This window comes from Serratia sp. H1w, from assembly GCF_000633355.1.
Lineage (GTDB): Bacteria > Pseudomonadota > Gammaproteobacteria > Enterobacterales > Enterobacteriaceae > Chania.
Map to the genome: position 1 here is coordinate 1 of NZ_AYMQ01000049.1, position 57,671 is coordinate 57,671.

A 57,671-nucleotide genomic window follows, 5' to 3' on the forward strand; every position below is an offset into this window, starting at 1 on the left:
AGCACCAAGCCACTGTGGGTACAAGAGTTCCGTTATGACTGCCAGCACCGACTGGTGGAGTTTATTGAACAGCGGCAGGGGCAGAAAACCCACTTCGCCTATGCCTACGATGCGTTTGGGCGGCGTATCCACAAGCAGGACTTGCTCGCTCAAAGGCCCGATGCCCTCACCCGCTTCTTCTGGCAGGGTGAGCGGATGGTGGCAGAATGCGCTGACGATGATAATATCTTTACGGCGGACGACCCAAAACCGGCGCACCTGGCAACCTATAAAAGCTACCTGTACACCCCCGGCAGCTTTGTGCCGCTGGCACAGCTGTTGGGGAAAGGGCGCAAGTCTGAGATTTACTACTACCTGACCGACCATCTGGGCACTCCGCAGGAACTGGTCAACGGCAAAGGACAGGTTGCCTGGAGTGCGGCGTACCGCGCATACGGCAATCTGGCGGTAGCGTTCGTTGGCGCAGTGGCACAACCGTTGCGATTCCAGGGACAGTACCACGATGTAGAGAGCGGGCTACACTATAACCGGTATCGTTATTACTCGCCGGAGACGGCACGGTTTATCACGCCGGACCCGATTGGGCTGGCGGGTGGGCTGAACCAGACGCAGTATGTGCCTAACCCAACTGGTTGGGTGGATCCGCTGGGGTTGACGAGCGTGCCGGGGAATTGCCCGCCTGCTACAGGAGAAAAGACTGCTAGTGTGGTTAATTTAGGGGAACCAGACATCCCGACAGTGGATTTAAATCCTCATGAAATAAGATATAGCCAAAGTTCAGTAAACAATGCTGGTGATTTAACAAAGAGTATGATTGAGAATGGTTGGAAAGGAGATCCAATCGATGTGGTAAGAATGAGCGATGGAGGGTTAACAACCATAGATAATACCCGTGTTTTAGCTGCATCTCGCGCCAATGTGAATGTTCAGGCTCGAGTGCATGATGGAAACTCACCTTTACCGACTGAATTTATTGAGCGATTTACGACTAAAAAAGGTGTCCCTGTTACATGGGAAGATGCGATCATGCTACGAATTGGAAAACAAAACTCCGGATATAGAAATACATACCCTAATGGCTCACCAATTATAGGCTCAATAGAATAAAATGGATAAATTTCTTACAAAAGACGAACTTCCAGAATGGTTTGAATACCCCATGGAATTCAATAGGATAGCAGAACAAGGATTGCTAGATTTTGACCCATGGATAATACTTCAAGGAGAAAGGCTAAGATCACGTTATGATGGAATAAAATCTAGATATCCATCAAGGCAACTAGTTCCATTCGCGAGGCGTGAGGATAATGATGACATCGCATGCTGGGATAAAGATAAACCAGGACGAGTAATAATCATTCATGATTTCGCTAACGAAGGATATGAGAATGTTATTGAATTTAGTGGATTTTGGGATTGGCTTCGCAGTGCATTAGAAGCTACCATTGAATATGATGGATAATGAATGACCAATCGCGAAATTTGGATGGCGAATTATATTTTTTTAATATAATAAAATTATGATAGTATTCATATATGTTCAATTTTTAGCTCGGGGACAGACCGTCCCCGAACTTATGTTCAAGTTACTCTAGGTTAGGCCGAATCCGTCATTCACTCGCAGATAAACTTCGCCGGCACTGTAGCCGTTAACCACACACCATTATCAGCTTGGTAAAATTTAAAGCCATTTTGGTACATGGCCAATGCATTTAGTGTTAATACAACAGGTTTACCATGCCGCTGGCCAACCGCTGTTGCTGTAGTTATATCAGAAGATAGATGTACATACTGACGGGAGCCTGCGATCAAGCCATCTTGATGAATTGAATTGATAAAACGTATTGCTGTGCCATGGTAAAGATACTGTGGTGGAGTTTTTTCCTCATACTTAATATCCACTTGCGGTGAGGAGTGTCCCTGTACAGCACGGATATAGCAGCCATCGTCAGAAATAGAGAAGCGCTTCTTGTCACTGTTCTCCACAACCAATTTTATCAACTGTAAGTTAAGTATCCTACCCTTTTGGGTCGCACAGGTGATAAGTGAGTCGATGCTTACCCACCCCTCACTGTCCAGAGTTAAACCGATAGACTCTGGTTGATGACGTAATACATAACTTAAAAACTTACTTACTTCTTGATTTTGACTACTCATTTCAGATTCCTGGTTTTTAATATCAGCATAATACCTAGTAGCCTATGGTGGAGTTAATAAAGATATCAAATTTGGAGTGATTATGCGAAAAGATAAAGTTTCTGGAAGAAGGAAGTTATTGGGTTTCTACTGAATGGTAGGATAGATAACTTTGATTTATATGGGGAATGGGAGTCGCTGGCGAGTGTCTATCATGATGGATTTATCGCTTACATAGAAGCAGATGAAGAAGAAGTGTATGTATGTGTAGGAAGCAATGAAAAGGGAAGGATAGGGAATGTCGCTAACATTCCAGATGAGCAAATAAGTATTCGATGAGCAGGTCATTACCGCTACCACGAAAACCACATGATAAAGGTGCCCTTACGTTACAGATGGACGTATAACTTACATGCAAGCACTCAAATTGGGCAGGCAATACTAGCTGGGAATTTAAATAAAACACATATTTAACAATAAGATAAAACACATTCTCAGTCTTAGCTCAATACTACAAACAACACTTTTATTACTATATTAAATGTTGCCCTCCTCTGGTAATTAGACAAGTTAGATCGGAAAACTATGAAACCACCGCCCTTATTGTTACTATATAACAAAAAATGAGGTCACCATGAAAACAACTTTATACAAAGATTTCACATTTGAAGCAGCGCACCGCCTGCCAAACGTACCGGATGGGCATAAATGCGGGCGCTTGCATGGACACTCTTTCGTTGTACGCCTTGAGATCACTGGAGAGGTAGACAAACATACCGGCTGGATTATTGACTTTGCAGAGCTAAAAGCAATTTTCAAACCGACGCTGGACCAGTTGGACCACTATTATCTCAATGATATTCCTGGATTGGAAAATCCTACGAGTGAAGTACTGGCCGAGTGGATATGGAATCAGGTCAAACCACAACTCCCAATTCTGAGTGCGGTAGTTGTGAGAGAAACATGCACAGCAGGTTGTATTTATCGCTGTGAATAGCCCGTGAAGTGACTGGTGGCGTGAACACGCCACCTCACTTAACTACCCTTTTAGATAACTACGAATGCAATCTAGCATGCTCGTACTACCTTTGCCTGAAGGTTGCAGGAAAGGTTTTTCCCCGCGCTCTTCTTTTATTGCATAATAAGCAGAGTGCTTGGAACTCAGCCAGGCAAAGATAAATACATCCGCTTCTTTCGCCAATGAACGCAGCATGGTCGAACCACCTTTATCATTATTGAGACGAATATCAGCCTGAGGGTAATCAGCTAATAGTTGTTTTTTCACGCGCTGCGCTACCGAATCGGTCAATGTATAAATGCCTACCACCTTGTGATTCAGTGTTGTTCCTACACATACCTCATCCGCGTTCTCTTCACCATCCTTTGCAATCTGAGAAGGAACTTCACAAATAAGATCGCCTTCCTCAGCAAACTGAGCCAACAGGTTCCACTGCAGCTCACTATAACGGGCTGGGTTGCTGTAAAACTTACTGAATACCAGATTGAATAATCGCTCTCTGGCGGGTTGGTCAGCAGTAGGGTAGATCAGGAACAGTTCTAGTATATCCAGCCAGGCGCTAGCACTACTCGTACCGGAAGTCTCAATCATCTCCTGTAGGTATTCTATCAGTTCGCGATAGTCGTTCGCATTACTATCACCCGCTAAATAGCCACGAGCGAGATCGCAAGCAATGAAGACATCTTCGCGTGAGCTGTTGTCGTCCAACACCAACTGTTGCAGCAACGCCAGTCTGACAGACTGCCATGAAGCGCTGGTCTGATTGTTATCCAACCACTCCAGCAGCACTGGAATGGCATCGCGAAGCACCATGCTAGCTTTGCTGTTACTTTTATCCAACAGCGTAACAAATGCATCGGGCTGGAGAGCTGTGGCGGACCACTGATGGCTGGCCTGTTCTACTACTTCAATCGCACCCTGCCACTGCGGGTTATTCACCACTTCCTGCAGCCAGTCCTGCCAGTTATTCAGCCCGGCGGTATCATGTTCTGTACGTGTGGCAGGCAGCAGTAACTGTAGCGCTGTGTAGTAACGCTGGAAGGTCGGTTTCGCCAACAGCGGGTCACGCTGCTGTTGCGCCAACTGTTGAAGATAGCTGATGGCCTTCACTGCCGCTTCTGCACTGCCCACGACCCAGGCACATTGTAAAGCGATGGCCACGCCACGCGTGCCAACTGGCAGCAACAGCACCTCTTCCAGCACACTTTCAGGGTGTTCGTCGGCCCTAGCGAGCAGGTCATCGGTGGTGGTCGAAAGCAAAGCAGCCGCCGACACTACGGGGAGGGCTGCCAGCAACTGGCTGATCCAGAGGCGGTCATCGTCCGTTGCCCCCTCCATCCTGGCTACCAATTGTTGAGCTTGCTCCATCAGTCTTGCCGGGTCGCTCTGCGTGTCGGAAAGCAGCCACAGCAAGGTATTTTTAACCGCCGCCGGCGCGTTGATACCCTGGGTCACTTGAAATAGGCGCGGCACGCTTTTCGCCAGAGAATCGGTGAATGCCCGACGTTGGCCGGCGAGGTCGCCCTCCTGCTCATACTTCAGCAACATCTGCTGATAGAAGACTGCCATCACCTCTTCGGCCAGCACCAGCGGGTGTGGCATATCCAGCACCCGGCGCAGCTCAGTCGAATCAAGCAGGCTTTTGGCATCCCCCTCAAGCGCCAAGCAGCGCAGTTCAATAAACAGCTCGTTGATATGTCCTATACCGCCGACATCACGCAGTTCCTGCAGGTAAAGGCGCGTCTGCGGCACATCACGTCGGCGTAGGGAGGCACGAATATCACGCAGAATACGACCACGCGGGCGCAAAAGAGCGAGTTGGCGACTCGGCCGGTTGGCGAGTTGCTGGCGCAAGCGTTCAATACCGTTGAAAACCTCAGGGATCCTCGACTGCGAAAGCGAGCTGAATTTATACACGCTGTCGCCATAACGTTCGATTAGCGCTTTTTCCACCGGGTCGTTCGGATCCAGCATCGTGCGTTGGCGGTTAAAATCGGACCACGAGGTGCCGACATGCGCGTCTAACAGTTCGCGCAACTCCACATAGTTCCGCTCCTCATCGGCCACCGCATACCAGGTGACCTTATCATTGCTACCCTTCACTACGCGCGGCAGGATCACAGGGAAGCGTTCATTGCGGACATCTTCAAGCCAGGGGTTCAGTCGCCGCAAGGTTGACGCTTCCAGTAGGCCGCCCGTGATTTTTTCCCAAGAAATAATATTTTTTTCTCTATGGAAAAAGGTGCGCAGAAACTGCTCGCTGTCAGAGTTGTTCATTGCACACCTGCCTGTGCCGGTTGGTAAAAATCATTAAACGCCAGCAACGCTTGGACGATAGCGGTTTTGTCTGTGGTCAGGTTGATCTGTTCGTCGTTGATCTCGATCCCGCCGATCGTCAGGTTCATCGATCCGCTTAGGAAGAAATGATCTCCAAGTAACCCTTTGGTATGCAGCAGCTCTTTCTGGCCGATGAACAGGTTATCCAACATACCGTAGTTGGCGACACGTTCGGTTAACTGGCGGATAAAGCGTGCGTTATGCTGGAGCTCATTGGTCATCACCTTCAACGTGCCGCCGTTGGCAACCACGCGAGCCAACAACTCAGAGGTCTGCACCTGGCGCTGCCCCCAGGCTGGTTCGAGATAGTCGAAACGGCCGGTGCGGTTATCAAGTAAATCGAGGTCGGTGATCCACGGAGAGACGATCCACAGTTCCGCGCTAGGCTGGGCGATCTCAGCCACCAGCAAGGAACTGAGCACATCCATCACTTCACTCTGGCGCGAGGTTCTGGATTTAAAGATACGACGAGTACTCATTGGATCGCCTCCGGAATATCAATCATGGCGAAGGTGTCATTGTTGTGGCGGCGCAGGGCGCTGACGCGCGGGTAGAAGAACAGCCCGTACATTTCCACCGGGGTGACCAACAGAGTCGCGATGGCCTCATTCAGCGCATCGCCCGGTTTGGCCAGCAGTTCACATTTGCCTTTATTCTCCAGGTGCTGGTGGCACTCCTGCATCCAGTTTGGCTGACTGAGCGGCACTTGAGCGCAACTGTGCTGCACGACGTGAGCCAGCAACAGGCGCTCGGTCGGCCCAGCAAAACTGTAGGGGTTGTACCAGGTCAGCCAAGCATCGCGAATGGTATGGCCGCGTGGCCACAGCAGGCCGTTGCAGGTATTAAAGCGCCAGCTCTCCAGGTTGTACTGTCCGTGGCTGGCCTGCGGTAGTTGTCGATCAAGCGCGGAGGACTGGCTGCAGGTGAAGGCATAGACGCGCTGCGGCAACTCGATTCCCAGCCGCTGCTCTTCCCTGCGCCACTCTTGATGCAACTGTAGTAAAAAAGCGTCACTGCTGGCATCGGTTCCTGGCCTCAGCAAGCGGGTGTTAATAGCCGATAGAAAACTGTGGCTGGTCATAAAGCCGCTGCGTTGCAACTCACTCAGCAGGCCGCGTTGCGCCTGCAGCTGACTGGCGTGAGTGCCGGCGCTGCGCATGGCGCTGATACACATGGGAAGCGCGGAGCTCGGGCTTCCCAGGGTTTGCAGCAGGTGCCAAACGTTATTGTCCATTGTTTCGTAGTCGCCGGAGCTGAGGTTGAAGTCCAGCAACTCGAAGAAACAGCGCGGATCTTCACGGTAAATCTGTTGGATCTTCTCAAGGATGCCGCCGCCGCCGACGGTGGTTTCCGACAGCCAAATTTCGTGCTGGTCAGGTGTTAACAGCGCAGAGCGCACCGGCCCGCCGTTGAGGTCAAGGATCAAGTCATTGTCGTCGGCGTCTGGGCACAACTGCATGGCAGTTTGCAGCAGCGCCGCACCCAGCGTGTTGATGAAGTTGAGGGCCAACCACTCCAGCCAGGTGCTATCCAGCGGCTGCCAAAGCAACTCCACCCAGTCTTCAATTTTTGCCATCACCGGAGCCTGGGACAGCAGTTCACGCAGGCTTTGCTGTAGATCCTGTTCAACCTCTGCGCCAGTTTGCGCATCATACAGCGTCTGAAAGATACATGCCGGTACGTCAATTAGGGCGATCCCCGCGCTGTTGTGTTGCAGTGCGTGAAACGCCTGTTCCGGAGTACATTTTTTCAATACTGCTTCGCTGCCGATGCCTGCCAGAACGGTTTCTGCTAGCCAACCACCAAGGAAAGGATTAACACTAATAGTCTCGTCATGGCTAACTTCATACAGGAAGCGCGCAGTGCGCAATCCGGCCATCAGTTCAAGGTTGTTGCTGATACTGGCGAGGTCAAAATTGGGTAGCCGACACTGGAATTTTACCGCATCCACCCACAACGAGAAGCCAAACGCAGCAGGTCCGCCCTCATGTTCAAATTTGAAGTCAATCTGCAGGTCTTCGCGCTGGTCGCTGAATTTAATATTGGCGCGTGAGCCGGTGGCGAAACGTACGGCTTCGATCGGGCAGTGCTGCTGATGGCTGTAAAACTCCACCTGCTGGAAAATGTTCTGCCAGACATTGTTGGATGGCACTTCGGCTGGGATGCCGCTCTGAGGCGGGCGAATCTCGCTGTGCCAAGCCAGAAACGCGTTTGAGGTTTCACTCAGTTTAAAATCATCCGGCGGCGTGCTGGCCGTCACTTCCCAGGCACGGAAGCAGGGAATAGCCCGCATGCCACTACGAGTGGTGATATAGCCATCTGGCATGAGCTCACGTTTGTCTGGCGGGCAGTAGTCGTCAATTGGGAAGGGATGCGCTCCGTCTTTCAGATCGAGGTTTTTCGGCACAACCCAATGGCGTTCGCGGATGCTTTTGATGGCAAAACGCTTGCTGATGCGGCCCGGGGCAAAGTCTTTCATCCCCTGCAAAATCGGCATGCTATGCGCATCTGGCTCCTGACCGGCTTCATCTGGCATGTTAATCTGCAACTCTGGCAGACAAAGATCATTAAACAATGCAGACGGAATAAAATCCGGCATCGGCGTACTTTTGCGGCAGTTATCGGCCTGCTCAACGCCAAGGCGCGACCAGTTGGAGCGCAGCCTTCTCAGTACCGTAGGCAGGAACGCTGTAATAATCGCGCGCGGCGGTTGCCAAAGTAATGACTCTAGCAGATTGTCTTTAATCCCTAACGCCTCTGCCAGCCATGTGCTGAACACCTGCTGGGTTTTCTGGCTGTTCAGCAGATCTTCAATCAGATCGGCCAACTTTGCCTGAGCTACAGAGGGCTTAGCTTTGTCCTGCGGGACGGACAAATCATCCCAGATACCGCGATTGTACTGATTAAGATACTCATTGCGACTAGAGAGCCAGTCCATAGTGGCAAAGGCCGCCTGCATACGCAGTACGTAGCTGTTGCCGACCGGCAGTTGACGCGCCTTTAGTACCGGCTCAAACAGGTTTTCGTAGCACTGAAATGCCATGCGGTCGCGACCGTAGTCGGACAGTACCACTACGGTCCATGGGCGCATGGTGCGCTGACGTCCGGCGCGTCCTTTACGTTGCAGGAACTGGGCGTTATCGCGCGGCGCTTTATGCTGGATAACGGCACCAACGCTCGGGTCGTTGAATCCGACTTCCAGTGATGCGGTAGCGACAATCAGGTCCGCAGCGTGATCGACACCAGCATCCTGCGAAGAGGTGCGTTTCACGTTGCTTCGGTCAGCGGAGTCGAGTGTATGGCCGATCATTTTGGCCAACGGCCACTGCTGACCAAAGGTAAATTTCTCGTTATTTGGCGCATCGCCGCGCAGCATAGCCAGCGGCTCTTTATTGGCGTTGACATTGCCGTTTGAGTAACGGCCTTCGGCATCCAGCAGCTGAAAATATAGGCGGTTAATTACATCGATATCATCGGTAAAGACAAAGCTGCGCGTTCCGTAAATACCGCTGCTGACCGGCGCTGCAGCGTTATCGAGCATACGTCTGGTAAGCATAGAGGCCTGAATGGTGGTTGACAGCAGGCTGGAGCGGGAAGCCGGGTCGCCGCGTAGCGCCAGCATATACTCTGCACCTTCCGTTTCCATATCGTCCTCGGTCGGGCTGACCTCAAGCACGAGACGCTCTTCCAGCCCGGTTAGCGAAGCCATAAAGCACGTCGCCTGCTCCAGCGTTGCGGACAGCCCAACAAAGTGCGGCGTGGCACCGGACAGATGCCGCCAGCGGCGGATCAGCATGCCGTTCTGTGCGCCGCTGACGCCGGAATAGGTATGTACCTCATCGAGCAGCATCATTGAAGGAGGGACAACGTTTTTGCCAATACCAAACAGCGATGCTAGAAACGGATTTCCCATCTGTTTATTCAGCATTTCGGTACTGGTGAACAGAATGTCAGGCAGTTCGACCTTCATACGTTTGCGTGTCAGGATCACTTCGTCAGGCTCGATAGTCTGGCTACAGCTATCGCAGTACAGACGCTCAATGCTGTTTTCAATATCGGACGTGCGCCAGACCATTTTACCGCGGCAACTCTCTGTCGGGCAGGGAATATACTGGCAAATCATTCCGTCGCGATGGTGGCTCCAGGCACTTTTCATGTAGTCGCGATAGATCGCGTCTTTATTCAGCGGCACCATGCCGAACAGCGCTGCGATCCGCACCTTGCGCACGCCTTTCTTTGCCAATTCACCATTCAGTTTGCGCATCTGGCGCAGCGTTTCGATAAACTGGTCCTTCAGCAGTTCGTTACGCGGGTAGATAGCCAGCGCCTTCACCGCGTCTTTTCTTTTGGTAACCAGTTCGCTGCCGATAAAGGTTAGAGCAGGCAGATAGAAAGCCAGCGTTTTACCGGTCCCGGTGCCTGCGCAGACAATGGTGGCGGTCGAGCGATGTTGGCTCTGCTGAATGCCTCGCAGCACGTTTTTGCAAGCATCCAACTGAAAGCGAGCCAGACTGTACATTCCGCTTGAGTGGCTGATAAGTGCCGACAGAAGCAGGCGGTGTATAGGGGTAAAATTGGCTGTTTCATCAAGTTGCTTCAGAACCTCTGCGGCCTTTAGATTGCGCAGAGGGTATTTGCGCTTACGACGCAGGAAGCGATAGTCGGACACCAGAGTCGGTGCGGTGCGCCAGTTATCACCCCGGGCATGCTTGGGAAACATCTGGCGAAGTTGGCTGTATAGCCGCACCGACTCCGCCATGCGAGTACGAAACACCGAAGTACCATTCTGCTGGTGGCGCAACAACAATCCGCGATCGATCATAACCTTAGCTACGCCGAAACTGGTGAGGCCGCTAGCTGCGAGCGGGTAACTCTGTAGCACTTGGGTGATAATATTGCTGAGCTCGATCTGGCTGAAAAAACCTTGGGTGTTACCCCAGGTGAGCAGTACCGACTCCTGCGACTCCAGCGCATCGAGCGTTGCGCAAATAATCTGTTCCATTGAACTACAGTTCCTTACAGGCGTTTAATACGATAGCGCGTCGGATCGTCTTCTTTCGCCAGCCAGTTGCACACATTGGACGTCAGCATATCGAGCGTGGCACCTTGCCCGGCGACCGCTTTAAGGAAGAGTTTGACCTCTTCCGGCACGTCCAGATTGAGTGCGTCACGCTGCTGGCAGAGTTTCTCATGCACGGCAAGTACAGCCTCAACTTCATCAGCGGTTTTTGGCAGCCCACGGCTAATGTTGGTGAACTGAGCGACCAGATCACTGTAATGCTGTTGTACTTTTCGTTGTCCTTCCTGATGCGCGAGGTTGATGAACAGTCTCTGGTCCACTTCCCATTGCGCTTTTAACGTGCGGGTATAGTTGCGCCACGCGGCGCTGGTGTGATCACTGAGCCCACCAGCTAATCGCTCAATTTCCAAGACCAATAGAGCAAACTCCTGGACTTGGGCAACATCGTGTTTATGCGTCGCGTACTGCTGCTGAAAGGCTGTCAGAAGAGTCTGAGGATGGCCAAAGATTTCGCGGTCAAACATGCCGACAATGGGTTCACCGCTCTCACTGTCGCGGACTTGACGCAGCAGCAGGTAGCTAGTGAGGCTCTGCTCCAGCTTTTTCGCCGGGGCCTCGATTCTGCGTGCTACCTGCAACAGGCTGTCGCGTATCTCCTGGGCCCTTTCCAACTGCTGATGGCGCTCTAGTCGCGCTTTAAATTCGCTGCTACGAAGTGCGAAAACACTGCTCTCTTTCAACTCGTGGGCGACGACAGGGGAGGTTACCGCTTCACTGATGTTTACTTCACTCATGCTACGTTCTCCTCCAGATGTGTTAACCGCTCTGTCAGTTCTGCCAGGATTTGTGTAATTTCGTGTTCGGCAGCCACAATCTGGTCGCCACCCTCGTCGCGGCTACGCCGCTGCAAATAGTCGCCAGTAGCGTCTTCGAACTTGCCCCATGCCTCCAACAACTGTCGAAACGCCTCGTACTGGTTGCCGTTGATGGCGAGGATCTCCCTCATCAGTAGCTTTGGGTTATCGTCTGGCAGCGTCAATTTCGTCAGTTGCCTGATAATATTTTTCAGCTCCTGCTCTTTCCAGCCCTTTAACAGTTTCAGTAATTCCGGTACGGTTTCACCCACTGGGCGCGCGACGTCCGCTTTATTCGCCAACCCTACTATCTCCCTCATAGTGTCGCAGAGGTTTACCGTCGCCAGGCTAGCGCTATTGCCATCGCTCAGGCGTTCAATGATATCCTCCTGCGTCTTCAGCAGCCGATTACGGTAGGCAGGCAGCCTGTTTTTGACTTCATGGATTTTGCCCGGCTGTTTCCCTGCGCTACATTGCTGGTTTTTGGCGGCGTCCACCAGCATTAATCCGCCAATAGCGTAAGGTTGTTGTGCGCCTGATATCTTCACAGCGGTGAGCGTGATTAAACGCTCGCGCAGGTTGAGGTGCTCATTGATCACGGTAGCGCGCGCCTCGGTTAAGAACCCATCCAGCAGCGGATGGCTGTTGTTTGCGGCCTGTGGTTCCGTTAACAGAGCCTGCACCAGCGTGGTCGCGATTGGAGACGAAATTCCATCCAGCCCAAGGAATGCACCACTCAACTGCAGGCTTTTGACAATACTGGAAAGCTCTTCGCGTTCTTCCTCTAACACTCTGCGTTTTATTTCCGGCTCTATACGATCTAAGAAGTTATGGAAAGAGGCAAAATCGATCTCACTACCGTTGTAGTCCCAGCTTTGGTGGTAGGAGAAACGGGCCATTGCCAAACAGGCACTATATAGCTCGGGAATGTCTTCAAGTGTGACAAGCGGACGAGACTGATTTCCCACCAGCACACGTGGTAGGTGGATTCTTCCCTGAATTTTTGTTGAGCTGGCCATGAGTGAGATCTGGATCAGCTCTGTTGTCCAGTCGATACGGGCATTTAGTGCCTCAAGGAGCCACTTACGGATCTCACGGGCTCTGGTTTGATCGAGCGTGTTGCCTTGGTTCCATTTTTCCAGTACGACTTGCCAGTCCTTAATGAATGCTGGCTCAGCAGATATTGGTATTGGTATTGGTAAAGGAGGTGGTAGTGGCGTGACGGGGTTTGTACTAGTTGAGATTGGTAACGGAGTTGGAGGTGGTGGCAGGTGATCACCCAGCAGTTCAGCCGCCTGGGGCAGGCCGAACTCTTCACAAATAGCGGGTGTCAAACCTGCCAGGTTTACATTGTTTCCCCCCCACACCGCCAGCAACGAATTAACTCGTTCAGGCTGGCTGACGCCGGACAAGCGCACCTGCTGCTGAAGTTCCTGGCCGCACACAATGTTTTCAAACCCCTGCGGCGGGAATTGCCCGCCCAGATAACTCTGGCGATAGTTTTTCAGCGGTATACGCAAGATAGCGTCCAGAATATCACGCGGGACAAAAACCAACCCGTATTCTTTGTTATGGCAGTGGCGTTCAACCAATTGCCCGATAGCCGCAGGGTTAAAAGGAAATAGCGGATGACCATAGCTACTGACACCGAAACTGTTCAGCACGGGCATAGCGGATTCGTTTTCCAACACTTCCTGATCCTTCCATACCGGGATCTGCTCATAGCACTGCGCGCCCTGCTGGTGGTGATAATTTTCCAGCGCAGCTACGCCGTGGCGAGCGGCGTTGAGATAACGGCCGCAGAAGTCAACAACACGTTTTTTCAGCGCGTCATCGCTTTCACTTGCGTGCTGCTGCTGGATCACCCATTCATAGCGGGCACGGGTACCCAGCGTATTGCGGTGGCGCTTAAAGTTGTCGTGACCCTCTGTCACTGCAATAATCGAGTGCAGGGTACACATCACCTTTTTTCCTTCGTACTCCTCCTCTTCCAGCAGGCAGTCGATCAGCACATCCTTAATTGCCGAGGTGGCGGCTAAATCTTCCACTAGCAAGATCAAGTTGCGACCCTCGGCCAACAGTTGGCTGCGGATCTTTCTCATTAGGTCCTGGAAACTCGCCCGGTTGAAGCTGAACAGTTCGCCGAAAGTATCTCCCAAAGCGGTATTGATAACTTCGTTGACTACTCTGGCCGCCGCTTGCCGATTTTCAACTTTGGTGAGCAACTGCTGGCTGACCAGATAAGCACTAACTACAGGTGAGATTTGCTTTTGATTCATGCCGCTAAAAGCGAAGTCCTCCGCGGACATCTCATAACGTAGATTCGCAATGCTGTCGTCGTCAGCGCCATGACAGAAACGCAGCGCGATATTGTGCAGGCATGTACCAGGAACAGTGAAATACTGGGTCATCACGCTGTCAAAAAACAGCGCGGGTAGTCGGGCTGATGATGCGTGTTGCTGGATCTCTTTCAGCAGTTTTTTTCTGCTTTCGTCCAGTTGAATTTTCCCCATTTTCTCCTGCTGAATTTCTTCTACGGCAGCCGTCCAGGCTGCATTCAGCGCCTGGCGCAGCTTGAGGGCAATATGTTCAGCTACGTTTTTGGGAATTAGTTGCTGCCCGACCCCATTTACCTTTTCGCGAATACCTTGGTACTGTTCACCGTTGAGGTCTTCCAGAATGGTAGCAAGCACACGCGGCAGCGACGCATTTTTCGGGATGCGAATGATGTGGTATTTAGCGTGATCTACACGACGTTTGAGCTGCGCATGGATCCAGCGCACTAGGTGGGATTTACCGACACCGGAGGCGCCAATCAGAGGCAACGGGCGATTGTGTTCAAGCAAAAAGTCCAGCAGAGCCCCTTCACCCACTGGGGTGATCTTCCCAGTGTGGAACTCGACACGGTCGAGGCGCATTGGTTCATGTACAGCCAGTAGTTGGCTGTCTGCCAAAGATTCGGCCTCAGTCAGAATGCAGGCGGTAACGTTCTCTTCGCTGGGCCAGTAACTCTGTAGTTGTGACATCACCGAACTCCTGTGCCAGTGAAGGTCAGATGAGTCACGGTACGCAACACGCTGCCGTTCCGGCCTATTAACTGCATAGCGCCACTGGCATCAGACTCTGCCTTCATGTTGATTATTCCAGAGAGCTGAAGCCGCAGCAGCGCGCGCGACAGCGAGGTGGAAAAGCGGTTAGCGCTGAGCGGTTGCCAGCCATGCAGACTGATGCGTTCCTCGACCTGCTGGCGATAGCTGCCGCCGTCCAGCACTGGTAGTACCCGATTAAGGCGTTGCAACGCTTCGTCGATGGATAGTTGTTCACCGGGGTGCATCAGGAACGGCAACTCCTCACGGATGGCATCGGTGGGGTCGATAGCGTAACTAGAACGGGTGATTTGCTGGGCATAACCTAGCCAGCTAAGATAACCGGGAACAACAGCAACCTCGTTGCTGTTGATGCGAAAGTCGGTCATGAACTTGCTTACCAGCACTTCAAGGCTGCCCGAACTGATTTCTGCGTTCTGATAGACATCCAGCGCTAGCAGTAGCGCTGCCAGCAGGGTGAGGTCAACGGCGCGTTCATCCCGTAAGCTCAAGTCGCGGTTATTCTCCGCAGCCTGCAAACAGCGGCGGACCGCCTGACGCAACGGTATATCTTCTGAACTGAAATAGTTCGTGTTGAGGCTTATCTCATCGGTCTCGCCAACGGTTGCCTCAGTCAGTATCCCCAGTTCCAACCATGCCCTTAATTCCTGGGGCGCTTTACCGCGCGCATTTTGCGAGTCTCCGGTTTGCAACGTTGTCGGTGCGCAGAGCGCCATTAGTTTTTCACGTGGCAGTGTGTTTCTCGGGCTGCCTTTCAGCACCTGATAAAACGCGGCCAGCACGGCATACTGGCTGCCACCATGAGCATTATTGATAATCGACACGGTCTAGTTTCCTTTGAAGTTGTTCGATGGTGATCCAATTGTGATTATCGAGATGAACGTAATGCGCCTTGCTGGGATGATGGAGATCGGGCATATCATGCGGGGTCAGCGTCAGTTGCAGTTGTGCCGGGTTAAACGGCGGCAGGTAGCCTCTCGCGCAGGATTCTGGCGTGGGAATTACCAGCTCCGCCAATTCACCCATTACATCGTTATCCGACGTTAGCTCGCTTTCTACAGGCAACTCATCACTTAGCAAGGTCAGGCGTTCACCGCGTGGAATGGCACCGAACACGCTGTGCAGTAGGTCACTCTCCGCCCGGACGCGTTGGACAACCCCGGCTCGATGTAACTGCACTAGTAATATCGCGACTCGCTGATACCAACCCTCACGTTCCCACTCATCGTCGATCACCGGTGGGTAGGTAATAAAGCAACTAGCGTACGGTAAACCGCTAAGCGCCTGCCAGCGGCTTAACACCTGCTCAGTGGTCGCAACCGGGTTCAGCAGCAGAGGCGGCGGGATCAGATAGCTTCTATTAAGCACCTGACGATCGCGGCACGCAGGGCAACCGCCACAAGCGTGGCCTGGGATAAACTCCGCCAACGTATAAAGGTCCACAAGTATCTCACACAGCGGACTGTGCTGCGGGTTTTGCAACCAATTTATCAGTGCGTTGTAGTTGTGCAGTGAAGCCTGACTGGTCTGTTTACGGGAAGGGATTATTTTGGTTTTCCAAAGTTCTTCATTGGTATGTCCACTAATAAGGATGCGCACCACTAACGAATTTTGGTTCTTTTCCGAAATCTGCCTTAGCACCTCTTCGTAGTCGCTAACATCAGTAAACGTGCTTTTATCCGGTGGATTTTCCAAATCGGAATCTAACTCCAACACCCCAGCACGCACCATCATTAATATGGTACGAAGGTTCCATAGAAAATTTTTTTTACTTTGAAAATTGATGCCCTTGTGGATAATCGTCAGATTGATGCGATACAGATTATCACCGACACACTCGGCTCTGGCCCACAGCTTTTTCCAACGTTCTAGACCCAGTTCAATGCCTATCAAATGTTGCCGGCACAGGCTTTTCGCCTGAACTAAATCTTGTTTCTGGTAAATTAACAACGAGGTACAGGCAAAGCCATCGCGCCCGCCACGGCCCACTTCCTGGTAGAAGCGGTCCATATTTTCTGGCACGGTGGCGTGAATCACCGTGCGCACATCATTTTTATCCATGCCGACGCCGAACGCCGAGGTGGCAATCATGATATCCAGCTGATTTTTATTCCATTGTTCCAGCAGGCTCTGACGTGTGGCATCTCGCGTATCACCGGTGAATGTAGCCAGTCTCTGATACCCCTGTACACGCAGAACCTGTGCCCACTCCTCTGCCTCTTCCGGCCGCGTCACGTAGAGGATCAACGGGCGTGGTGCATGGGCCAGTGACTGCAGCACTTTATCCCGTTTGTCGCGGTGGTCTTCCGCACGATAGCACCAGTAGGCTGGCTCAGGGCGCAAATGGCTGGCGTGGACCTCTGTCATTTGCTGGTCGAAGGTGTCGCGTAATGTCTTGCGGCTGGCTTCGGTGATGGTTGCGCTCATTAACAGCGTGGAACACGGTGGCCGTTGCGCTGCGCGACTGACGCGTTTTAATCCACGGATCAAACCACCAAGCTGTTGAAAGTGTGGACGAAAATCGTTACCCCAACTGGCGACAATATGCGCTTCATCTACGATAACATGACGCAGCCCCCCCTGTTTCGCTGCTTCAAACAAAGCGAACTGCAGTGAACTACATGTTGCTTCAGGAGAGGTGACAATCAGCCGTTGCTCGCCCGCTCTGATACGCAAATAGGTATCACTTTTTTCCTGCGCCGGTAAGTCGCTATACCAGGCGGTGACCGATTCTGCTCTTCCACCAGCGTCGGTCAGCAACTCGCGGAAACGACGGGCCAGTTCCATTACCAGCGCAGTGGTCGGTGCAATCAGTAGGCACAGTGCCCCCTGTGGAGGAGCCGTCAGGGCCAGCGCCTGCGCCACCAGAGTTTTCCCGGTACCAGTGGGCAGATTCACCAGCAGCGTACTGCCCGGCGGGGCGAACAGTGCTCGGCGTACCGCATCACGCTGTCCCGGTGCCTGGTAGTTATCAAACTTCAACACTGGACGCAGGATGTGGTCCATCGGGACTTGGGTATCCTGCCGGCATAGTTGCTGCTGGTCGCTGGCGAGAAAAGGCGCGCTGTTCCCGTATTCCAACCACTGCGGGCACCAGGCAGAGCCAGCACTCAATAAAAAGGTGTGCCCCAACCGCTGACAGTGAACACCGCTAGCTTCCCATTCCTCCAGACTTGGCCAGTCGGGGTGAAGGTCATCAGGGACAGTAAGTTCGTTATCGTTGTGGCGAGCATATTTCTCCTCGAACAACCAGTCGCGGATCAACGCCCGGCGATCGAGGCGCCCGGCAGTCGCTTCCGGCAGCAGGCACTCCCTCAGCGCTGAATAAGATACTGAATTATCATTAAATTGTGTGATATTCACCAGCTTTACAAGTCCTTGTGCAATATAGCTTCTGACGCGATGATTAACGCGCGCGTCGCCAGACAAGTCATTTTCGGCTGCGCAATGCCCCGGCGCAAAATCTGCCCGATATCCTGCTTGTCAGAATGGTGCAACGCAGCGCTGCTGAGATAATGTTCCAAGCGGTTCAAGCTGAGGGCCTGCTGAGCAGCAAACTGCTCCACCGCCAGTTGTTGCACGACTCTGTAGCTATCACTGCAACAAATCCGCCACTCTCTAGCGCTGATGCAGTGGGCAATTTGCGCCCAGCGCTGCTCATTAAGATTGAGGTGCTTCCCTCCGCGTTCTTGCGGGAAATAGGGTTCATTCAGTATCGTCAACACGTCCGCATCGGTGATCTGCTCGCCGGCCTGGTTCAGCCACAGGGTAATGGCTTCCGGCGGCATCAGGTGGTCAGCCAATCGCTGCTGCGCCGGGGTGTTTACGTCGGCTTCAATCAGAAAATCGTAGCGGAAAAATATTTTCTGCTCATCGCCCATGCCAGGTGTGATGCGCAAAACGGCACTGGCAATGCCGCGCTCTTCAAAATCCAGCAACCGCAGGATGGCATCATGGAAAGGTTCGCCAAGGCGCGCCGGACGGATTTTGCCCTGGGTAGTATCCGCGCGGTTGTAGCTCAGTGGCCAGGTTATAGGCGAACTTCCACCAGGTTTGTTTAGATCAAAACCCAGCAGGCAGTGTTTTTGTAAGCGCTGTGGGCTAACTAGGGTGCCCGTCGCCCAGTCCCCCGGATTAAAGCGATAGCGGAAAGCCGCCAAGATTTCTTCATCCGGGATAAAATCGAAGCGCAACACTTTACCTATCAGATTACGTGCACAGCGGCGGAATTCCTCCTCATGTTCATCGATCTCTGCCAGTGCATCGGCGTACTCTCTGGCTTCTATGATATCGACATCGATTTGCAGAAGGACTTCCTGCATTTCGATTCTCTGCTTTTCCACTGCCAGGCGGCCGTCTTCACCAGCCAGACGCGCGCTGAGTTGCATCATACTCTCTTCACCCAGTGGGTAAAGATGAGCGCTAAGCCACTGTAACTCCTCATCAACCAGGTATTGCAGGCTGGCAATCGACTCCTCAAAAACGTCGAAAACCTCGTTAAGGATGACAAGCCACTGGTTTTGCAAATCGTCAGCTTCACTCACCAGCGCCATGCTTAGGATGGTGGTCGCATTCTCATTCGCGCAGTAACGGTTCAGTCGCCCAAGGCGCTGTTCCATACGGTTAGGCGACAATAACAGATCGTAATGTAGTGCAATTTTGCGCCCACCATGCAAATTGACCCCTTCTTCAGCCCGGCGATCACATACCAGGATCTGGCATTTACTTTCCTTACCAAAGCGCACTTCTTTTTCGGGGTTATGGCGTTGGATTTTGCCAATAAATGGCATCATCAGGTCGGTAAATACCTGGTCGGCTACCCATGGCTGGTCACAGAACACCACAATATAAGGGAGCTCTTTGGCGTTACTATCCAGAAGTGTTTCCAATACTTCAATTAAGCGCTGACGCTTGCTGTCACGTTCCATTTTGCAGCGGTCTACCAGTTCGAGCAGGATATCTTTCTCGCCGTCAAACAACGGATGCTGTAACAGCGCGAGTTGTGATTCGCTGTAGAGGAAGCCCTGTGCAGCGCTTAGCGACTGCTGCTGTAAACGACAGCTTGCAAGCCGGGCCAGCAATTCCGGCGTAGCAATAGTTGCTTCAAACAGTAACTGATAAATTGCAGCCAGCGTCGGGTCCTGTGGGTACATTATTACTGCCGATTCGCGCCAGGCGATCATCATGTCGTTGCTGGAGTTCGCCGTGGTATATTTTTTTAGCGACAGGCCGGACAAACCTGGCATCAGGACGCTGATCCCGGGATTGCTGCGGCGGTTGCGCAACAGACGATGATGCAGACGGTAACGGTTACCGATGTAGTGGCGGATTTTATTGATAAGCAAATCGCGCGTCTCAGTCCGCAGCGGTTGCATCATGTCTAGATGGGGAAGCAACTGTGTAGCCATCCCGCCCAGTATTTCATCATCAGGAAACAGTCTGGTCAACGCCTCCAGGTTCTCCTCCAATGTCATGTTGTCGTTATCACAGTTGAACGCGTAGAACAGGGAACCTATCTCTTCGCGCTGCTGGATACGCTGCTGAAATTTCTGCAAGCCTGTGTCAGTTAACGGGTAATTTTTGGAGTCCAGCAGATGCAGCATGGCGAGGAAATTCTTTTCATTTCCGGTCACGGGCGTCGCCGACAGAAGCAGCAGTTTTTCACTTTGCTGCGCCAGGTGGTTCACGTTGGCGTACTGTTGCTCATGCTCTGCGTCCCATGCCCAGGCACCGACCTGATGAGCTTCGTCAATCACCAGCATATCGGGGCGGTACGGCAGGGACATCTCCGCACTGAAGGCAGCCATATCAATAATATGGATCGACTTGTTCAGCAGTTCTTCCAAATGAAAACGTGCGGAAAGTTCCTGCTGCCATTGTCTGTGCAAAACCTTGGGCGCCAAGATCACCACGCAGTGGGTGAACTGATTTTCCGTGACATGTTGACGCACGATCAGCCCAGCTTCGATGGTTTTCCCGAGGCCAACTTCATCCGCCAGCAGATAGCGCTGAATGGGGTCAGATAACACCCGGCGCGCGACGGCCAACTGGTAGGGTTCAAGTTCAATACTGGACGCCAGAGCAGAGGTGATCCCGGCGCAGGCATTGCGCTGTTTCAGCATTTGATGCTGATAAGCCAGGCGGGCATCCTGCCAGAAAGGGGTATAGGTAATGCGCTCTGCCAGGAGGGCGGCGGCATCGCTGATGGGCCGATCCCAGCGTACAAAGATGTCATTTAAGCTGACGTCTTCCTGCTGCTTATTAGGAAAATGCAGGCGCACCCCTCCCGGGACAACACCAATAACACGCGCAATCTGCCAGTAGGCAAGTTCATAGTCGTAGCGATAAGCCAGACTTTCAGCATAGATCTCTGCTTTTTTAAGATATTTTATTTCGACATTTTTATTTATGCCTTCATAATGTACTGGAGAATCAAAATACTGAATAAGCGCATCATCATGGTTAATGCGAATGAGTCTGCCAGTTCCATAAGGCGAGTAAACAAGATCACCTGCTTCAAGGGGCATGTATCCATCCATAAGTTTTAGCCGTTCGTACAGTATTTTTAATTTATTGAAATTATTGAATTATTTTTATAGTTAAATGCAAAGTATAACATTACTAAATACAAAGATAGTGCTGTCCTTACTGATAATTGTCAAGAAAGGTTAATCATTTTTTGTCAAAATTTTGATATAACAAGGGGGGATTTTTATCAAAAGAGGGTTTGATGGTTTTACTATTTTCGAGAGTAAGCGCACCACAAAAGACGTAGGTTGCTTTTTATCTCGTGAGACACCTATGATTTCGCAGGCTTTCGACAGGTTGCTGAGTTCCTCAACCAGATTGAGCAAACATCTTTTGTGTTTGATGACGACATTGCTAGCATGAAAGATGAGAGTTACCTCATGTTTTGTATAAGGATTCTACACCCAAATCAAAACCGGTAACTCTCAACCTTTTATGGACATGTATCAAATCAAGCTGTGGCTAATACACATGAAGGTTCTAGTTTTTTTTCAAATTTCTGCATTCACAATCTTAATATAATTCGTCACCAAATAGTCGGTGACCAAAGATATATCTTTCGAAAGGTTCTGCACTTCATTCCATTTGCGAATGATAGGCTGCCCGTCGATATCGGTACCCAAGTTCCAGTTGCCACTACTCCATGCGCATAAGGGTTTAATCCGATTCAACTCCGTTACAAAACGGGTGATTGGAGGGACATCCGTCCAGTCAGAGTCACCACGATACTCTTGATGCACCTGATCGATTTCGTCCATTAGGCTGCCAAGAGATAAGATACCCACACCATGCAACAGTCGAGAATTTCGCGGCTTTTTATCCCAGTCGTCGGTAAAAACAATCTCCACTGCTGACCAAAAGTTGTTCAACAGCCTCACCATCTTACCTTCATCGCCAAGGCCGTTGGCCGGGTCACGGAAGCGGTACAATGCTCCTTCACGCAAGCTGGCATCGATCATCTTGATCATCGAGTTATCGGCGATCACCCCGTCTGGGTTAGTAGCTGTCTTAATGCGTCCAGCCAGCGCCCCCTCACCGAAGTTCAGTCGCTGTGTAAGTAACGACGGGAACTTACGCAACTGCAGATCCGACGGCAGGCGTCCGTGGGTATGCGGAGCCAATTCATACAGGAGACTTTTTGAGAGCGGTTTGGTGGAGTTCACCAGCATAAACTGCTCACGTTGCTCTTCGGCATCGTTGGCGATAAACGCCGATACCGGCATCATAAATGAGTCAATATCCGCATCACGCAATGCTGCAGTACGCTGCTGGCCGTCAACGATAAAACCAGGCTTTTCATAGTCAGTATCTTCGGAGAACGGGATCACCAAATGTCCCATATCACCATTGCCAGACAGCGGCTCGAAGCGAACACGCTTATCAAACGCGATAATCACTGGATTGGGGATCATCGCATTCACGCTTTCGATATAACGCTGTATCTCACGAATATGGTTACGGACTTCCGGACGTTGATAACCTATCAGACTCTCCTCACCGCGGCGGATGCGAGAAATTGCCGCGATTTTACTGATCTGCTTACCCTCTATCGCGAGGCTATAAAGTTGCCTCTCCTCTCCCTGCCTGATGCGCAGGGCAGGAACACGATATTCACTCATGACAATTCCTCTGAGCGTAGTGATAATGTGCGCTGTAAGCGACTGTACAGCACCTGGATATTATGGAAACCACGACGGCGGTTACGCTCCGCGCCGCGGAAAATAATGACATTAATACCGATAGCCTTACAGATATTGCATTGACACTGCTTCCACGGGCGATCTCCGAGGGTGCGTTCATAATCTGCGCGGATTTTCTCGGATTCTTTCTCACCTGAGTGCAAACGCTCATAGGCCAGAACCGCCTCCAACGTCAGTGTCAACGACATGGCACCTCTATCATATTCGAATAAGGCATGCATCGCGTCTTTTTCCAGATGGCGAGCAATATCCTGGTCGATCACTCCAGATTTTATTTTACGGCTTAGGCTTGGATTAGCATCAAACTGCGGCACGCGCACAGCTGTGTAAGCGGGCCCATCCAGCGTGTGGTAGTTATTTTTACGGTCTTTAAACGCCTGCTGCAAGGGCGTGGTTGAGTCGATACTAGTGACACCAAAGCGGATAAAATCAACAAAACTTTCAGGCCGAGCAATGCCAAGCAGGTGCACGCGAGTACCACTTTTCAGCAGGGGCTTGATCTCTTCCAGGGTCTCTAGAATCTGCGCCGTTTTTAGCGGTACCATGCCCCCCATGGTGATATTTTCATACCCCATCGCCAGCAATGCTTCCGCGGACTGACGGTATGAACTTTTGCTCCACCCATGCGCAACACCGAAAGGCGTAAAGCAACTCTTTTGTGATTTGATCAAAAACTCCTGCGCCAGAGTCAGAGTGATATCCTGCCGGCGGCGACACTCCGCCAACACCTCGCCAGTAAAAGGTTCACCCGGTTTTTCATACCCGAAGACGATATGGTCAAGTGAGACACCGTAGTTAAATCGAGAGGTTTCGTAAAACCCAATCACTTCTTCCACGCGATAAGGTGGAACATCCTGATTTACATAGGTAAATGCGCCACAATCCCCCATAGTTTCCATATTTTCAGGAAGTCGAAAGAAATGCTTCATGCCATTACGAAAATAACGTAAGCGCTGGGCGCGAGTATACTTACTCTCCCCCCCTCCCAGACCGTCCACGACGGCCTTTGAAACCAGCATGCCATCATATGGATGTGGAAAAACTTCGTGAGGATAGTGGTCATCACGTTGACGAACGCGGTGCTCATTACGCGTTTCTCGGACGAAGTCGAAACTGGGATCGATAAAGTCCTGACTATCAGGAAAAAAATATTTTAGCTTCGACAACCTACCTCTCCTGCGACACCGGCACACAGCCTCAAAAAACGCGGGATTTTATCATAAAATGGCAGTTTGAGCATTAAGGATTGCCGCCAGAGATAACCTTAAACAGAGTGCGAAAGCGCTTCTCTTCAAAAGAGTTTCCCGAGTCACGAAAAGCGCGCAATGCCCTTGTGGCACTGATTTCTGGCTGCTGTCGTATAAGACTAGAAATATACCTACCTACTTCTTCAGGGCTGCGCCTAGCACCTTTCTTGGCGTCTCGATCCGGCAAGAGTTGAAACTCTTCCGATAGCTCTTGAGAAATAACACTTAAGTCATCTAACTGTTTGATTGTGAAGTTTTTTACAACGCATTGGGCTAAACTTATATTAAGCATTAACATATTACATCTTAACCATTCTGCAACTCTATTATCACTTTTCAATAGATACTTTTCTAATCTGCTATTTACTCTTTTCGAGGTTATAATCAATAACTGTTTCCCTGGGTTAGCTAAATACTCTAAACCATTAATCACATCAAGTTCGATAGCATTGATATAATCAGGAGAACCACAGATAATAAAGTACTCTTGAGATTTTTCTTTCATTAACTCCGTTATAGATTCCGGATGAGAAGATTTAAAAACCGATTTTTCGGTAATTGCCTTCCACCATGTTCTATGAAAAGACTTCCCTGTATAATCGTTTGAATACAATGGAATTGATTCTTCCTGACCTGTGGAAAATGTTGCTTTGTAAGGTACAACTTTATCTCTATAATGTAGAAGTCCAAGACCTGCGGAGAGGACCCATAAATCAACATGATAAGCCTTAAAAATTGCTTTAGCAGTTGTCCAATGGCCTCCTTTATAAAGGTCTTCAACATAAATTAGTGCTGACTTTGAAAGAGCCTCTTGTAAGGCACTACACCATGAATGAATAAGCACATTCGAAGATATCCTACCAGACGAATATTCACTTAAATTCAGCGAATTATTTCTGTCTCCATGCTTACCATTCGTGCATGTCGTTATCAGATTGATGTTGCTCACAACCTACCCTCAAAAATTTTTCCCGTAGCAAAGCTACCGCAGAAAAATGGTTGTTGCAAGAACCGAATAACTCATCCCTGAAAAATATTCAGGGATGATCAATCAACGAGTAACGTATTCGAAGTACTCATCTTGAGAATTCATGCAGTTATTGTACCTTCGCAATAACCCCTTCTTCTCCAAGGCAAGACAAAAACTCCGACACTCTTCAAGAAGCCCAGCAGAATTATCTAAATTTTCATTTGAAATCAAAGATCTAGCCAAAGTGTCATAACTAAACCCACCCGTAGATCGTGACACAATACTCATGGCCATTTGTGTATCGAAAGTTTTCATAATGCACCTCCGTATGATCGGCATGCTTGATTTATAAAAAAGTATTGAGTTTTATGCAAGAAAGCTCTTTTATTCTTAGCGCTTCGATTTTTAGCTGATTCCGTATTTACAAGCCACTTAAATAAAATCCCAAGAGCTATCCTTCCCCTAGATTAGCATCCAGGTAACCCCTATACCAACGCACTATCAACTTTCGTGCAATCCACAATCTCCGAGCCATCTATCTAAAGCCCAGTTCAAGGCTCGTATCTCATCGAAACCAAACAAAAAATCTCACGCGAAAACCAACAGCGCCAGCATCACTGCTGGCACTGCCGGTCCCTTTCAGAAAATCCACATCACCCTAAGCACGACTCCCAAACTCCCCATGCACCACATTCCCATCATGCTCCAGGTTATCCATGTAATCGGCATACCACTGCAACATCTCACGCCGCCCATCCAGATACTTCGCATGGTTGTAGGTGCCACGGATGCTGTTCTTATCCACGTGAGCAAGCTGTGTCTCAATCCAGGCCGAGTTATACCCTTGCTCATGCAGGATTGTGCTCATGGTGTGGCGGAAACCGTGGCCAGTCAGCCGTCCCTTGTAACCCAACAGCTCGATGACTTGATTGATGCTTTCCTTGCTGATTGGCTTACGCTGATCGTTGCGACCAATGAACACCAAGGGATAGCCACCAGTAATTGGCTTAAGAGAGCTGAACAGCTCGATAACCTGCGTTGATAATGGAACGACATGCGGTCGCTTCATTTTCATCACTTCAACCGGTATGTTCCACAGCCCCTTGTCAAAGTCGATATCCTGCCAACGTGCAAATCTCAGCTCCTGGGTCCTTACGCCCGTCAGCATGATGATTTTGGTTGCCGTTTTAGTGATGACACTGCCAGTGTAACCAGATAGGTCTTTAAGGAAATATGGCAGTTCCTGAGCCGTCAGGAAGGGAAAGTGCTCTTTCTTAGGCGTTGCCAGAGCGCTGGCGAGATCGGGAGCAGGGTTGTAATTAGCTCTGCCGGTGATAATGGCAAAACGAAAGACTTCTCCGCAGCGTTGGCGAACCTTACGCATTTTCTCCAACGCCCCACGCTTCTCCATTTTGCGCAACGCTTCCAGCAACTCCATCGGCTTGAGATCGGCAATAGGCCGCTTGCCAATATAGGGGAAGATATCTTTCTCAAAGGTATCAATGATCTCATCACGGTAGCGCAGTGACCAGCGGTCAGCTTTAGTCTGATGCCACTCTCGGGCGATGGCCTCAAAGGTGTTTTCCGAATTCAGCTTCTGAGCAAGTTTCTCGGCCTTTTTGGTTTCACTAGGGTCACCGCCTGCCGCCAGGATCTTTTTGGCTACATCGCGCTTTTCACGAGCATCTGCCAGTGAAACATCGGGGTAAACGCCAAAGGCAAGACGCTTCTCTTTACCGGCAACGCGGTATTTCATGCGCCAGTAACGCGATCCATTCGTTGCCACTTCAACGTATAGCCCCCCGGCGTCACCTAAGCGGTACGGCTTATCTCTGGGCTTTAATGCCCGAACTTTTGCATCAGTTAATGGCATCGTTGTTTCCTCCTGAAAGCAAGAATGCTTTGACGGCCTGAGTTTGCTCCGGCGTAAGCGATAGGGTTTGCTTAGTTGTTTTGATAATCAGCCCACCAGATTCGGTGAGTGAAAGCTGGAAAGCTTGTTTGGCCCGTTCCTGGCGACGTTGTTCTCTCTCCAGAGTTTTATCAATCGCGGGATCGTAACCATCTTTGAGCTTCGCTTTGGCCTCTTCCCTTAACTTGATGGCTTCACTAATCGTGACAGCAGGGAATGTCCCGAACGCCAGGCTCTTCTCTTTCCCGTCTATGCGGTACTTCAAACGCCAGTATTTTGAGCCTGTTGGCTTCACCAGCACATAGAGCCCCCTACCGATAGCAAACTTGTAGGGTTTACTACGGGTATCAAGTGACGCTATTGTTTGATTGTTAATGATTTTTAGCTCTTTTGGTGGCATGTAGTTTTACCCACAGTGGTCGATGTGCCCAATAGTGCCCCCAGGGGCATATTGATACCAGTAGACTCCTGTTGACTTCGGAATACAAGGAAGGCTTGATACACAAGGGTTTAATGGGGGTTTAGTTGACGTTGGGAGAGTTCAGTAGAGGTCGAATGGCGGAAGATCACAGGAGTCGAACCTGCCCAGGACCGCTGGCGGCCCCAACTGGATTTGAAGTCCAGCCGCCCCACCGGGGACGAGGATCTTCCTCTAAGAATCGGAAGCAAGGGGCGATTATAGCGCGAATCTCCCTTGCCGCTAAGGGGGAATTCGAGTTTCCGCGATCCCCTTCTTACACTTGGCCTCCCGACCAAAATTTCCCCTTTTTATCTGCTACCCTAGCGGGGCCCGGGTTATCAACCCGTACATTGCTGGAGATGCTATGACCAAGAAAGTTGCCGTCCTGCTCAGCGAAGGATTTGAAGAGGCCGAGGCGGTTATCGTGATCGACGTGTTACGTCGTATGGAGATAGAGGTAGGTCTGCTTTCCTGCCAGGATCGGCTGGAACTGCGAAGCTATCACCAGGTGCGTATGTTTGCCGATGCTCTGTTGGAACGCCGCATGGACCAACTGTACGACGCCGTGGTGATCCCCGGTGGGCCACAGGCTACCGTCGCTATGGCGGAAAACGAGCTGGTCGTGGAGTTTATCCGCCGCCACGATCGTGCCGCCAAGCTGATCTGCCCACTGTGTTCTGCCGCTGCTCGCGTGCTGGCTACCAACAAACTGCTGCAAGGTCGCCGTTATGTCTGTTCTGGCGATCTGCATCAGGAAATCGAAGATGGTACCTACGTAGCTGAAAGGGTTGTGGAAGATGGCAATCTGATCAGTGGCCAAGGGCTGGGGGCCGCGTTTGATTTTGCCTTCACCGTGGCCTATCGCCTGACCGGCGATCGCACTACCACGCAAGAGCAAGCCGTACATATTTATCACGAAAACTGGCAAGCCCCACAGGCAGTGCATTAATCGCCACCGCCTGCTAACTAGGCGCGGCACAGTTAGCGTTTCCGGCCCAGATGCCGAAAGCGAAAATTGTTACCGCGCTTTCTGTTTCCTCTCTTCCCCTCGTTATCCAAGTACCAGGCTTTCACCCCGCGTTTGCTATTTTTAACTGCTATCAACGCATAACAATGACCCGTAACTGTTTTGCCAGATACGACGAAGCAGTGATCAGCAATACCACGGTCATCAGCACGCCAGTTAAACTCCCCCCTTACCGACATATCATTTATGTTAACCACAAAAAAGAAGTGCGAAAGTAGACTGACCCTTTACCGAAGATTATTAAATCTGACAGCAATGCAGCTATTTAATGAATGTTTACTGGCAAATATTTTCGATCAAAGTAGCAATATCGACTGAAAGAACCGTAACGTTGCCTATACGACTTCCCCTGTTGTTTTAGATGGCCCACAATTGATGTGATTTCAAACACCATGCAGTACCTTCATGGGATCCATGCTAAAACAGAGAGGGAATTTCTTATGGATGTGCCACACACAAAACCTCTATTACCTCCCGCCATTAATAAAAAACCAAACAAATTAATAGATGACCTGAATACAAACCCAACGAAATTCTCCTCAGATAAATTAATTGAGAGGCGGGCGAAACGTCAGACGCCGAAGCCTTTGTACGCCAGTTGGCACAGCAAGTGCCGTAACATGGGGACACACTGATGACCATTGCACAACAGCTCGAACGGAAGGGTATGGAGAAGGGCCTTCAGCTTGGTCGACTGGAAGGTCGACAAGAAGGCCGAGAGGAAGGTAGACAAGAAGCTCGACAAGAAGGTTATTTAGAAGGTGAGCGCTATGCTCAGTTGAAAATTGCCCGTGCCATGCTACAGAACGGTTTCGATCACAACGCCGCCATGAAAATGACTGGCCTGAGTGAAGACGAACTGGCACAAATCCGCCGCTGAGTTTTATTTTCCTCCGAGATAAAAAAGCCCTCCCCTAATCAGGAGAAGGCAATGGAGATAAAGGACAACTTTACGGCTGTAGCAACGCCTTCACATCCAGCAGAATAAACTCGTTATCATCCGCCACGTTGGGTTCACGGCTGGAAGAGAACGGGAAGTTATTGTCGTTCCCCACGATGATATGGCTGTCATCCACCACGTCGACATTCTCGATAGTGAAGAACGGGAAGGTCAGCACGCCGTTATTCAGCGGCTTACGAGCCAGCTTCTGCGGGTCCTGAATGTTCATCAAATCGATATACGCCAGTTTATCTACCGGTTTGCCGACATTGGTGTCGGAAAACGCGATTTTATACACCCGCTTAAATTTCGCGAGTTGACTGAAGCAGTTATCGGTCGGCGCTCCTGCCGCACAGGCTTTATCCGCCGTGCCTTCGCCATTATCACGCTCGATCACCAGCCCGTGGGTGGCATCAATCATATTGAAATCACCAATGGCGTTCTGGTTGTCTTCCAACACGTACTGCCAGCTGCGGCCAGTCCATGCCTGCTGTTTGACATCAAACTCCAGCACCCGCAGGTAGCGTTTGCCCGCCACGTTCTCAAACTGCTCACCGTCCCACAGCGCCCCTTCCAGCATCGGATACAGCTTGCTGCCATCCGGTGACACCGCCATGCCTTCAAACCCCTTGGAACGCGCGACCTGGAAGTTCTGCTTGCCGTCCGGCGCACCAGGCAGCGTCAGCGTCGGGTTATCCGGCGATTTCACCACTTTGCCATCAACCTGGGTATCAAACACCGCCAATACCTTGCCATTTAAATCCGCTTTAATCAGGTAAGGGCCAAATTCATCGCCGATCCATAAGGCATCGTCGGCAAACTGGAAGCTTTCCGGGTCGAAATCGCTGCCGGTCAGATAACGTTTGTCGGTGCTTTCATTGACGATATGGAACGGCACTTTTTTATCGGGATCGTGCAGGAACAACGTTTTCAGCGGCGTTACCGTACCTTCCTTGAAGTCGATACGGTAATGGTTGAGATATAGCATGGCGTCCGGCGAGTTGGCTTTGCTGCCAAAGCCGTTATCGGTCAGCACCCAGTAGGTGCCATCCGGCATATGTTTGATGCCGGAATGCCCCTGCAACGGTTGACCATTGATAGGTAGCCCGATGCCGGTCAGGCGATCGGCTGATTTGCCCGCCACGCTGCCAAGTTCGGTGATGCGCTTACCGCTGGTGTATTTACCACTCTGTTGCAGATCGGCTGGTGCATCCTGCGGTGCCGTAACGCTGGACTTCACCGGTAATACGGCATGCCCAGCCAGCACGGCAGGTACTTCCTGAGCCTGCGCCCATAGCGTGGTACTGAACACCAGGCAACTGGCCAGCAGTGTCAAACGGGAAGGTAAATTATGCATATTATGTACTCCCTGGTTATCGTTTTGCCCAAAGGTAAAAAGCAACGCCACTATAGGGAGCAGTAATGACAGAAATATTATGTGCGAAAACACTGGCATGAAAAGCGATGCATCATCCCGTCCGTTACTGCCATCATGATGGCCGATTTTGGCCTTCTTTCAGACTCATTACAGGCCCAATATGGCGTTACACCAAAATATGGAGGGCCGAAAATGTCACATAGCGCACTATTGATCATCGATGTTCAACAATCCTTTCAACACCGCCCGTTCTGGCAGGAAGACGATCTGCCTGCGTTTCAACAGGCGCTGAGCCGCCTGATCGCTGGTTGCCAGCAACAGGGTGTGCCGCTGGTCGATGTCTTCCACGTCTCGCCTGAAGGGCCGTTCTCTTTGGCATCCGGCTATGTGAAACGTCTGCCGTTTCTGAGCCATCAGGCCGAGGTTACGGTACACAAACGGGTGCACAATGCGTTGACCGAATCTGGCCTGGATGCCTGGCTGCGCGAACGTCAGATCAACCATCTGATTATCAGCGGTATCCGTACCGAGCAATGCTGCGAAACCACTACCCGCGTCGCCTCGGATCTGGGCTATAAAGTGACGTTTGTGACCGAAGCCACGCTCACTTTCCCGATGCATCATCCAGACGGCAGCCTCTTTACCCCCGAGCAGTTAAAGCGGCATACTGAAACCGTGCTGGTCGATCGCTTTGCCACGATCGCCAACGTCGATCAGGCATTGGCACAACTTGCGCAGGAATAACCATGTCCAGGGCCGTTTACTTTCTGATGCTCCCCAACGTGCTGTTACTGGATGTCAGCGGCCCAGCAGAGGTATTGCGGCTGTCTGGGCAGTTCCAACTGCACTATGTCAGCCCGGTGCCGCAAATTACCTGCTCCATCGGCATGACGATTAGCCAGTTGGCCCCGTTACCGCAGGAATGGGATGAAGGCGATATTCTGGTGATACCAGGGGTGGCGGACTCGGCCCGTTACTTTGCCAACGATGAAGCGGCTCTGGCTCGAACCTGGCTCCAGACATTGCGCCCTGCTTTGGCACAGCGGCAGTTCGACCTGGTTTGTGTCTGTTCCGGCGCGCTGTTGGCTGCCCAGGCAGGGTTGCTCGACGGCTATCATTGCACCACCCATCACGCCGTGATCGAGCGCCTACGCCAGCAGGCCCCGGCCGCACTGGTGAAGGAAAACCGTATTTTTGTTGAGGATCGTGGCGTATTTACCAGCGCAGGCATCACCGCCGGTATCGACTTGGCCCTGCATTTGGTCAATCAACACTGCGGTGCTGACCGCGCACTCGAGGTTGCCCGCGAGATGGTGGTGTATTTCCGTCGCTCCGGTGACGACCCACAGCTTTCCCCTTGGCTGCGCCACCGCAATCATCTGCATCCTGCCGTACACCGGGCGCAGGACGTGATGGCCGCCGAACCGGAGGCCGAATGGTCGGTTCCCCAGGTGGCCGAAAAAGCACATGTCAGCAGCCGCCACCTGGCCCGGCTGTTTCGCCTGCATATTGGCATCAGCGTGCGGGAATACCATGAACAGTTGCGGCTGGCGGTCGCACAGCAACGGCTGCAACAGGGCTACGGTCTGGAAAAAGCCGCGCTAACCGCAGGCTTCTCCTCTGGCCGCCAACTGCGGCGGGCACAGCAGCGCTGGCAGGCTTAAGACACCAGCCGCCGGGTATCTACTTTTTGTAATCCCATCGACAGCAGCAGGCTCACGCCAAGCGCCATGCCAAACACCCAGAAGATATCCAGCAACGGGTAAGCCGGAAACTCCCAATGTCGGTTACGCATCAGGTTGACGATCAGGGCGTGAAAACCGTAGATCGCCAGTGAATGGCGGGAGATCACACTTAACCAGCCGATCGGATTGGGCAGGCAGTTTTTGCACCACACCAGCAGCGACACCGCCGCCACAAACACCAAGGGGCCGGTGTACATATAAAACGTATCGGCGAAGCTGCCGTTGATAAACATCTGGCTCTTGGTGCCACGGATAATCAATATCACGCTCACGATAAACCCCAGCGCCGCCGCCAGGCTGATGCCACGCCGTTGGGTTGCCATCATGCCAATTGCCCGCCCAGCCAGGGCATACAGCAGGTAATAGAAGGTATCGCCATAGATATACAGGTTCACCGGTAGCAGGCGCACATTGTCCAGACTCAGCTTGCTGGTATTGGGGTTGGCGATAATCGCCAGAATGACGATGACGCCCGCCAGATAGCGGCCAGAAACTGGCTTTACGCTGATCAAGGGTGAAAGCAGGTAGATCACCGTTATCGCGTAAAAGAACCACAGATGATAAAACACCGGTTTAAACAGAATAGCGCGCAGCGAGGGCCAAAAGCCGATGCGGGTAAAGCAGGCAATATAAATCAGGGCAATCACGCTATAGAACAAAATACAGCAGGCAATGCGGATAAAATGTTTCCGGTTGGCGCTGCGCTCACCAAAAAACAGAAAGCCGGAAAGCATAAAGAACAGCGGCACTGCCACCCGGGAAAGCGAGTTCAAGACGTTCGCCATATCCCAGTTATGTTCCCCCACCGCCAAACCGTTGGTGACGTAGTAAGTGGTGGCGTGGATCATCACCACCATCATGCACGCCAGCGCACGCAAATTATCTATCCAACCAATTTTATTGCTCATCAGTGCCCGTCTGTTGCCTATAATTCTGTCATATACCCTATGGATTTCAAGTTGTAGCTAGGCGACAAGCTTACCCATCCTCAGGAGCTTACTATTGTAAGTGACTGAGGTGGGTAAGTGCAGGTAACAACGCTACAGCTTGAAAGACGACGGGTATAGGAAAATGTTAACAAGAGGTTATAACTCAGGGGAGCGCAGCACAACGTCTACGCGCAATATTAAGATTGAGCCTTAAAATCACCTTATGATTGCCAAGGTGAACAATTGGCGGCAAAATAGCCGCCACAACTCGCTCAGTTTGCGCTCTCCCGCCCTGGCAGTTCCTTATTTCTTCTTTACTATCAGTAAAATAAAAATGAAAACATCGTTACCACCTGCGGCACTTCTGGGCCGACAGGCGCTTTTATTCCCACTTTGTCTGGTGCTGTTCGAATTCGCGACCTATATCGCCAACGATATGATCCAGCCCGGTATGCTGGCGGTGGTGGCCGATTTTAATGCCGGCGTGGAGTGGGTGCCCACCTCAATGACCGCCTATCTGGCCGGCGGCATCTTCCTGCAGTGGCTGCTTGGCCCGCTGTCGGATCGCCGTGGCCGCCGCCCGGTGATGCTGGCCGGGGTGCTGTTCTTTATCGTCACCTGTCTGGCCATTTTGCTGGTCACCAATATCGAGCAGTTTATCGTAATGCGCTTCCTGCAAGGGATCGGGCTGTGCTTTATCGGCGCGGTAGGCTATGCCACCATTCAGGAATCGTTTGAAGAAGCGACCTGCATCAAGATCACCGCGCTGATGGCCAACGTGGCGTTGATCGCCCCGCTGCTTGGGCCGTTGGCGGGGGCCGCATGGGTTCACGTCGCCCCTTGGCAGAGCATGTTTGTGCTGTTTGCCGCCCTGGCGGCGATTGCCTTTGTCGGCCTGTGGAAGGCCATGCCGGAAACCGCCACGCTGCAAGGGGAAGCCTTCTCGGCAGCCAACCTGTGGCGCGACTATCGTCAGGTGCTGGTCAATCGGCGCTTTATCTGTGGTTCGTTGGCTATCGGCTTTGCCAGTCTGCCGCTGTTGGCCTGGATTGCCCAGTCTCCGGTGATCCTGATTAAGGGCGAATCGCTCTCCGCTCTGGACTACGGCCTGTTGCAGATCCCGGTGTTTGGCGCGCTGATCCTCGGCAACCTGACGCTGGCACGCATCACCGGCAAGCTCAGTATTGAACGCCCTATCAAGCTTGGCGCATGGCCAATGCTGTTAGGCCTGTTGATGGCCGCGCTGGCCACGGTATTTTCCGCCCACGCCTATCTGTGGATGACCGCAGGGCTGAGCCTTTATGCTTACGGCATTGGCCTGGCGAACGCCGGTCTATACCGCCTGACGCTGTTTTCCAGCAACGTCAGTAAAGGTGCCGTTTCGGCCGTGATGGGGATGTTGAGCATGTCGGTGTTCACTATCGGTATCGAGCTGGCCAAGGTGGCCTATGTCTGGGGAGGTAACGGGCTATTCAGCCTGTTCAACCTGATCAGTGGCATATGCTGGCTGACGCTGGCGGCGCTGTTCCTCAGCAAGCATCGTGGTGGGGCTACTCCCGCGGCCAGCACCACAGTGTAATGGTTAATACCCTCATCCCAGCCCTCTCCCACTGACAGACCAAGAACCTCATGGACATTTGCGGTAGGGAGAGGGAGTGAGTCCGGAGCCGCAGTCAGGCGCAGGAGATAAAATGTAGCACGTTACATCCCCTCTCCCTTTGGGAGAGGGTTAGGGTGAGGGATCAGAACAGGCCCATCGGTTTTTCCGAGTAGCTCACCAGCAGGCATTTGGTCTGCTGATAGTGCTCCAACATCATCTTATGGGTTTCACGCCCAATCCCCGACTGTTTGTAGCCACCGAACGCCGCATGCGCCGGGTAAGCATGGTAACAGTTGGTCCAGACACGGCCTGCCTGAATGTTGCGCCCCATCTGGTAAGCGATATTACCGTTACGGCTCCATACCCCGGCACCCAGGCCGAAATCGGAATCGTTGGCCAGCGCCAGCGCTTCATCCATATCCTTGAAGGTGGTCACCGCCAGCACCGGGCCAAAAATCTCTTCCTGGAAGACTCGCATGCTGTTCTTGCCGAACAGAATGGTCGGTTCCATGTAGTAGCCTTGTGCCAAGCCGCCATCCAGCGCCTTACGTCGGCCACCGGTCAGCACCTTGGCGCCTTCCTGCTTGCCGATCTCGATGTAGTTGAGGATGGTCTTCATCTGCCCTTCGGAAACCTGTGCGCCCATTTGGGTGCTGGCGTCCAACGGGTTGCCACTGCGGATGCTCTCCACCCGCTTGATTGCCCTTTCCATAAAGCGCTCGTAGATCGACTCCTGCACCAGCGCCCGGCTCGGGCAGGTACAGACCTCCCCCTGGTTGAAGGCGAACAGCGCAAAACCTTCCAACGCCTTGTCGAAGAACGAATCCTCTTTATCCATCACGTCAGCAAAGAAGATGTTGGGCGACTTGCCGCCCAGTTCCAGCGTCACCGGGATGATGTTCTGAGTGGCATAACCCATGATTTGGCGACCCACTTCGGTGGAGCCGGTAAAGGCTACTTTGGCAATACGTTTGGAGGTTGCGAGATATTCGCCGATTTCGCCGCCTGCGCCGTTGACCACGTTGATCACGCCTGGCGGCAGGATGTCCTGGATCAGTTCCATCAGCATCAGCACCGACAGCGGCGTCAGCTTGGCCGGTTTCAGCACGATGCAGTTACCCGCCGCCAGCGCCGGAGCCATCTTCCAGCAGGCCATCAACAATGGGAAGTTCCACGGAATGATTTGTGCCACTACGCCCAGCGGTTCGTGGAAGTGATAGGCCACCGTCTCGGAGTCGATCTCGCTGATGCCGCCCTCTTGCGCCCGCACGCAGGCAGCGAAATAGCGGAAATGGTCAATAGCTAACGGCACATCGGCATTGGCGGTTTCGCGGATCGGCTTGCCGTTATCCCAGGTTTCCGCTGCTGCCAGCAGATCGATATTCTGCTCCATGCGATCGGCGACCCGGTTAAGCAGGTTGGCACGCGCCTGCACCGACATCTTGCCCCAGGCTCCTTTGGCATCGTGGGCCGCATCCAGCGCCAGTTCGATATCCTGTGTGGAGGAGCTGGCTACTTCGCACAGCGTCTGGCCGGTGATCGGCGTCAGGTTGGTGTAATACTCGCCCTGGACCGGTGCCACCCAGGTGCCGCCAATGAAGTTGTCATAACGTTTTTTCAGTTTGAGGGGAAACCCGGTATTTTCAGGCGTGAGGTGGCTTGCCGTGGTGGTATTCGCCATTTGTATCTCCTTTTTACGTGGCTGCAACCTTACCGCCCGGAGACGGTAAGCAGGTTCGCGGCGCGGTGGCCGCAGATCAAACGTAAGAAGCGGGAAACTATCTCTAGCTGGAATGATAGGTGTTTACGGCGGGGAATGGCGAAAGAATAGTCAAACGCATGAAGGGTGTCACAATTTTTTAAACTGGGCGCAACAAGATGCACCCATAGTTTCAACCACCAAACAGGCCGCTGTCCCGCAGCAGATGTTGGTTGCCTCTGCGGCGGGTAAAACCGCTGCGATCGAAGAATTCCAATACCTGGATCGCCAACTTGCGGCCCACACCCAGCCGATCGCGGAAGTCACCGGCGTTGGTGCTGCCTTGCGTGGCGTCTAGCTCACGGATCAACGCGGCAAACTGTTCAATACGTTGGCTGAGGTAGTAGCGATCGACTACCACTGCGGTGACATGGCCCAGTTGTGCCGCTTTGCGCAGCGTAGCGCGAACGTTATTTTCCTCTTCGCCTAACGAGGCAGCCAGATCGCGTACCCACCAAGGCTCTTCACCAAACAGCGGCTCAATGCGGTTCCACAGTGCCTGTTGCTCGCTGCTGAACGCCAAACCATGCTCGGGCAGGTGCAGCCAGCCGCGCGTATTGCGCAGCAAACCGGCCGCCAGCAGCCGATCGATCATCATAAATACCAGCGGCTCATGCAACGCCGGTAACGCCATACGGCGCAGGCGAGCGCGCCCCAGGCCCAGCTGATCGGCATGTTGCTGATGGTATTCGGCCAACACCTGCAACAGGCGCTGCTCATGCGCTTGCACGTTGGCCGGAGCCAATGCCATCTCGCCGGAGATCATCAGGGCATAACCTGCTAGCAGTTCCAGCAGGCCCTCGTCCGTCAGTTGGCGAGCCCAGGCAAATGCGGCCAGGTCCAGTGCACCACCCGGCAAACGCAGATCCAGCACTTGCCCGTCGCTTGATGCCTGAGCCAGCGCTGCCAGCCAGGCCAGATACTCCGGTTGGCGCTTGCCCCGCTTCGGTGAGGATAGCCCCAGCGCGCGCGCGGCCCCCAACGTTTGCCGAGCGCTGATATCACGCAGCACCAGCCGATCGTTTTCCACCAGCCACAGCGGGCGATCGAGGATCAGCTCCGCCAGGTTGTCGGCCAGCAGCGCAATGCGCCCGGTGATATGGCTGGCGGCATGGTGAATATGCAGCGACTGCCAGTGCTTGATCGGTACATCAGCGTCTATCGCCACCAGAATACGTTCTGCCGCCGCTGGCGGTTGTTGTGCCAACAGCCAGTCGCCGCGTGTTAATTGCTCTTTGCTGACATCGCCGCTGATATTCAGCGCAATACGCTGCCCGGCAAACGCCTGTTCGGCCGCCTGATTCTGCGCATGCAGGCCGCGCACCCGCACCGGCACATCTGCACCGGTCAGCCACAACGTATCACCTACCTTTACGTTGCCGCCCAGCGCTGTCCCGGTCACCACCAGCCCGGCACCTTTGACGCTGAAAGCGCGATCTACCGCCAGACGAAAACGGCGTGATAGTAAGTGCTCACCGGGTTGTAACGCCAACAGATGCTGACGCAGCTCCTCGACACCTTCCCCCAACGCCGCAGCGGTAACAAACACCGGCACATCATGCCAGCCCTGCTGCGCCAATTCGGCCAATACCTGGGCTTGTACTTCGGCAACCCGCGCAGGGTCTACACGGTCGGCCTTGGTCAGCGCCACCGTGAGCTGCGCTCTACCGCTCAGACGCAGGATCGCCAGATGTTCGCGGGTTTGCGCCATCACGCCATCGTCGCAGGCCACCACCAGCAGCGCATGATCGATGCCGCCAATGCCCGCCAGCATATTAGCGAGGAATTTCTCATGGCCGGGAACGTCAATAAACCCCAGCACGCGGCCATCCGGCTGCGGCCAATAGGCATAGCCGAGATCGATGGTCATGCCACGGCGTTGTTCCTCCGGCAGACGATCGGCATTGATACCCGAGATCGCTTGTAACAGGGTTGTTTTGCCGTGGTCGACATGGCCTGCGGTGGCAATAATCATGCGCTCAGCGCCTCAATCAGTGCGCCCTCCTGTTCCAGGCAACGCAGATCGAGCCACAGTTTACCGTCGTTGATACGGCCAATGATCGGCTGCGGCAGGCTACGCCACTGCTGTGCCAAGCCTTCCAAGGTTGCACCCCGGCCATCAAGTGGGGCAAAGGTCAGCGCGTAGCTCGGCAGGCGATCGACCGGTAGAGAACCGCTGCCAATCTGTGACCAGCACGGCTCGCTGCGCAGTTCGAAACGACCAGCAAACTGCGGAGCCAACTGACTCTGTAAACGTTCGGCGGCTTGCTGCATCTGCTGCTGTGGACGGGTTAATAAGCGTAAGGTAGGTAAATGTTCTGCCAATAATTCCGGCTGTTGATACAGCCGCAGCGTGGCTTCCAGCGCCGCCAGCGTAATTTTGCCGACGCGTAGGGCGCGCTTGAGTGGGTGTTGTTGCAAGCGGGCGATCAGATCTTTTTTGCCGACGATAATCCCGGCCTGCGGTCCGCCTAGCAGCTTGTCCCCAGAGAAGGTCACCAGATCGACGCCTGCGGCAATCAGGTGCTGCGGCATCGGCTCGGCTGGCAAGCCGTATTGCGCCATGTCGATCAACGAGCCACTGCCCAAATCGGTCGCCACAGGAATGCCGTGCTCACGGCCCAACACCGCCAGCTCGCTTTCATCAACCGCAGCGGTAAAACCTTGGATACTGTAATTACTGGTATGCACCTTCATCAGCAAGCCGGTTTGCTCATTGATGGCCGCACGATAATCTTTCAGGTGTGTACGGTTGGTGGTACCCACTTCCACCAGTTGGCAACCCGCCTGACGCATAACGTCCGGGATGCGGAACGCGCCACCAATTTCCACCAGTTCACCACGCGACACGATCACCTGCTGGCCTGGAGCAACCGCCGCCAGCATCAACAGCACCGCCGCCGCGTTATTGTTGACGATGCAGGCATCTTCCGCCCCGGTAAGCTGGCAGAGTAAATCCGCGATTGCTCGATCGCGGTGCCCACGGCCTGCACCATCCAGATCGTATTCCAACGTCACGGCACTGGTCATCGCACTGACGACGGCATCCACTGCCGGTTGAGCCAGCAACGCTCGCCCCAGGTTGGTGTGCAGCACGGTGCCGCTGAGGTTAAACACCGGTTGCAACGCCGGACGCTGTTGCTGCTCCAGACGAGCATGCAGCGCCTGCGGCCAGTCCTGACACCAGGCTGGCAACTGTTGCAGAGTCTTGATGGCTTCACGCGCCTGCGCCTGCATCTGACGCAGCAGTTCGCTGATTAGCGTCTGGCCGTGTTTGGCGACGGCGGGCTCGACGGCAGGATCGCGCAGCAGGCGGTCGATGGCAGGTAACTGGCTATAAAGGTGCTGGGATTCAGTGCTCATGGTCACTCGATTTTTCAGTGTCCGGTTAACGGCAAACTGGCTTGTTGGCGTGCGTGCCGAGCTAAACCAGTCAGGTTATTTAACCTGCATGGTATCAATAATTCGCTGTACCAATGCAAGATGTACCTCCGGTGTTTTGGCCGGCGTTAACATCTGCAACGTCACTACCCGTTTATTGAACACCGTCAACACGATAGTGGAAATCAGTTTTTGCCCGTTGACCGTCTGTTCGGTATCCAGACGATGAAACTTCTGCTGGCCAACGGTGAAATTCTCTTCTTTGGTTTTCTTGATGTTCTGATAGCGATCGGACAGCTCGGTAATGATGCTTTGCGTCAGATCTTTAAGCATCTTATCGCTGGTATTGATCTTCGTATCTGCTGGCGGGATCACTTCCGAAGCGACGGTGCGCTGGCGTGATTTGCCATCGAGGAACAGCTGAATGGTGGATTTGTCGTCGTTGATAATGCCACTCAGCTTGGTTTGATCGCTGAAACCCGGTGGCAGTTCAAAGGTGATTTTGCCCTGTTGCAGCGAGACGTTCAGACCGGGGGCCGGTTTTGCCTCTGCCAAAGGGGGTGGGGCTACCGCTACGGGCTGAGTCACGACCGGCTTAGGTGTGGGGGCGGGGACTTCCGGCTTTTTGCTGTCCTGGTTATCACAGGCTACCAGCCCGGTAAGCAGCACGGCCAACGCCGTACCTTTGGCAAGGGTCTTTAACATCATTTATTCCTTTCGCGTTGCGCGTCTTGGCGTAACGGTAGCAACTCACCTCGCGGTTTGCCAGATGTCTAATCCGAAAGTCGCTGCTTGCTGCTCCCCCTCACCCCAACCCTCTCCCCAAAAAGGAGAGGGGGCTGGTACGGAGTTGCGGTCAGGTGCAGACATCAATCTGTGGCACGATCGGTCCCCTCTCCCTGTGGGAGAGGGTTAGGGTGAGGGCTACCGTTACTCGCCTGGGAACAGGAACGGGTTGATACTGCTGCGCGCAAAGCCTTCCTCTTCCATCTTGGCATCGAGGATCAGCGAGGCCAGATCGTCGGCCACCGCTTCGACCTTCGGGTCCTTCTCCTGATAGAGGATCTTCAGGTAGGTGCCGCAGTCGCCACAGCTTTCCGCTTTCACCGCTGCCTGCTCACTTTCCAGCGACCAGTAATTGAGATCGCCGGTTTGCTCGCAGTTGCTGCATTTCACCCGCACCACGTGCCATTCGCTCTCGCACAGGTTGCAGTGCAGATAGCGCAGGCCGTTTACGGTGCCAATATGCACCATGCTGGAAACCGGGATGCTGCCGCAAACCGGGCAGAACTGACGATGCTCGCCGTACTCCGCCCGTGCCTTGCCAGGGATCTGACTGGCCATTTGCGCCCAGTACAACGACAGCGCCGCCCACAGGAATGGGGCTTTGTCGCTGCCAACCTTGGCAAACTCGCCTTTCAGCAGGGCGCTGGCCAGCAGCTCCAGCTCATGGGTCGAGGATTTCTCCAGGTTATCCAACACTGCCAGCACGTGTTCCGGTGCCTGCGGGCGCAGTTCTGCGATCAGCGAGGCCAGCAGCTTGTGCCAGTGCTCGCTGCGTGGATAGATGCCCGCATCCAGCGGCGGCTTGCCGCTGGCGGCACTCTGGATCAACGTTTCGCCGAGATCCAACTCCAGCGGATTATCATGGCAGGCGTTGTGCTGCGCTTGCGCAATGCTGGCGGCAAAGTTGAGATAGTCACCCAGCGGATGGTCTGCGGCCAATTGCTGCAGACGTTCGGCTCGGCGGGTATAAAGGCTCTTCAAATTGGCGAAAAGTAACGGCGGAATAGTTTCCGCCGTTGAAGACTTTTCACGCTGTGCCCCTAACTGCTCTTTAGGAACGATGCGGATACTCATCTGGGTTTGTCTTCCTGTTGTTTCTCGCGGACCTCACGGTACCAGCGTGGGTGATGCTTCTTGGCCCAGGCAGCCGGCACCCAACCTTCCACCATCGCCGTAATGGTGCCTTTTACCCATAGCGCGGCGTAAATGTGCACCATTATCACGATGATCAAACCTACCGCGGCTAATGAATGCACCACCAGCGCGATGCGGATCAGCGGAATGGAGAAGGATGGGGCAAAGTATGGCCGCCAGATAACGATACCACTGGCCAACAACAGCACCAGACTGATTATCGCCGCCCAGAATACGCACTTCTGACCGAAATTATAGCGCCCAGTGTCGCCCACTTCCTCGTTCATGGCAATTTTGTGGATATTCTTGGCCCAGACGATATCTTCCCGGTTGATCAGGTTGTGCTTCCAGTAGCGCAGGAACATCAGCAGGAACGCCACGAACATCAACACCCCGGTGAAGGGGTGAAGGATCCTCGCCAGCTGTGGTGTGCCGAAGATATTCAACAACCAGTTGAAGGAAGGGAACAGGAAGCCCAACCCGCTGATGGCGACAAACATAAAGCAGAACGCCACAATCCAGTGATTAATCCGCTCCGGCGCGCTGTAGCGCTGAATTGGCTTTTCCTTTCTCATTTGCGCGTCTCCTCATCATGATGCTCGTCCTGCTGATCCGGCTCTTCCTCTTCTTCCACGCGGTTTGGACCCACGCCGACGTAGTGGAAAATACTGGCCGCGAAGGTGGCAGCAAACCCGATGGCGGCCAACGGCTTCCATACCCCTTTCCAGAAGGTAACTGCCGGGCTGATGGTCGGGTTATCCGGCAAGCCGTGATACAGCTGCGGTTTGTCGGCGTGATGCAGAACATACATCACGTGAGTGCCGCCCACGCCCGCCGGATCGTACAGACCGGCATTCTCATAGCCACGGGTTTTCAGTTCATCGACACGTTCCGCCGCGACGTTCTTCATCGCCTCTTTGGTGCCGAAATGGATCGCCCCGGTCGGGCAGGTTTTCACACAGGCCGGTTCCTGGCCCACGCCAACGCGGTCGACGCACAGGGTGCATTTGTATACCCGGTTGTCTTCCTGGTTCATGCGCGGCACGTCGAACGGACAACCAGCGATGCAGTAGCCACAGCCGATGCAGTGTTCCGACTGGAAATCGACGATGCCGTTGGCGTACTGGATAATGGCCCCTTCCGCCGGGCACGCCTTCAGGCAGCCCGGATCGGCACAGTGCATGCAGCCATCCTTGCGGATCAGCCACTCCAGCTTGCCGTGCTCCTCGACCTCAGAGAAGCGCATCACCGTCCACGATTTGGCGGTCAGATCGGCGGGGTTATCGTAAACCCCGACGTTGTGCCCCACTTCATCACGGATATCGTTCCATTCAGAACAGGCCACCTGGCAGGCCTTGCAGCCGATGCAGGTGGTGACATCGATCAGCTTGGCCACTTCTTCCTGGTGATCGCGCGCACGCGGTGCCGGAGTGAAGCCGTTGGTAGCGGATTTACGAATGATGTCTTGAGATTGCATTGCCATAATTCGTCTCCGTTACACCTTTTCCACGTTAACCAGGAACGCCTTGAACTCTGGCGTTTGCGTATTGGCGTCGCCGACAAACGGCGTCAGCGTGTTGGCGATAAAGCCTTTCTTCGCCACCCCTTCGTAACCCCAGTGGATCGGGATGCCGATGGTGTCCACGTCCTGACCGTTCACCTGCAAGGTACGAATACGCTTGGTCACCACCGCCTTGGCCTTGATATAGCCACGGTTGGAACTGACTTTGACGGTATCGCCCTGCTTGATGCCTTTCTTCTCGGCCAGCTTCTCGCCAATCTCCACAAACTGTTCCGGCTGGATGATCGCATTAAGCAACGCATGCTTGGTCCAGTAGTGGAAATGTTCGGTCAGGCGATAAGTGGTGCCGACGTAAGGGAACTTGTCGGATTTGCCCATCGCGGCCAGATCGTCTTTGAACACGCGCGCCGCCGGGTTAGACACTACGTTCGGGTGCAACGGGTTGGTGCCAAGCGGCGTTTCAAACGGCTCGTAGTGTTCCGGGAACGGCCCTTCTGCCATTTTGTCTAGTGCAAACAGGCGGCCCATGCCTTCCGGCTGCATGATAAACGGCCCGACGTCGCTGCCCGGAGCGGCGGCGCTGTAGTCCGGGATATCGACCCCGCCCCACTTGACTCCGTCCCATTCCAGCAGTTGACGTTTGGCATCCCACGGTTTGCCCGCCGGATCGGCAGACGCACGGTTATACAGGATGCGGCGGTTCAACGGCCATGCCCAGGCCCAGCCCAGCGTGTTGCCAAGACCGGAAGGATCGGCGTTATCACGGCGCGCCATCTGGTTGCCCGCCTGCGTCCAACTGCCCGCGAAGATCCAGCAGCCACTCGAGGTGGTGCCGTCATCACGCAGATGCGCGAAGGTACTGAGCAATTCGCCTTTCTTCGCCAACACCTTGCCGTCTGGATCAAGGACATCCGCCAGCGCCCGGCCGTTGCTCTCCATCGCCAATTCTTCTGGCGCCGGATTGTTCGGGGTCAGGTAGTCCCAGGACATGTTCAGCAACTGTTCAGGCACCGCGCCGCCGTCACGGGTGTACATCTCGCGCAGGCGCATCAGCAGCCCCGCCAGGATTTCACCGTCGTTCAGCGCTTCCCCTGGGGCGTCGGCCCCTTTCCAGTGCCATTGCAGCCAGCGGCCGGAGTTAACGATTGAACCGTTCTCTTCGGCAAAGCAGGTCGATGGCAGGCGGAATACTTCTGTCTGGATCTGCGATGGGTCAACGTCGTTGAACTCATCGTGGTTCTGCCAGAAGTTGGCGGTCTCGGTGTTCAGCGGGTCAATGGTCACCAGGAACTTCAGCTTGGCCAGCGAGGCCACCACTTTGTTCTTGTTCGGGAACGACGCCACCGGGTTGAAGCCCTGGCACAGATAGCCGTTCACTTTCCCTTGCGACATCATCTCGAAGTATTGCAGAACGTCGTAGCCTTTGTCCCACTTCGGCAGCCAGTCAAAGCCCCAGCTATTGTCCTTCTGCGCTTTGTCACCGTAGAAGCTCTTCATCATGCTGACGAAGAATTTCGGGTAGTTGCTCCAGTAGTTCACCTGGCCCGGCAGCAGCGCCTTCGGCGTGTTGGCTTTCAGGTAGGTATCCAGATCGGCCTGTTTCTCCGAAGGCAGCGTCATATAGCCTGGCAGGCTTTGTGACAGCAGACCCAGATCGGTCAGACCCTGGATATTGGAGTGGCCGCGCAATGCGTTCACACCACCACCCGCCATGCCCATATTGCCAAGCAGCAACTGGATCATCGCCATGGTACGGATGTTCTGCGCACCGACCGAGTGCTGTGTCCAGCCCAGGGCGTAGAGGAACGAGGCCGTCTTGTCGCTGGCACTGGTTTCGGCGATATATTCGCACACCTTGAGGAAGTCTTCGGTTGGCGTACCGCAGATGTTGGTCACCACCTCTGGCGTATAGCGGCTGATGTGTTTTTTCAGCAGGTTCCACACGCAGTTCGGATCTTGCAGCGTGATATCACGCTTGGCGAAGCCGTTCTCGTCGAGCTGGTAGTTCCAGGTGGTTTTATCGTATTTGCGATTATCCGCGTCGTAGCCGCTGAACAGGCCATCATCGAAGGCGAAGTCTTCCCGCACCAGCAGGCTGGCGTTGGTATAAGAATCCACGTATTCGCGGTTAATCTTGTTATTGGTGATCAGATACAGCAACACGCCCGACAGGAAGGCAATGTCGGTACCGGAACGAATAGGCGTGTAGAAATCCGCCACGGATGCGGTACGGGTAAAGCGCGGATCGATGACGATCAGCTTGGCTTTATTATGTATTTTGGCTTCCATCGCCCAGCGGAATCCCACTGGATGCGCTTCTGCCGCATTACCACCCATGACGACAATTAAATCGGCGTTTTTGATATCAACCCAGTGGTTGGTCATCGCACCGCGACCAAATGTTGGAGCAAGACTTGCTACCGTTGGTCCGTGTCAGACACGCGCCTGGTTATCTACGGCAAGCATGCCGAGAGCGCGACTAAATTTTTGGGTTAACATCCCGGTTTCGTTGCTGGAGGCCGAAGCGCACAGCATACCGGTGGTCAGCCAACGGTTGACGGTAACGCCCTGATCGTTGGTGGGAACAAAGTTGGCATCGCGGTCTTCTTTCATCAGTTTGGCGATGCGGGTGAAGGCGTCGTCCCAGCTGATGCGTTGCCACTTGTCAGAGCCAGGAGCGCGATATTCGGGGTATTGCAGACGACTTTCGCTGTGGATGAAATCAACCAGACCTGCGCCTTTCGGGCACAGTGCACCACGGTTTACCGGATGATCCGGATCCCCTTCGATATGGAAGATGCTCTCTTTGGCGTTTTTGGCGCCATCACCAAGGCTGTACATCAACAGCCCACAACCGACGGAACAATACGTGCAGGTATTACGGGTTTCACGGGCGCGCAGCAGCTTGTACTGCCGGGTTTCCGCCAATGCCACCGCCGGGCTGAAGCCCAGTGCGGCTACCGTGGTTCCTGCCATACCGCCAGCACAGATCTTAAAGAACTGCCTTCTGCTGACCTGCATGGGGGGTCTCCTTTCTCTCTCGTGTTGTCACATTGTTTCAAATGACGCTTTCCCCCTCTAAGCGGGAAGCGCTAAAATCACTATTCTTATGTGGATATTGGCCAACTTGGCCGCAACGACGCTGTAATAATACCATAGCGTGCGTAGGGTTGTTACGAACAGGTACCAGGAAAGTGAACAAAATTAACCAAGAGCAGCCGGTAAATGTGAACGCGCTCACGGGCTTGATCCAGGCTCCGGTGTATCAGCGCGGACAACTGACTACCACGGAGCAAGATTGGCTCGCCGAAGAGGTGCCGGTCGCGCTGGTGTATAACGGCATTTCTCACGTGGTAATGATGTGTACGCCAAAGGATCTGGAGGCGTTCGCCCTGGGCTTTTCCCTGTCGGAGGGCATTATCGACTCGCCACGGGATATCTTCAGTATAGAGGTAAATCCTACCTGCAACGGCATGGAGGTCCAGATTGAGCTTTCCAGCCGCCGCTTTGCCGGGCTGAAAGAGCGCCGCCGGGCGATGGCGGGCCGCACAGGCTGTGGCGTTTGCGGTATTGAGCAGTTGGCGGATATTTTCCGGCCGGTGACACCATTACCCTTTACTCAGACCTTCTCGCTGGCCAATCTCGATCGCGCTCTGGGCCAGTTGCGCGATGTGCAGAACGTCGGCCAGCTCACGGGCTGTACCCATGCCGCAGGCTGGATTTCACCACAAGGTGAGTTGCTGGGGGGTTGCGAAGACGTTGGCCGCCATGTGGCACTGGACAAGATGATCGGCATACGCGCCAAACAGGGTTGGCAGCAGGGGGCGATCCTGGTTTCCAGCCGTGCCAGCTACGAGATGGTGCAAAAATCCGCCATGTGCGGCGCCGAAATCCTGTTCGTGGTTTCTGCCGCCACCTCACTGGCGGTGGAAATCGCCGAGCGCAGCAACCTGACGTTGGTGGGCTTCAGCAAGCCAGGCCGGGCAACGGTGTTTACTCATCCGCAGCGTATTACCGACTAAACCACACATTTTGTAGGGCATTGATAATCATTTTCAATATCATTTAATTAATTATAATGCATCATACTGCTTACGCGGTGCTCACATTTTGCGCCGCTCTACACTACTGGAGATGATGATTATGAGTTATTCACTGCCATCCCTGCCTTACGCATACGACGCACTTGAACCGCATTTCGACAAGCAGACGATGGAAATCCATCACACCAAACACCATCAGACCTACGTCAACAACGCCAACACCGTGCTGGAAGCTTACCCTGAGCTGGCTTCGCTGAGCGTAGAAGCGCTGATCCAGGATCTGGATAAAGTCCCTGCGGACAAGCGCACCTTCATGCGTAACAACGCAGGTGGCCACGCTAACCACAGCCTGTTCTGGAAAGGCCTGAAAACCGGCACCACGCTGGGTGGCGATCTGAAAGCCGCTATCGAACGTGATTTCGGCAGCGTTGAGAAATTCCAGGAAGAGTTCGAGAAAGCCGCAGCCACTCGTTTCGGTTCTGGTTGGGCCTGGCTGGTGCTGAAAGGCGACAAGCTGGCTGTAGTCTCTACCGCTAACCAGGACAGCCCGCTGATGGGCGAAGCCGTCTCCGGCGCTTCAGGCTTGCCAATCGTTGGCCTGGACGTGTGGGAACACGCTTACTACCTGAAATTCCAGAACCGTCGCCCGGATTACATCAAGGCATTCTGGAACGTGGTGAACTGGGATGAAGCGGCCAACCGCTTCGCCGCAGCCAAGAAATAATTTGGCTTATCTCCGATGATGCCCGCTGATGCGGGCATTTTTTTGCCTGTTACCCGCTAAAGTTTAACCGCTACTTGCCGATGCTTTGTTCAATTGACTAACGCCTAAGAGGGAAAAATCATGGCGGCATTGAAAGCTTTGGCAGGAAAATTCGTTCACCTCACCGTAGGTAAAAAACTCGGACTCGGCTTCTCACTGATGTTAATACTGGCGACGATTATCGCTGGCACCGGTATCACCTATCTCAATCTGATCGAATCACGCAGCGACCGCATCGATTTCAGCTACCAACTGACCGGCGAAATCGCTCAGGCGAAATACTACCGTGCCATGTTCAGCCAAAAATACGACCCCGACTTCCTTGAGCGCAACCGCCAGCATATCGAGAATGCGCTACAGCTGGCCAGCCATGCACAGGATCTGGATTGGGACACGCAAAGCAGGAAGGATTTGGAACTGTTGGTGGTGTTGCTGGGTAACTACGAGCAACAACAGAAAATGTTCGCCAAAGCCGTCGCCGATAAAGACGCGGTGCGGGCCAGTTGGAACATGTCTGAAGTCCAGGACAGCCTAGGCCAGGTTGAACGCCAATTGGGCACGGCCGATCTGCAACTGGCGTTTACCCAGTTGAACGATAAGCTGACGCTGATCCGCTACTATGCTCGTGGCCTGGTGTTAACACCCACGCTGGAATCCGAAAAACCGTTGATCGGCGCTATCGACGACGCTCGCAGCGCCGCCAATACGATCAGCCAACGCCTGGCAGAGTCACAACGCCCGTTGCTGCAACCTCTGTTAACAGTGTTGGACGAGTATAAGGACCACATCGAAGCCTATCTGCCCGCCTACGACAATGAGATCAAAATCAGCAAGCAGCTGGGCGGCTACGCCGACGAGATCGGTACGTTGGTTAACAACTTTATGAAGGATGAGTTGACGCAGACGCACAACAATATCAACACCGCCCAGTGGCAAATGGCGATCACTACGGCGATCGCCATTCTGGCTGGCCTGTTGGTGTCATGGCGCATCACTTTGCAGATCACTCGTCCGCTGCATAGCACCCTGGAACTGGCAGAACGTATTGCCAAAGGCGATCTACGCCAGGCGCAGACCAGCTCTCGCCGTGACGAGCTGGGCCAGTTGCTCAATGCCGTCGCCGCGATGAGCCAGAACCTGCGCGATATGATTGAGAAAATCCAGATGGGGGTCAGCCAGGTCTCCACCGCTGCCGGGGAAATCGCGGCAGGCAATACCGATCTCTCCTCACGTACCGAGCAGCAGGCCGCCGCAGTGGAAGAAACCGCCGCCAGTATGGAGCAGCTCACCGCCACCGTGAAGCAGAACGCCGACAACGCCCATCACGCCAACCAACTGGCGACCGATGCCTCACAAACCGCCCAGCAAGGCGGCAAACTGGTCAACAATGTGGTCAGCACTATGCGGGACATCTCCAACAGTTCGCAGCGGATCGCCGAAATTACCACCCTGATCAACGGTATTGCCTTCCAGACCAACATTCTGGCACTGAATGCGGCCGTTGAGGCCGCTCGTGCGGGCGAGCAAGGCCGTGGTTTCTCGGTGGTTGCCAGCGAAGTGCGCAACCTGGCCCAGCGCAGCGCCCAGGCGGCGAAAGAAATCGAAGGGTTGATCACCGAGTCGGTCAACCGGGTGCAAAGCGGTACGGCTCTGGTCGAAGACACCGGTAACACCATGGAGCAAATCGTCCGTTCGGTCACCCACGTGCGCGATATCATGGCTGAAATCGCCGCCGCCTCCGACGAGCAAACCAGAGGCATCGCCCAGATTGGTCAGGCTATCGTGGAAATGGACCACACCACTCAGCAAAACGCCGCGCTGGTGGAAGAGTCTGCCGCCGCTGCCGATTCGCTGGAAGAACAGGCCGAGATGTTGCTGCAAAGCGTCGCGGTATTCCGTTTGGCAGACAAAGCGACACCGGTGGAAACAAAAGCCACCCAGCTCAAGTCTCCATCACTGGCCAAACCGAGCACCAACTCCGCAGACAACTGGACGACCTTCTAATCCGTCCTCCCGCCTGGTGATTTCCGGGCGGGTTATTCTGTTCCTCCCTCTCGACTCAGGCTATGCTACGCAGCATTAACGAGAGAGAATGGAGGCCAGCATGCACCACCACCCAGACGTATATCTCGGTTCGATCCAGCCCTATGAAGGCAGCCGCCCCAGCGCCATAGCCAAACGCCTGGTAGAAGGCGCGATAAACCTCACACCACTTGGTCTGGCAGGCGATGAACAGGCAGAAAAAAGCTACCACGGCGGGCCAGATCGCGCCCTGTGCCACTATCCGCGCGAGCACTACGAGCACTGGCGTGAACAATTCCCGACGCAGGCCGAGCAGTTCTGTGCGCCAGCCTTTGGCGAAAATATCTCGACCCTCGGCCTGACCGAGCATAACGTGTTTATGGGGGATATCTTCCGCTGGGGCGAAGCGCTGATCCAGGTTACCCAACCGCGCTCCCCTTGCTTCAAGCTCAATTACCACTTCGCCATCGCCGACATTTCGGTGCTGATGCAGCAAACTGGCCGCTGCGGCTGGCTGTATCGCGTGGTATCAACGGGATTGGTCAGTGGCGACCAGCCGCTGGAACTGGTGAGCCGCAATAGCGATGTGTCCGTCGCAGAAGCCATTGGCATCGCCTGGCATATGCCGTTCGATGAAGAACAATACCGCCGCTTACTGTCGGTGGCAGGCCTGTCAGCCAGTTGGAGCAAAACCATGCTGACGCGCATCGCCAGTGGCAAAATCGAAGACCTCAACCGCCGTCTGCTTGGCCGCTAACCGGTACCAGGCAGCAGACATCCCTCGACCTGGATTTGGGAGTTGCGTTATGGCTACATCACCTCATTCCATTCATCACGCGGCCGCGACCGGCTATCAGGCCAATGCGGATCGCTACGTTCTGGGCCGCCCGGATTATCCGGCGGAGATCGCCGCTTGGCTGCGTGATGCGCTTGAGTTACAGCCCGGTAAGACCGTCATCGATTTGGGTGCAGGTACCGGCAAATTCACTCCACGTCTGCTGGAAACCGGTGCCAACATCATCGCCGTTGAACCGGTGGCACAGATGCTGGCAAAGCTGGCGGCAGCCTTTCCTCAGGTGAACACGCTGGCTGGTACCGCCGAATCTATACCGCTGCCGGATGAGTCGGTGGATGCCATCGTGTGTGCCCAATCCTTTCACTGGTTTGCCACACGCTTGGCGCTGGCGGAAATTCAGCGCGTGCTGAAACCCGGCGGCAAGCTTGGGTTGGTGTGGAATATGCGCGACGCGCGCGTTGGCTGGGTGCGCAAGCTCAATCAGATTGTCGATCGCCACGAAGGGGATGCGCCACGTTTCTATACCGGTGAATGGCGCAAACTGTTCCCGTACCCTGGCTTTGCCCAACTACAGGAGCAAGTGTTTATGCTGGGGCATAGTGGAGCGCCGGAAGATGTGATTTATAACCGCGTGCGATCCACCAGCTTTATCGCTGCGTTGCCGCCGCAACAGCAGGAACAGGTGATCGACCAGCTCCGCCAGTTAGTGGCAGAGGAAGAGGAACTGCGGGGGAAGGAGACGCTCACGGTGCCTTACCAGACCTGCGCGTATTTCACGACCAAGGCTTGATTGTTCCACTCACCCGGGAACCGAACGTGCCACAATTTGACGCCCGCGGTTGACCTTAACACGGGCGCAGCATGCAGCGCCCCTACGCAGGGCCACATTAGCCACCAACGACGCTGAACGGGCTCCCTCTCCCTAAGGGAGAGGGTTGGAGTGAGGGGCGATCAGAAGGCTTTTTTGGCGTAACCGGTAACCACTTTCAGGCCCATTTCGCGGCCAAGTGCGGTCATTGGGTGTACCACGATCAGGCCACGGGCGCTTTTCTTCAGCGAGCCCATATCCGCCTGCTCTTTCTTGGTGATCTCACGGCTGAACGGTAGTTGGCTCAACTTTTGTGCCTCCGCACTCAGTTTTTCCACACGCACGTTTTTCAGACGCTCGATCTCGGTCGCCAGCTTCTCTTTTTCTTTGAGATGTTGCGCAATCAGGTCGGTGTTACCCTGCTGGATCACCGCGGTGTCTTTATGCTTAAGGGCGTCCAGCAGATCGCTCAGGCGCTTAATCTCGGCTTTTTCTTTCTCTTTCATCGTCTTTGGCCTGTTTTGTTCTTTGGCTTAAAAAATATTGGGCTAGTGTAGCAAAATGCGCGGCAGGTTACTCCTCACCTTGCGCAATTCCCGCCGGCAGACCGCTCATCTCACAGGCTTTTGCCCCCACCCGCGCCAACGCCTGGGTATAGCGGGCGTTAAACGGGTAACAGCAGGAAAGCCGCAGCCCGTTATGATAACGCCCACTTGGGGAATACAGCGTGCCGGGCGTCAGGCAGATCTGCTCATCCAGCAGTTGATGGAACAGCGCCACCGTATCCACCCCTGGCGGGAATTCCACCCAGAACACAAACCCACCGGCAGGCTGCGTGGCCCTGGTGCCGTGCGGGAAATGGCGGGCAATCAACGCTCTGGCCTCTTCCACCTGTGCCGCATAGCGTTTGCGCAAATTGCGCAGGTGATGATCGTATCCCCCCGCCTCCAGAAACATCGCCAGCGTTTCCGACAGCAGGTGCGACTCTGCCATCGAAGAGACCGCCTTCAACTTGCGCAAAGCCTCATTGAAGCGCCCACCAACCACCCAGCCGATGCGGAAGTCCGGTGCCAGCGTTTTGGTGAAACTGGAGCAAAACAGCACCCAGCCATCGCTATCGAACGCCTTTACCGCCGGGCTGAGCGCGCTGCCAAATTGCAGCTCGGCATACAGCCCATCTTCAATCAGTGGCACCTGATGATCGTTCATCAGGCGTGCCAGCCGTTTTTTCGCCGCCAGCGGCATAGTGCAACCCAATGGGTTCTGTATCGTCGGCATGGCGATCACCGCATTGAGCCGTTTATCCTGCAACAGCAACTCCAGCGCATCCAGTGACAGGCCGTGCTGCGGATCGGTGGGAATTTCCAACGCTTTCAGCCCCAGACTAGCGAGCAGCGGCAGCAGGTAAAAATAGGTCGGAGACTCCAGCCCTACACAGTCGCCCGGTTTGGTGGTCACCCTGAGCGCCAGCTGCAAAGCTTCCATGCAGCCATGTGTCAGCGTGATGTCGCTCGGCTCCAGCAACATGCCCAGCGTCATTGAGCGCCTGGCGATCTGTTGGCGCAAGCGCAGGCTGCCCGGCGGTAGGGCGTATTGACCAATCAGGTTAGGCTGGCGGCGCAGCTGTGATGACAGCATCCGCCCCAGTTTACCGCCGGGATAAAAATCCACGGTCTGCGGACAGGCGAGCGACAGATTGGTGAAGGCCGGGTTCTGCTGGGCAGCAAAAACCGTATCGATCAAGGCCAGCACATCATCTGCCGGTTGTCCGACCCGGCTACTGGGTGCCGATGCCGTTTTCAACGCAGGCAAGGTTGCCCGCACGTAAAAACCGGACTGTGGCCGCGCTTCAATCAGCCCCCGATCTTCCAACTGGCGATAGGCCGCCACCACGGTATTGATGCTGACGCTGTGAGTCTGTGCGCAACGGCGCACCGAAGGCAGGCGGCTACCGGGCGGCAAGGTGCCACGGTGGATCGCTGCCGCCAACGTTTCTGCCAGTTGCAGGTAGCGGGTTTCCGGGATCTCGTCGAGCAGGGTCACAGTTTCTCTCCAGGCAATGGGTACAGTTTGAAATTAGCGTAACTGTAACCATGACAATAGCTGATTTCTGGTTCTGTCACCATCTACCAACTGCCCTTATGCTGGTGATCTCCCCCAATCATGTATGGAAAACCTCATGCTGGACTCCGCATTTATCAGTTACGTGACCGTGATGTCGATTACCCCTGGCCCCAACAATCTGCTGCTGGCCTCCTCCGGCGTCAATTTCGGCCTGCGGCGTACCTTGCCGATGATGTTTGGCATCAGCCTGGGTTGTGCGACACAGCTAGCCCTCACCACGCTGTTGCTGGCGCTGATCCTGAACTGGGCTGACACCATCCGCTTTCCGCTGGCAGTGATGGGTTGTGCGTATCTGCTGTGGTTATCGTGGAAATTGTATAAAGCAGCTTCACCGGATGCCAAACAACAGGCGCGGCCAATGCGCTTTATCGGTGGTGCCTTGTTCCAGGCAGTGAATCCGAAAGCCTGGCTGATGGCCATCAACGTGGCGATCCTGTTTACGCCCCATGAAGGAGCATCGCTGCATCAAACGCTGTTAACCATCGCAGGCTTCACCGCGGTGAATATCCCCTGCATCTTGATCTGGGCGGTAATGGGCGATCGGTTACGCCACGCTTTGCGAGTGACCTGGAAGTTGCGGTTATTTAATGGCGTGATGGCAGGTTTGATGGCAACCACCGCGCTTTGGCTGCTGTTTGACGAGTGGCGGGCGCTGGTGGCTTAAGGCTTTTGAGCACCGAGCGGGGAGAGGCGAGAGGGCTGTTTGGCACCGATTTCCGCCAGCAGCTCGGTGATCGATAGCACCATGGTCGAACGCACCATCTGCTGGTAGCGCTGGTGTTGCATGGCGATCAGTGACTCATCCGCCTCGCCGGGCTGTAGAAACGTGGGGACCGGCGGCAGGGCGCTGACGCAATGCAGCTCGCCAAACGGACCCAGAATTTCATCATCAATAAAGCGATATTCCGAGCCATCGTGGTTCAACTCTTCACGCATCGCCATCAGCAGTTCGGCATCTTCATATTCGTGGCGGGAAATCACCCCCAGCCCATACATCAACTTCAGGCGTACCGAAAGCTCACCAAGCGGCCCGGCACCGGACAATAGCGGTTCGACGGCATATTTCACCGCATAGTCGTCTTTACGGAAAACCTGCACCACCAGGACGTTAAGCGCTTCTGCCAGCAGCTCGACCGCTGCGATCAGAAAACTGCGCACCGTCTTGCCTGCGTTCAGCTTTTCCAACACCTTGTTTTCAAATGCCTGGGTCTCGATCATCTTCGCTTTTCGAATCGCGTGGCTGTCCGGACGCTCCCGGCTAATCACCGGGAGTGAGCCTGAGTGGGGGGCAAAGATCCCCTGCCCCCTCACCCTACCCCTACCCCTTATCCGTGGGGAAAGGGAACGGTTTTGCTTACACTGATTTGATATCACAGCGTTTACTGCATGGCGTTATACACAGCAACTGCCTCTTCCACAACCTTGCTGTCGACCGGTAAACCGGAAATTTGCGCCAGCGCGGCTTTTGGACCCAGTTTTGCCAGCAATTCCACCAACTCTTGTGCCTGTGGGTCTTGCTCACTGCGATAGCTCATGGCGGCGGCAATCCCCTGGATCAGGTTGGCGTGCGGCAAGCCGTATTCCAATGTGCCCAACAGCGGCTTGATCAAACGGTCACCAGCGCTCAGCTTACGCAGCGGCTGACGGCCCACGCGCTCCACGTCATCATGCAGATACGGGTTTTCGAAGCGGGACAGGATCTTGTTGATATAGGCGGCATGTTTGTCGGCGTCGAAACCATAGCGCTTGATCAATACCGCGCCGCTCTCTTCCATTGCGCCTTTGACGACCTGGCGGATAGCCGGATCGAGGATCGCATCACGGATGGTCTGCAGCTTGGCGCGCTGGCCCAGATAAGCGGTGATCGCATGGCCGGTGTTGAGGGTAAAAAGCTTCCGCTCAACAAACGCCATCAGGTTATCGGTCAGTTCCATGCCGGCGATGGCAGGAGGTTGGCCCTTGAACTGGGTCTGATCGACAATCCACTCGCTGAAGGTTTCTACCGTCACTTCCAGCGGGTCGGTACTGCCCGCTTCGGCTGGCGGCACGATGCGGTCTACGGCGGAGTCGACAAAGCCGACGTGTTGCTCAACCCAAGCCTGCTCATCCTGCGGCAGTGCATCAAACACGTGCTGTTTGAGCTGGCTGGTGCCGCGCACCATGTTTTCACAGGCGATAATGTTCAACGGCTGAGTATTGCCTTGCTGATGGCGTTTGACCAAGCCTTTGGCGATCGTCCCGGCAATTCGGGCCAGGATCTGCGGGCCAACGGCCGTCGTCACGATATCCGCAAGAGCTATCAGGGCCACCGCTTCGTCGCTGCCGCTGTTAACGGCACTGACGTTATTCACATCTTCAACGCGCGCCTGCTCGCCTACCACATGGACCTGGTAGCTCTTGCGTTGATTCAACGCGTCCAGCACCGTCTGGTTAACGTCAGCAAAAGTCAGTTCGGCGTGCGCGTCGGCCAGCAGTTTACCGATAAAACCACGGCCAATATTGCCGGCTCCGAAGTGTAATGCTTTCATATTCCACCCTTTCTTAATGTCGAAGGGTGCAGCAAGCTGCACCCTTTAAAATGATCCTGTTATCAGGCCTTCTTACCGCCCAGCAGATCCAACACTTCCTGGACGCTGGTGGTACTCGCCAGCCGCTCGATGACGGTTTCGTCATCCAACGCATTGGTCAGGCTGGTGATCACCTGGATATGCTCGTTGTTACGCGCCGCAATGCCGATAACCAGACGCGCTACCTCATCCTCTTCCTCACCGAAACGCACGCCCTGCGGGTACTGGCAGAACACCACACCGGTGCGCAGCACGCGGTCTTTGGCTTCGATAGTGCCATGCGGCACGGCAATGGATTCGCCCAGATAGGTAGAGGTCAGTTTCTCACGCTCCAGCATCGCCGGAACATATTCTGGTTCGACGTAGCCCCCTTTCACCAGTTGCTCACCGGCGAAGCGGATCGCTTGCTCTTTATCGCTGGCATGCAGGCCAAGGAACACGTTGTTCTCACCCAGCTTGAACAGGTTCTGTTCGCTGGCGTCGAAGCTGTCATCCAGGGTAGCGATAACCTTCTGCTCGGTTTCGCTGGTCTTGTTAGCGGCCACCAAACGGGCAGTCAAATCGCTGTACAGATGGCTGTCAAGGAAGTTGGTCAGCGAGATATGCTGGGCCTGCGGCGCATGACGCATCGCACGCTCGGTCAGATCGCGGTGAGTGATCACCAGATCCACATCTTCCGGCAAGCTGTTGATCGCGCTATTGGTTACCGAGATATTCTTCAGCCCTGCGTCCGCCACTTTCTTGCGCAGCACACCAGCACCCATTGCGCTGGAACCCATACCCGCATCACAAGCCACGATGATTTTACGCACGGTGCTCAGGTCGCCGTCTACCGCTGCATTTACCGCGATGGCGCCTTTAGACTGGGCTTTCATGTCCTGGATACGGCGAGTTGCTTCTTCCAGATCGTCTTCCTCTTTCACTTTCGAGGTTTTCAGCAGGAAAGCAGAGACGACGAAGGACACCACGAACGCGGCGAACACTGCCGCCAGGTTAGCGAAGTAGGCACCTTTTGGCGTCATCGCCAGCACCGCCAGGATAGAACCAGGGGAAGCAGG

The 57,671-nt window shown here is 53.9% G+C and carries 42 protein-coding genes, 1 tRNA gene and 2 pseudogenes (1 of these 45 running past the window's edge); 14 read left to right on the forward strand and 31 right to left on the reverse strand.

Annotation, left to right across the window (positions count from 1 at the left end; all coding sequences use genetic code 11):
* Both U869_RS30005 and U869_RS0110455 read left to right on the forward strand, forming a co-directional pair.
* On the forward strand, positions 1-1,107 hold a 1,107-nt coding region (locus U869_RS30005), incomplete at its 5' end, for an RHS repeat domain-containing protein (protein ID WP_232785350.1).
* Position 1,108: 1 nt separating this feature from the next.
* The gene (locus U869_RS0110455; RefSeq protein ID WP_025122250.1) at positions 1,109-1,462 is read left to right on the forward strand and encodes a hypothetical protein; all 354 of its coding nucleotides are present in this window, start codon (positions 1,109-1,111) and stop codon (positions 1,460-1,462) included.
* A 152-nt stretch (positions 1,463-1,614) separates the two neighbouring features.
* Here the strand turns inward: U869_RS0110455 and U869_RS0110460 are convergent, their stop codons facing one another.
* Positions 1,615-2,157 (reverse strand): RNA 2'-phosphotransferase, encoded by a 543-nt coding sequence (locus tag U869_RS0110460; RefSeq protein WP_025122249.1) that lies wholly within the window; start codon positions 2,155-2,157, stop codon positions 1,615-1,617.
* 613 nt (positions 2,158-2,770) lie between these two features.
* On the opposite strand from U869_RS0110460, the gene queD reads away from it, so the two are divergent.
* Positions 2,771-3,133 carry a 6-carboxytetrahydropterin synthase QueD gene (queD, locus tag U869_RS0110465; RefSeq protein ID WP_025122248.1) on the forward strand — a complete coding sequence of 121 codons (363 nt, stop codon included), beginning with the start codon at positions 2,771-2,773 and terminating at the stop codon, positions 3,131-3,133.
* Positions 3,134-3,175: 42 nt separating this feature from the next.
* Here queD and dpdD read toward each other — a convergent pair whose 3' ends face one another.
* The 15 genes and pseudogenes from dpdD to U869_RS32190 form a co-directional block, all read right to left on the reverse strand.
* Positions 3,176-5,431: a protein DpdD gene (gene dpdD / locus U869_RS0110470; RefSeq protein WP_025122247.1), complete on the reverse strand. Its 2,256-nt coding sequence runs from the start codon at positions 5,429-5,431 to the stop codon at positions 3,176-3,178.
* The gene (dpdK, locus tag U869_RS0110475; protein WP_025122246.1) at positions 5,428-5,970 is read right to left on the reverse strand and encodes a phospholipase D-like domain-containing protein DpdK; all 543 of its coding nucleotides are present in this window, start codon (positions 5,968-5,970) and stop codon (positions 5,428-5,430) included. The genes dpdD and dpdK overlap by 4 nt, the downstream gene beginning before the upstream one ends.
* Positions 5,967-10,493, reverse strand: coding sequence for a protein DpdJ (gene dpdJ / locus U869_RS0110480; protein ID WP_025122245.1), 4,527 nt, complete (start codon positions 10,491-10,493; stop codon positions 5,967-5,969). Before dpdJ ends, dpdK begins: the two co-directional genes overlap by 4 nt.
* 14 nt (positions 10,494-10,507) lie before the next feature.
* Complete coding sequence (locus U869_RS0110485) at positions 10,508-11,305, reverse strand: hypothetical protein (protein ID WP_025122244.1); 798 nt, start codon at positions 11,303-11,305, stop codon at positions 10,508-10,510.
* Positions 11,302-14,391 (reverse strand): protein DpdH, encoded by a 3,090-nt coding sequence (gene dpdH, locus U869_RS0110490; RefSeq protein WP_025122243.1) that lies wholly within the window; start codon positions 14,389-14,391, stop codon positions 11,302-11,304. Before dpdH ends, U869_RS0110485 begins: the two co-directional genes overlap by 4 nt.
* Positions 14,391-15,296 carry a protein DpdG gene (dpdG, locus tag U869_RS0110495; protein WP_025122242.1) on the reverse strand — a complete coding sequence of 302 codons (906 nt, stop codon included), beginning with the start codon at positions 15,294-15,296 and terminating at the stop codon, positions 14,391-14,393. The genes dpdH and dpdG overlap by 1 nt, the downstream gene beginning before the upstream one ends.
* Positions 15,280-17,835, reverse strand: a complete 2,556-nt coding sequence (dpdF, locus tag U869_RS0110500) for a protein DpdF (protein ID WP_025122241.1) — start codon at positions 17,833-17,835, stop codon at positions 15,280-15,282. Before dpdF ends, dpdG begins: the two co-directional genes overlap by 17 nt.
* Positions 17,836-17,840: 5 nt before the next feature.
* Entirely contained in the window at positions 17,841-21,011 is a 3,171-nt protein-coding gene (gene dpdE / locus U869_RS0110505) for a protein DpdE (RefSeq protein WP_025122240.1), read from the reverse strand.
* Between the two features lie 246 nt (positions 21,012-21,257).
* A pseudogene (locus U869_RS32385) lies at positions 21,258-21,368 on the reverse strand (IS481 family transposase); the annotation flags it as partial.
* A gap of 123 nt (positions 21,369-21,491) precedes the next feature.
* Positions 21,492-22,619: a DGQHR domain-containing protein DpdB gene (gene dbpB / locus U869_RS0110510; RefSeq protein WP_025122239.1), complete on the reverse strand. Its 1,128-nt coding sequence runs from the start codon at positions 22,617-22,619 to the stop codon at positions 21,492-21,494.
* Positions 22,616-23,866, reverse strand: coding sequence for a tRNA-guanine transglycosylase DpdA (gene dpdA, locus U869_RS0110515; protein ID WP_025122238.1), 1,251 nt, complete (start codon positions 23,864-23,866; stop codon positions 22,616-22,618). Before dpdA ends, dbpB begins: the two co-directional genes overlap by 4 nt.
* A 73-nt stretch (positions 23,867-23,939) precedes the next feature.
* Positions 23,940-24,896, reverse strand: coding sequence for a hypothetical protein (locus tag U869_RS30595; RefSeq protein WP_025122237.1), 957 nt, complete (start codon positions 24,894-24,896; stop codon positions 23,940-23,942).
* Between the two features lie 679 nt (positions 24,897-25,575).
* Positions 25,576-26,790 carry an integrase arm-type DNA-binding domain-containing protein gene (locus tag U869_RS0110525; protein ID WP_025122236.1) on the reverse strand — a complete coding sequence of 405 codons (1,215 nt, stop codon included), beginning with the start codon at positions 26,788-26,790 and terminating at the stop codon, positions 25,576-25,578.
* A complete protein-coding gene (locus tag U869_RS0110530) occupies positions 26,777-27,229 on the reverse strand; it encodes an Arm DNA-binding domain-containing protein (RefSeq protein ID WP_025122235.1) in 453 nt (150 codons plus the stop codon). The genes U869_RS0110525 and U869_RS0110530 overlap by 14 nt, the downstream gene beginning before the upstream one ends.
* Positions 27,230-27,385: 156 nt before the next feature.
* Positions 27,386-27,480 (reverse strand) — tRNA-Sec (locus U869_RS32190).
* A gap of 173 nt (positions 27,481-27,653) precedes the next feature.
* Here U869_RS32190 and U869_RS0110535 point away from each other — a divergent pair.
* Both U869_RS0110535 and U869_RS0110540 read left to right on the forward strand, forming a co-directional pair.
* Complete coding sequence (locus U869_RS0110535) at positions 27,654-28,238, forward strand: DJ-1/PfpI family protein (protein ID WP_025122234.1); 585 nt, start codon at positions 27,654-27,656, stop codon at positions 28,236-28,238.
* 634 nt (positions 28,239-28,872) lie between these two features.
* Positions 28,873-29,196 (forward strand): annotated as a pseudogene (locus U869_RS0110540) (ISNCY family transposase); the annotation flags it as partial.
* A gap of 70 nt (positions 29,197-29,266) precedes the next feature.
* On the opposite strand, the gene U869_RS0110545 reads toward U869_RS0110540, so the two are convergent.
* Positions 29,267-30,613 carry an esterase-like activity of phytase family protein gene (locus U869_RS0110545; RefSeq protein WP_025122232.1) on the reverse strand — a complete coding sequence of 449 codons (1,347 nt, stop codon included), beginning with the start codon at positions 30,611-30,613 and terminating at the stop codon, positions 29,267-29,269.
* Between the two features lie 213 nt (positions 30,614-30,826).
* On the opposite strand from U869_RS0110545, the gene U869_RS0110550 reads away from it, so the two are divergent.
* Positions 30,827-31,378: a cysteine hydrolase family protein gene (locus U869_RS0110550; protein ID WP_025122231.1), complete on the forward strand. Its 552-nt coding sequence runs from the start codon at positions 30,827-30,829 to the stop codon at positions 31,376-31,378.
* A 2-nt stretch (positions 31,379-31,380) separates the two neighbouring features.
* Positions 31,381-32,298 (forward strand): GlxA family transcriptional regulator, encoded by a 918-nt coding sequence (locus U869_RS0110555; RefSeq protein WP_025122230.1) that lies wholly within the window; start codon positions 31,381-31,383, stop codon positions 32,296-32,298.
* Here the strand turns inward: U869_RS0110555 and U869_RS0110560 are convergent.
* On the reverse strand, positions 32,295-33,287 hold the full coding sequence (locus tag U869_RS0110560) for an acyltransferase (protein ID WP_025122229.1): 993 nt from the start codon (positions 33,285-33,287) through the stop codon (positions 32,295-32,297). The two genes, U869_RS0110555 and U869_RS0110560, sit on opposite strands and share 4 nt — an antisense overlap.
* Positions 33,288-33,642: 355 nt before the next feature.
* Here U869_RS0110560 and U869_RS0110565 point away from each other — a divergent pair, with 355 nt between their 5' ends.
* The gene (locus U869_RS0110565) at positions 33,643-34,887 is read left to right on the forward strand and encodes an MFS transporter (RefSeq protein ID WP_025122228.1); all 1,245 of its coding nucleotides are present in this window, start codon (positions 33,643-33,645) and stop codon (positions 34,885-34,887) included.
* Positions 34,888-35,050: 163 nt separating this feature from the next.
* On the opposite strand, the gene U869_RS0110570 is transcribed toward U869_RS0110565, so the two are convergent.
* From U869_RS0110570 to fdnG, 8 genes are all read right to left on the reverse strand, one after another.
* Positions 35,051-36,589 carry an aldehyde dehydrogenase family protein gene (locus tag U869_RS0110570; RefSeq protein WP_025122227.1) on the reverse strand — a complete coding sequence of 513 codons (1,539 nt, stop codon included), beginning with the start codon at positions 36,587-36,589 and terminating at the stop codon, positions 35,051-35,053.
* 211 nt (positions 36,590-36,800) lie between these two features.
* Positions 36,801-38,642 carry a selenocysteine-specific translation elongation factor gene (selB, locus tag U869_RS0110575; RefSeq protein WP_025122226.1) on the reverse strand — a complete coding sequence of 614 codons (1,842 nt, stop codon included), beginning with the start codon at positions 38,640-38,642 and terminating at the stop codon, positions 36,801-36,803.
* Complete coding sequence (gene selA / locus U869_RS0110580; protein ID WP_025122225.1) at positions 38,639-40,030, reverse strand: L-seryl-tRNA(Sec) selenium transferase; 1,392 nt, start codon at positions 40,028-40,030, stop codon at positions 38,639-38,641. The genes selB and selA overlap by 4 nt, the downstream gene beginning before the upstream one ends.
* A gap of 75 nt (positions 40,031-40,105) precedes the next feature.
* On the reverse strand, positions 40,106-40,753 hold the full coding sequence (locus U869_RS0110585; RefSeq protein ID WP_025122224.1) for a DcrB-related protein: 648 nt from the start codon (positions 40,751-40,753) through the stop codon (positions 40,106-40,108).
* Between the two features lie 225 nt (positions 40,754-40,978).
* A complete protein-coding gene (fdhE, locus tag U869_RS0110590) occupies positions 40,979-41,908 on the reverse strand; it encodes a formate dehydrogenase accessory protein FdhE (RefSeq protein ID WP_025122223.1) in 930 nt (309 codons plus the stop codon).
* Complete coding sequence (fdoI, locus tag U869_RS0110595; RefSeq protein ID WP_025122222.1) at positions 41,905-42,543, reverse strand: formate dehydrogenase cytochrome b556 subunit; 639 nt, start codon at positions 42,541-42,543, stop codon at positions 41,905-41,907. Before fdoI ends, fdhE begins: the two co-directional genes overlap by 4 nt.
* Positions 42,540-43,451 carry a formate dehydrogenase subunit beta gene (fdxH, locus tag U869_RS0110600; protein ID WP_025122221.1) on the reverse strand — a complete coding sequence of 304 codons (912 nt, stop codon included), beginning with the start codon at positions 43,449-43,451 and terminating at the stop codon, positions 42,540-42,542. Before fdxH ends, fdoI begins: the two co-directional genes overlap by 4 nt.
* A 12-nt stretch (positions 43,452-43,463) precedes the next feature.
* The gene (gene fdnG, locus U869_RS0110605; protein WP_115681383.1) at positions 43,464-46,511 is read right to left on the reverse strand and encodes a formate dehydrogenase-N subunit alpha; all 3,048 of its coding nucleotides are present in this window, start codon (positions 46,509-46,511) and stop codon (positions 43,464-43,466) included.
* 173 nt (positions 46,512-46,684) lie between these two features.
* Here fdnG and fdhD point away from each other — a divergent pair, with 173 nt between their 5' ends.
* The 5 genes from fdhD (at position 46,685) to U869_RS0110635 (ending at position 51,904) form a co-directional block, all read left to right on the forward strand.
* On the forward strand, positions 46,685-47,512 hold the full coding sequence (fdhD, locus tag U869_RS0110615; RefSeq protein ID WP_037408830.1) for a formate dehydrogenase accessory sulfurtransferase FdhD: 828 nt from the start codon (positions 46,685-46,687) through the stop codon (positions 47,510-47,512).
* A gap of 121 nt (positions 47,513-47,633) precedes the next feature.
* A complete protein-coding gene (sodA, locus tag U869_RS0110620) occupies positions 47,634-48,257 on the forward strand; it encodes a superoxide dismutase [Mn] (protein WP_025122217.1) in 624 nt (207 codons plus the stop codon).
* Between the two features lie 120 nt (positions 48,258-48,377).
* On the forward strand, positions 48,378-50,300 hold the full coding sequence (locus U869_RS0110625; protein ID WP_025122216.1) for a methyl-accepting chemotaxis protein: 1,923 nt from the start codon (positions 48,378-48,380) through the stop codon (positions 50,298-50,300).
* Positions 50,301-50,400: 100 nt separating this feature from the next.
* Positions 50,401-51,075 (forward strand): 6-hydroxyaminopurine reductase, encoded by a 675-nt coding sequence (gene yiiM, locus U869_RS0110630; protein WP_025122215.1) that lies wholly within the window; start codon positions 50,401-50,403, stop codon positions 51,073-51,075.
* A gap of 49 nt (positions 51,076-51,124) precedes the next feature.
* Positions 51,125-51,904: a class I SAM-dependent methyltransferase gene (locus tag U869_RS0110635; RefSeq protein ID WP_025122214.1), complete on the forward strand. Its 780-nt coding sequence runs from the start codon at positions 51,125-51,127 to the stop codon at positions 51,902-51,904.
* Between the two features lie 161 nt (positions 51,905-52,065).
* Here U869_RS0110635 and U869_RS0110640 read toward each other — a convergent pair whose 3' ends face one another.
* The gene (locus U869_RS0110640; RefSeq protein ID WP_025122213.1) at positions 52,066-52,428 is read right to left on the reverse strand and encodes a YibL family ribosome-associated protein; all 363 of its coding nucleotides are present in this window, start codon (positions 52,426-52,428) and stop codon (positions 52,066-52,068) included.
* A 67-nt stretch (positions 52,429-52,495) separates the two neighbouring features.
* Entirely contained in the window at positions 52,496-53,965 is a 1,470-nt protein-coding gene (locus U869_RS0110645; protein ID WP_025122212.1) for a PLP-dependent aminotransferase family protein, read from the reverse strand.
* Positions 53,966-54,101: 136 nt separating this feature from the next.
* Here U869_RS0110645 and U869_RS0110650 point away from each other — a divergent pair, with 136 nt between their 5' ends.
* Positions 54,102-54,710: a LysE family translocator gene (locus tag U869_RS0110650; RefSeq protein ID WP_025122211.1), complete on the forward strand. Its 609-nt coding sequence runs from the start codon at positions 54,102-54,104 to the stop codon at positions 54,708-54,710.
* On the opposite strand, the gene U869_RS0110655 is transcribed toward U869_RS0110650, so the two are convergent.
* The 3 genes from U869_RS0110655 to U869_RS0110665 form a co-directional block, all read right to left on the reverse strand.
* Positions 54,707-55,264 (reverse strand): MltR family transcriptional regulator, encoded by a 558-nt coding sequence (locus U869_RS0110655; protein ID WP_024483278.1) that lies wholly within the window; start codon positions 55,262-55,264, stop codon positions 54,707-54,709. The two genes, U869_RS0110650 and U869_RS0110655, sit on opposite strands and share 4 nt — an antisense overlap.
* A gap of 161 nt (positions 55,265-55,425) precedes the next feature.
* Positions 55,426-56,574 (reverse strand): mannitol-1-phosphate 5-dehydrogenase, encoded by a 1,149-nt coding sequence (locus U869_RS0110660; RefSeq protein WP_025122210.1) that lies wholly within the window; start codon positions 56,572-56,574, stop codon positions 55,426-55,428.
* A 62-nt stretch (positions 56,575-56,636) separates the two neighbouring features.
* A protein-coding gene (locus U869_RS0110665; RefSeq protein WP_025122209.1) for a PTS mannitol transporter subunit IICBA crosses the window boundary here: on the reverse strand, positions 56,637-57,671 show its 3' portion. The gene runs 882 nt beyond the window's last position; only the last 1,035 of its 1,917 coding nucleotides appear in the window; its start codon lies off the right edge, out of view — the gene reads right to left on this strand; it ends in the stop codon at positions 56,637-56,639.

Coding starts and splice junctions, on each gene's coding strand:
- fdhE (WP_025122223.1), bottom strand. CDS start 41,908: ATGAGTATCCGCATCGTTCCTAAAGAGCAGTTAGGGGCACAGCGTGAA.
- selA (WP_025122225.1), bottom strand. CDS start 40,030: ATGAGCACTGAATCCCAGCACCTTTATAGCCAGTTACCTGCCATCGAC.
- U869_RS0110525 (WP_025122236.1), bottom strand. CDS start 26,790: ATGCCATTAACTGATGCAAAAGTTCGGGCATTAAAGCCCAGAGATAAG.
- U869_RS0110635 (WP_025122214.1), top strand. CDS start 51,125: ATGGCTACATCACCTCATTCCATTCATCACGCGGCCGCGACCGGCTAT.
- dpdJ (WP_025122245.1), bottom strand. CDS start 10,493: ATGGAACAGATTATTTGCGCAACGCTCGATGCGCTGGAGTCGCAGGAG.
- U869_RS0110640 (WP_025122213.1), bottom strand. CDS start 52,428: ATGAAAGAGAAAGAAAAAGCCGAGATTAAGCGCCTGAGCGATCTGCTG.
- dpdD (WP_025122247.1), bottom strand. CDS start 5,431: ATGAACAACTCTGACAGCGAGCAGTTTCTGCGCACCTTTTTCCATAGA.
- U869_RS0110660 (WP_025122210.1), bottom strand. CDS start 56,574: ATGAAAGCATTACACTTCGGAGCCGGCAATATTGGCCGTGGTTTTATC.
- U869_RS0110655 (WP_024483278.1), bottom strand. CDS start 55,264: ATGATCGAGACCCAGGCATTTGAAAACAAGGTGTTGGAAAAGCTGAAC.
- U869_RS0110585 (WP_025122224.1), bottom strand. CDS start 40,753: ATGTTAAAGACCCTTGCCAAAGGTACGGCGTTGGCCGTGCTGCTTACC.
- dpdK (WP_025122246.1), bottom strand. CDS start 5,970: ATGAGTACTCGTCGTATCTTTAAATCCAGAACCTCGCGCCAGAGTGAA.
- U869_RS0110565 (WP_025122228.1), top strand. CDS start 33,643: ATGAAAACATCGTTACCACCTGCGGCACTTCTGGGCCGACAGGCGCTT.
- fdxH (WP_025122221.1), bottom strand. CDS start 43,451: ATGGCAATGCAATCTCAAGACATCATTCGTAAATCCGCTACCAACGGC.
- dbpB (WP_025122239.1), bottom strand. CDS start 22,619: ATGAGTGAATATCGTGTTCCTGCCCTGCGCATCAGGCAGGGAGAGGAG.
- U869_RS0110555 (WP_025122230.1), top strand. CDS start 31,381: ATGTCCAGGGCCGTTTACTTTCTGATGCTCCCCAACGTGCTGTTACTG.
- dpdE (WP_025122240.1), bottom strand. CDS start 21,011: ATGGATGGATACATGCCCCTTGAAGCAGGTGATCTTGTTTACTCGCCT.
- U869_RS0110455 (WP_025122250.1), top strand. CDS start 1,109: ATGGATAAATTTCTTACAAAAGACGAACTTCCAGAATGGTTTGAATAC.
- U869_RS0110650 (WP_025122211.1), top strand. CDS start 54,102: ATGCTGGACTCCGCATTTATCAGTTACGTGACCGTGATGTCGATTACC.
- selB (WP_025122226.1), bottom strand. CDS start 38,642: ATGATTATTGCCACCGCAGGCCATGTCGACCACGGCAAAACAACCCTG.
- U869_RS0110530 (WP_025122235.1), bottom strand. CDS start 27,229: ATGCCACCAAAAGAGCTAAAAATCATTAACAATCAAACAATAGCGTCA.
- sodA (WP_025122217.1), top strand. CDS start 47,634: ATGAGTTATTCACTGCCATCCCTGCCTTACGCATACGACGCACTTGAA.
- U869_RS0110625 (WP_025122216.1), top strand. CDS start 48,378: ATGGCGGCATTGAAAGCTTTGGCAGGAAAATTCGTTCACCTCACCGTA.
- U869_RS0110570 (WP_025122227.1), bottom strand. CDS start 36,589: ATGGCGAATACCACCACGGCAAGCCACCTCACGCCTGAAAATACCGGG.
- U869_RS0110535 (WP_025122234.1), top strand. CDS start 27,654: ATGACCAAGAAAGTTGCCGTCCTGCTCAGCGAAGGATTTGAAGAGGCC.
- queD (WP_025122248.1), top strand. CDS start 2,771: ATGAAAACAACTTTATACAAAGATTTCACATTTGAAGCAGCGCACCGC.
- dpdH (WP_025122243.1), bottom strand. CDS start 14,391: ATGTCACAACTACAGAGTTACTGGCCCAGCGAAGAGAACGTTACCGCC.
- fdoI (WP_025122222.1), bottom strand. CDS start 42,543: ATGAGAAAGGAAAAGCCAATTCAGCGCTACAGCGCGCCGGAGCGGATT.
- U869_RS0110485 (WP_025122244.1), bottom strand. CDS start 11,305: ATGAGTGAAGTAAACATCAGTGAAGCGGTAACCTCCCCTGTCGTCGCC.
- yiiM (WP_025122215.1), top strand. CDS start 50,401: ATGCACCACCACCCAGACGTATATCTCGGTTCGATCCAGCCCTATGAA.
- U869_RS0110550 (WP_025122231.1), top strand. CDS start 30,827: ATGTCACATAGCGCACTATTGATCATCGATGTTCAACAATCCTTTCAA.
- U869_RS0110560 (WP_025122229.1), bottom strand. CDS start 33,287: ATGAGCAATAAAATTGGTTGGATAGATAATTTGCGTGCGCTGGCGTGC.
- U869_RS0110545 (WP_025122232.1), bottom strand. CDS start 30,613: ATGCATAATTTACCTTCCCGTTTGACACTGCTGGCCAGTTGCCTGGTG.
- U869_RS0110460 (WP_025122249.1), bottom strand. CDS start 2,157: ATGAGTAGTCAAAATCAAGAAGTAAGTAAGTTTTTAAGTTATGTATTA.